Origin of the sequence: Marinicauda pacifica (genome assembly GCF_004793635.1) — a bacterium.
Taxonomy (GTDB): domain Bacteria; phylum Pseudomonadota; class Alphaproteobacteria; order Caulobacterales; family Maricaulaceae; genus Marinicauda; species Marinicauda pacifica.
The window spans coordinates 111,439-167,087 of sequence record NZ_SRXV01000001.1 but is presented as its reverse complement, the minus strand read 5'-3'; the positions used below and the strand labels follow the sequence as shown (position 1 = coordinate 167,087).

Here is a 55,649-nt window from a genome sequence, read left to right as displayed (position 1 = left end):
ACGGCCCCGCAGAAGCGGGGCCGTTTTCATGTCCGGGAGAGTCTAGGAGAGTCTGGGACAGTCTGGGCGCCTACGCGCTCTCGAGCATCGCCTCGCCCGGATCGAACAGGGCGCCCGCGCCAAGACGGATCTGCGGCACCAGTCCGGGTGCCGCGCTGAGCACCGTTTCGGCATAGACGCGCGTCAGCGAGATGCGGCTGCGCGCATAGGCCTCATCGCCGTCGCCATGCTTGAGAATGCGCTGCGCGGACAGGGCGCCAAGGCAGAGCAGCCAGCCCCCGACCACGTCTCCGGCGAGTTTCAGATAGGCCGTCGCCCCGGACAGCTTGTCCTCTCCGGCTGCCTTCGACATCCAGTCGGACGCGGCTTCCAGCGCTTCGCAGGCCGGGCCGAGATCCTCGGCAAGCCCATTGAGATCAGGGTTGGACGACGTCGCCAGATCCTCGATGGTCTGGCGGATGTCCTCGATCAGCTCGCGGATGGCCGCCCCGCCGGCCATGGCCAGCTTGCGCCCGACGAGATCCATGGCCTGAATGCCGTTCGTGCCTTCATAGATCGGGGCGATCCGGGCATCGCGATAATGCTGGGCCGCGCCGGTTTCCTCGATGAAGCCCATGCCGCCATGGACCTGGATTCCGAGCGAGGTGACCTCCACGCCCACATCGGTCGCCCAGGCCTTGGCGATGGGGATGAGCAGGTCTTCGCGCCGCTTCGACCAGGCGCGCTCCTCCTCGTCGTCGTGGTGCTCGGCATAGTCGGCCTCGACCGCGGTGTGGAAGCAGATGGCACGGGCCGCCTCGATCTTCGCCTTCATGACCGCGAGGGTGCGGCGCACATCGGGATGATCGATGATGGCGTGGGGCGCTTCACCCTGGGTCATCGGAGCGCGGCCCTGACGGCGGTCCTTCGCGAAGGCCAGCGCCTGCTGGTAGGCGCGTTCGGCAATGCCCACGCCCTGCACACCGACATTCAGGCGAGCCGAGTTCATCATCGTGAACATGCAGGCCATGCCCTTGTTTTCCTCGCCGACGAGCCAGCCGGTGGCGTTGTCGTATTCCATCGTGCAGGTCGGCGAGCCGTGAATGCCCATCTTGTGTTCGAGGCCGATCGCCGTCACGGCGTTGCGCTCGCCGGGATTGCCGCTGTCATCAGGCAGGAATTTCGGTACGAGGAAGAGGGAGATGCCCTTCGTTCCCGCCGGGCTGTCGGGCGTGCGCGCGAGCACCAGATGGACGATATTCTCCGCGCAGTCATGCTCGCCCCAGGTGATGTAGATCTTCTGGCCCGAAATGGCCCAGGAGCCATCCGAATTGGGCTGGGCCTTGGTGCGCAACGCGCCGACATCGCTGCCCGCCTGCGGCTCGGTCAAATTCATCGTCGCAGACCATTCCCCGGTCATGATGCGGGGCAGGTAGAGCTCCTGCTGCTCGGTCGTGCCGTGCGCGATGAGCGCCTCGATGGCGCCAAACGAAAGCATCGGACCGAGACCGAAGGCCATGTTGGAGGCTTGCAGCATCTCCATCAGCGCGCAGCCCATCGCAACCGGCAGACCCATGCCGCCATGGTCGGTGGAGAATTGAAGACCCTGCCAGCCGCCCTCGACGAATTTCTGGTAGGCCTGCGGGAAGCCGTCGGGCGTCGTGACCTTGCCGTCCTTCAGCGTGCAGCCCTGACGGTCGCCCGGCCAGTTGAGCGGCGCGAGCACGTCATTGGCCAGCTTGGCCGCCTCGCCCAGGACCTGAGCGGTCAGATCCCCGGACAGGTCGGGAAAGGCGCCGGTGGCTTTCAGCCCATCCATCGCGGCAATTTCTTCCAGGGCGAAACGGATGTCCTGTACGGGTGCGCGATAGCTCATGACGCGGGTCTCCTCCTGTGTGTTGCGCCGCAAGATAGCGCGTCAGCTCAACTTCGCGAGTCCCCAAACCCGCCCGGCCGCATATTGCCGGCCGCGAAGCTTCGGTTTCGCGGCAATCCGGCATAGGGTCCAGGCTAGGTTACGCTGCGATCGGCGCCGGGAAAGGCAAGCATGGCCCATCTCGCTCAAATCACGGTGCCGGGCTGTGTGCCGGGCTGTCTGGCCCTGGCCCTCACGGCGTGCGTGTCACCGCCGACGACCGACCCGGCCGCGCTGGATGCCGGCAACTGGGCCCTCGATCCGGCCCATGCCCGGGTCAGCTGGCAGGTGCGCCATCTCGGCCTGTCCTGGTACACGGCCCGCTTCGACGCGGCCGACGCCTCGCTGGAGCTGGACCCCGAGCACCCTGAGAACGCGAAACTGACCGCCATCGTGCAGTCCGCCTCGGTGTCGACCGGGGATGCGGCGTTCGACGAGACGCTGCGCTCGAGCGCCTGGCTCGATGCCGAGCGTCACCCGCAGATCGTCTTCCGCTCCACATCGGTCGAGCCGAACTCAGCGACGACAGCACGCGTGCACGGCGAGCTCACCCTGAAAGGGGTGACGCGCGATGCGGTGATGGAAACAGAGTTTTACGGCAGCACGCACAATCCGCTGGAAGGCCGGCAGGTCATTGGATTTTCTGGTGAAATCAGCGCCGAGTTCGAAGATTTCGGCGTCGGCGCATTTCCAGCGACCAATTTCATCGGCCAGACCGTTATAGTAGAGATCGAAGCAGAATTCCTCGAAGCTCAGGAGTGAGTCACATGCCTGCACCGACCGAGCCGACCGCCTCAGGACATTCTCGTTATGGCGTTGTGTCCATTGCATTTCACTGGACGATCGCTGCCCTTATCATCGGGATCATCTTCTACGGATGGTGGATGGAAGGCGTGCGCGACGCGGCCTTTGCCGGAGAGGCCGAATTCTCCACCGTGTCCAGCGTCTATAACTGGCACAAGACGATCGGGCTGACGATCCTGGTGCTTTCACTGGGGCGTCTGGCCTGGCGCCTGAAGCATCCCGTGCCGCCGCTGCCCGCCCACATGAGCACGCTGGAACGCGGACTGGCGCGATTCACCCACATCGCCTTCTACGTGATCATGATCGGGGTGCCGCTGGCCGGCTATGTCACCGCCTCGGCGTTCGGCGACGCGTTCCCGATCAAGCTGTTCGATGCGCTCACCCTGCCCAAGCTGCCCGTGCCGCAAACGGAGGGCTTCCAGGAGACCGCCGGCAGTCTGCACGGCGCCTCGGCCTGGGTGATCTTCGGTGTGCTCGCCCTACATGTTGCCGGCGCGCTCAAGCACCATATCCTGGATCGCGACGGCGTTCTGACCCGCATGATCCCGGGTCTCAACGTGCCCAAGCAAGACGGTCCGCGATAAGGCGCGGGTGTCCGTCTCCTCCCCTGCTCCTGCCCTTTAAAAGAGGTCTTGTAATGAAATACGTGCTGCTGACCGCACTCGCCGGCGGACTGATCGCCGCGCCTGCGCTCGCCCAGGACTGGGTGCTGGACCGCGAGGCGAGCTCGGTCGAGTTCGAGGCGCGCAATTCCGGCGCCGCGCTGACCGGACAGTTCGAGGCGTTCGAAGCCGATATCACGCTCGATCCTGAAGACCTGCCGGGTGCCCGCATCGACGCGCGCGTCAGCACGCCCTCGCTCGACGGGATCAGCGACAGCTCGATCCGCAGCGCGCTACGAGGCAGCGGCGGGTTGGGCGTGGGGGCGCACCCCGATGCGCGCTTCGTGTCGGACGAGATCGTGGCGACCGAAACCGGGTACGAGGCCCGCGGCACGCTGACGCTCAAGGGTCAGTCTCACGACGCGAGCCTGCCCTTCACGCTGGACATCGCCGATGGCCGGGCCGTCGCGGACGGCGAGCTGGAAATCGAGCGCACCCGTTACGATGTCGGATCGAGCTGGGACACCGTGGCCGACTCCGTCATCGTACGGCTGCACATCGAGGCGGATGCGGCTGACTAGGCCCGCTTGCCGGGCAAGGTCACGGCTCCTAGGACATTGGCCATGAGCTCCGCCCCGATCCTGCCCGCCGGCGATGCCGCCAGCCTCGACCGGGCCGCCGAACGCCTGCGCGCGGGCGGTCTCGTCGCCGTGCCGACCGAAACCGTTTACGGGCTGGCTGCAGACGCGACCGACAGCCGGGCCGTGGCGCGCATCTACGAGGCCAAGGGCCGGCCGCGCTTCAATCCTCTCATCGCCCATGTCGACAGCCTGGAGCGGGCGGAAAGCCTGGTCCACCTGAGCGCCAGCGCGCGCGCGCTGGCCGCGGCGTTCTGGCCCGGACCGCTGACGCTGGTCGCGCCGCTGCGCGAAGGGGCAGAGATCAGCGACCTGGTCACGGCGGGCCTGACGACGCTGGCGGTGCGCTGGCCCGCCTCGCCGGCCATGACCGGGCTGATCGCGCGAACCGGCCGGCCGCTGGCCGCGCCGAGCGCCAACCCCTCCGGCAGCGTCAGTCCGACGACGGCCGAGCATGTCGCCGACGGTCTGGGAGACCGCATCGATCTGATTCTGGATGGCGGCCCCTGCCGTGTGGGACTGGAAAGCACGATCCTGGCGGTGGACGAGACCGGGGCGCTCCTGTTGCGGCCCGGCGGTCTGGCACGGAGCGAGATCGAGGCGGTCCTGGGCCATGCTCTGGACGACGGCGATGTGGATACCGATGCGCCCACCGCGCCGGGCCAATTGTCCAGCCATTACGCGCCGCAGGCCTCGATCCGGCTGGAGGCCGCCGCGCCCGAACCCGGCGAGGCCTATCTCGCCTTCGGCCCGACAAGCACGGACTGGAGCGGACCGGTCTTCAATCTTTCCCCGGCCGGTGACCTCGTCGAGGCGGCGGCCAATCTGTTTTCGGGATTGAGACTACTCGACCGGAAGGCGGACCGCATCGCGGTCGCGCCCATCCCCCGCGAAGGACTTGGCGAGGCGATCAATGACCGGCTGAAGCGCGCGTCGGCTCCGCGGTAATAGTAATATTACAATTTCATCCTATCTTTGTACTTCCGGTCAGGTCATTTGAGAGATGAAATATGAAAAACGGCCTTTATATTGCGCGCTTTAGTACGCCGATGGACGATGGCGCAGGCGTCATCGTCATCCATGACGGCGAAGTCCGCGGCGGTGATAGCGGAATGTATTACTTCGGCACCGTGACGCATACGGACGACAAGCTTCAGGTCAAAATGCGGGTGCGCCGCCATTATGAGGCCGCCATTTCGGTCGTGGGCGATTTCGAGCAATTCGAACTGACCCTGACCGGCAAGCCGAAGGGCGAGACCTTCGTGTTCGAGGGCCGCGCCGATCGTGTTCCCTCCATGCGCTTCACCGCAACGCTCGTCCCCGCTGCCATCTAGGCACAGACGCGCGCAATACCCCCTGCAAACCGATCCACTTCGGGTTAGAACGAGCGTCATGACCCAGATGCTCGATACGCTTCAACCGCTGTGCAGCCGGCTCGATCCGAAATCGGTGTCTTTCGATGCCGGCGAGATCGCCCCTCACATCCAGGACTGGCGCGCGCAATATCGCGGCAGCAGTCCGGTCCTGTTCAAGCCGTCCACGCTGGACGAAGTGCGCGAGATCGTCCGCTTCTGCAATACGCACGCGATCGCCATCCTGCCCCAGAGCGGCAATACCGGACTGGTCGGCGGATCGACGCCGCAGGGCGAAGTCCTGCTTTCGCTCAAGCGCATGAACCAGGTCCGCGATGTCGACCCGGACAACGATTCGCTGACGGTCGAGGCTGGCTGCATCCTGGAGAGCGTCCAGGAGAGGGCGCGCGAGGCCGGACGGCTCTTCCCGCTGAGCCTGGGCGCGCAGGGCTCGGCCATGATTGGCGGCCTGATCTCCACTAATGCCGGCGGCGTCCATGTCCTGCGTTACGGCATGATGCGCGATCTCGTCCTGGGTCTGGAAGCGGTGCTGCCCGACGGACGCGTCATCAGCGATCTTTCCGGCCTGCGCAAGAACAATACCGGCTACGACCTGAAACAGCTTTTCATCGGCGCGGAAGGCACGCTGGGTGTCATCACCGCCGCGACCCTGAAGCTCTTCCCCCGCCCGGTCTCCACCGCCGTGGCCATCGCCGCGGTGCACAGCCCGCGCGATGCGGTCAGCTTGCTGTCGCTGATGAAGTCGGCCACCGGAGGCAGCGTGGCCGCCTTCGAGCTGATGTCGGAGCGCGCCCTGAGCTTCGCGATCGAGCACGTGCCCGGGCTGCGCCAGCCGGTCGAGACGCCCTCCCCCTGGTATGTGCTGATCGAGATCACCTCCGGCGAGGCAGAGCGCGCACCGGTCCTGATGGAATCCGCGCTGGAAACCGCCTTCGAGCGGGAGCTGGTTCAGGATGCCGCAATCTCCCAGTCGCAAGCGCAGGCGGAGAGCTTCTGGCTGCTGCGCGAATCCATCCCCGAGGGCGAGAAGGCTCACGGCAAGGCGGCCAAGCACGATGTCTCGGTGCCGGTCAGCCGCATGCCGGATTTCATGGAGGAGGCGACACAGAAGGCCGAAGCCCTGATCGACGGCGCGATGATCGTGGCGTTCGGCCATGTCGGAGACGGCAATGTCCACTTCAACCTGGCCCGCAAGGCGCCGGGGGCGGAGGCCGATTTCCTTACCGCCGCCAAGCCGGCCTCTGCCCTGATCTACGACCTGGTCGACAAGTATGGCGGCTCGATCTCGGCCGAGCACGGTATCGGCGTGCTGAAACAGGACGAACTGGCGGCCCGCAAACCGGTGCAGGTTTCGGTCATGCGCCAGATCAAGGCAGCCCTGGATCCGCACTCCATCATGAACCCGCGCATCCTTCTCGGCCCGGAGCGTGGCAGCTAAAGCTGCGCCAAGCCTTGGAAGCGGGCGCGAGCGAACGTATCTGAAGGCGAAACCCGTTCCCGTGTAAGTGACGCCTGGAGTCCGCCCTCATGCTCATCCTTCTTTCGCCGGCCAAGCAGCTGAACTTCGAAGAGCGCGGGCATGCCCCGACGGCGACCCGGCCCGCACTGATGGATCGCACGCGCGAACTGGCCAAGGTGACGGCCAGGCTGTCGGCCAGCGATCTCAAATCTCTGATGGGGTTGTCCGACGATCTTGCAGAGCTGAACCGCGAGCGCTTCAAGGCCTTCGACCCGGATAATGAGGACGGGCGGCCGGCCGCCATGGCGTTCAACGGCGACGTCTATCGCGGCCTTGAAGCCGCCAGCCTCTCAGCGGAAGACCTGCAATGGGCCCAGCAGCATCTTCGCATCCTGTCCGGCCTGTATGGCGCGTTGCGCCCGCTCGACACGATGCAGCCCTACCGCCTGGAGATGGGCACACGGCTGAAAACGAAAAAGGGCGCCAATCTCTACGATTTCTGGGGTGACGACATTCGCGACGCGCTTCAGTCGCAGCTCGACGAGCAGGACGACAAGCTGGTCGTGAACCTCGCGTCGAACGAATATGCCAAGGCGGCGCGCCTCGACACGCTGGATGCGCGTGTCATCAATGTCGACTTCAAGGAAGAGAAAGACGGCCAGCTGCGCATGCTGATGGTCTACGCCAAGAAGGCCCGGGGCATGATGGCGCGCTGGATCATCGAGAACCGGATCACCAGCGCCGATGCGCTCAGCGCCTTCGACAGCGAGGGCTATCGCTTCGATGCAGAGGGCTCGACGCCGGATACCTTGCTGTTCACCCGGCCCCAACCTGAAAAGAAGCGCTAGGCCCGAGCCGCGCCTGAGCCTTCCGGTGCCTGGCCCGCACGCGCGGGCTTGACGCACGCGCACTTCCAGCCTCTTTTGCGGCGCAATAGGAAATTCAACGCTTGTGGAGTTCTTGCCGATGAGCGCGCTGAAGCTCGATCTGTCCGGCCAGGTGGCCGTCGTGACCGGCTCGACCTCCGGCATCGGCCAGGCCCTGGCCGAGGGCCTGGCCGGATGCGGCGCGCACATCGTGCTGAACGGGCTGGGCGACCGGGACGAGATCGAGGCCTTGCGCGCCGGTCTCGAACGCGATCATGGCGTCACCGCGCTGTACCACGATGCCGACATGCTGGTACCCGACGAAATCGAGGATCTGATCGCCTCCACGGTCAAACGCTTCGGCCGGCTCGACATCCTCATCAACAATGCCGGCGTCCAGCACGTCGCCAGGGTCGAGGAGATGCCGGCCGGCAAGTGGGACCAGATCATCGCGATCAACCTCACTTCGGCCTTTCACACCATCCGTCATGCCGTGCCGGTCATGAGAGAGGCCGGGCGCGGGCGGATCGTGAATATCGCGTCTGCACACGGCCATGCGGCGTCGCCGTTCAAATCAGCCTATGTCGCCGCCAAGCACGGGCTGATCGGACTGACCAAGACGGTCGCGCTGGAAGTCGCCGAAGCGAACATCACCGTGAACGCGATCTCCCCGGGATATGTGAAGACCCGGCTGGTGGAGAACCAGATCGAGGATACCGCCAAGGCGCGTGGCATAAGCCGCGAAGAGGTGGTGCGCGATGTGATGCTGCACGCCCAGCCGACGAAGAAATTCGTGACCGAGGACGAATTGCTCGGCGCGCTGCTCTACCTGGTGTCCGATCAGGGCGCCTCGACCCATGGGTCCGCCATCCTGGTCGAAGGCGGCTGGATGGCGCAGTAGAGTGCCCGCGGATAGGATCGGCGCCTGTCCCTCGCACCTCTCCCTCGCACGGAGCCGCTGCCCATGCTGGAAAAACGCTCCGTCACGCTGTCCGGTCACGCGACATCGCTTGCGCTCGAGCCGGAATTCTGGGCTGTGCTGGACAAGGCCGCCGAGGCGGACCGGCGCTCGCTGGCCAGCCTGATCCGGCGTATCGACGAACAGCGCGCCCGGCTCGATCCGGCCCCGCCTTTGTCCAGCGCCTGCCGGGTGTGGGCACTCAAACGCGTGAGCGATGAGGCGAAAACCCGGTAAAGCCTTGACCCCTCTTGGCCTCTGTCGTTCATGAGAGCCATGAGCGAAGCGAACGAAACACAGCCCAAGGAAGTCAGCGGCGAAATCGCGATGACGCCCCTGCGGCGCGTGCGGCGCTTCGTGGTCAACAGCTTTACCGACGGGCGAACGCCCGCGCTCTGGCTTCTCGGCGTGCTGGTGGGCATCGTGGCGGGATATGGCGCAATCGCGTTGCGCCTCGCCATTGACGGGATCCGCTGGCTTTCCCTGCGTGAGGCCGGGGCCCAGGCGGCGATCGCGGCCGATTCGCTCTCTCCTCTGCAATTCATCATGGTGCCGCTGGCCGGGGGCTGCATCGTGGGATTGCTGCTCTATGCCGGCGAGCGGCTGAAATGGCTGACCGAGACGCGCGCACTGGGCATTGCGGATGTCATCGAGGCGCGCGCCGTGCGCAACGGGCGGGTCGAGGCTGCGCCCGGCCTGCTGAGCTCGCTCATCGCGGTAACCTCGCTCGGCACCGGTGTGTCGGCAGGGCGAGAGGGGCCGGCCGTCCATCTCGGCGCAACGCTGGCCGCGCTGATCGCCCGGCCGCTCGGTCTTCCGGCGCGCGCGGCGCGCATCATGCTGGGTTGCGGCGCAGCGGCAGCCGTGGCGGCGAGCTTCAACGCGCCGGTTGCCGGAGCGCTGTTCGCCTTCGAGGTGATTCTCGGCCATTACGCGCTACGCTCCATCGCCCCGATCGCGGCGGCAAGCGTGACCGGCGCGGTGGTGGCGCGGATTCATTTCGGGGCCACCCCGGCCTTTGCCATCCCGCCCATCGAACCGGCCTCCATCGCCGACATGGCCGCGATCGTGCCGCTCGGCTTTCTCGCGGCCGGCGTCGCCATTCCCTTTGTCATCGGCACGATCCGCGGGACGCGCCTGGTCACCGAACAGGCCCGGAAGCTGCACTGGCCGCTCTGGGCCCTGCCCCCGCTCGGCGGATTGATGGTCGGCGTGATCGGGGCGTTTGCGCCCGAAGTGCTCGGCGTCGGCTATGAAGCCACGGCGGTTGCGCTGGCGGGAGGATACGGGATCGGCCTGCTGGCCGGGCTGATCTGCCTGAAGATCGTCGCGACGATCATCACCCTGTCCTTCCGTTTCGGCGGCGGGGTGTTCTCGCCGTCACTCTATCTGGGCGCCATGCTGGGAGCGGGATACGGGGCGCTGGTGGTCAACGTGCTGGGCGAGGAAGGTGCGGGCATCGCCTTCTTCGCGGTGGTCGGCATGGGCGCGGTCTCCGGCGCGGTGCTCGGTGCGCCGCTGTCCACCACGCTGATCGTGTTCGAACTGACCGCCAGCTACGAAGCCTCCATCGCCCTGCTGGTCGCGGTGTCGCTGGCCACCGTCCTGACCACAACGGCGACCAAGGGCAGCATCTTTCACAAGCAGGTCGAGCGGCACGGCTACGACCTGACCAAGGGCAATGCGCGTGTCATCCTGCAGACCATACGGGCGCGCGACATCATGACCCCGGTCGATAATTCCGAGGTCACGGGCGAGCTGGAAGAGCCCCATGTCTACGAGGACGACTATCTCGGCCGCGTCATGGGTTTCTTCTCCGCCGAGAAGCTGGACGGCGCGCCGGTCCGCCTGCGCTCGGGCGATCAGCCCATCGTGGGCTATATCGCCAAGGCCGATGCGCATGCCGCCTATGCCAGGGCGCTGCAGACCGCGCACGAGGAAGAGCATCGTTGACGCGTTGCGCAACACGCAATAAATTAGTCCCATGATCCAGAGCTGGGCGTGCAAGGCGACGAAACTCTTTTTCGAAACCGGGCGCGTTCCAAAGGGCACCGGCTGGTCGGATGTGGCGCCAGTGGCCGCACGCAAGCTGCTTGCGCTGTACGCGGCGAGGTCTCTCGGGGATTTGCGCTCCCCGCCCGGCAACAGGCTGGAAGCGCTCAAAGGCGATCGCGCCGGTCAGCATTCTGTGCGCATCAACAATCAATGGCGCGTTTGCTTTGTATGGACTGACCAGGGTGCCCACGGCGTCGAGATCACCGATTATCACTAAGCGCGACAGGAGAAGACCATGACCCATATTCCCGCGACTGACGGCATGATCGGCCTGCTCGTTCACCCCGGTGAATATCTGAAGGAAGAATATCTGCGACCGCTCGGCCTTAAAAATCGCCACGTGGCGGATGCGCTCAAGATCAGCGCATCCAACCTCTCACGCTTCCTGGCAGGCAAGCAGGCCGTGTCCATCGAGCTGGCCGTGCGGCTGGGCAAGGCGTTCGGAACGAGCGCCCAATTCTGGCTGAACCTGCAGCAAGCCTACGATATTGCGAGCCTGCGCCAGAGCCGCTGGGCGGAGATCGAGGCGGAGGTCGACAGCGTGACGAGCTAGCCAAGGCGGCTTGCTCAATCACACTCCCGCCCCTGCCCAAGCCGGGACGATGTGCTAGTTTCGTTCCCTGTCCGAATCGAGCAAGCGAGGCGCGTTTCCGCCCATGTCCCTGTCCATTTCAGAACAGGCCCGGCCGACGCCGCCGGGCGGACGCCCGCGCTATCTGGAGGGGCTGAACCCCGAACAGCGTGAAGCGGTCGAGGCCGTGGACGGCCCTGTGCTGGTGCTGGCCGGCGCAGGCACGGGCAAGACGCGGGTGCTGACCACGCGCCTGGCCCATATTCTGGCAACGGGACGGGCCCGCCCGTTCGAGCTGCTGGCGGTGACCTTCACCAACAAGGCGGCGCGCGAGATGAAGAGCCGCGTCGGCCAGCTGATCGGCGAGGCGGTCGAGGGCGTGCCCTGGCTGGGCACCTTCCACTCGGTCGCCGCCCAGATCCTGCGCCGCCATGCCGAGCTGGTCGATCTCAAATCGAGCTTCACAATCCTGGACACCGACGACCAGCTGCGTCTCATCAAGCAGATCCTGGCCGCGGAAGGCATTGACGAGAAACGCTGGACGCCGCGCCATTTCGGCTCGCTTCTCGATGGCTGGAAGAATAAGGGCCTCACCCCCGCGCGCATTCCCGAAGAGGATCGCTGGGCGTTCGCCGACGGCAAGGCGCGCGATCTCTATGAGCTCTACCAGGAGCGGCTGCGCGTCCTGAATGCGTGCGATTTCGGGGATTTGCTGCTGCACAACCTGACGATCTTCCAGAACAACCGCGACGTGCTGGCCGACTATCACCGCCGCTTCAAATACCTTCTGGTGGACGAGTATCAGGACACCAACGTCGCCCAGTATCTCTGGCTGCGCCTTCTCGCCCAGGGGTCGAAAAATATCTGCTGCGTCGGCGATGACGACCAGTCCATCTATGGCTGGCGCGGCGCGGAGGTCGACAACATCCTGCGCTTCGAGAACGATTTTCCCGGCGCCAAGGTCGTGCGCCTGGAGCGCAATTACCGCTCGACAGAACATATCCTGGGCGCAGCCTCGGGGCTGATCACCGCCAACAAGTCCCGCCTCGGCAAGACGCTGTGGACCGAAGATACCGGCGGCGAGAAGGTCCAGGTGCGCGGCCTGTGGGACGGGGAGGCCGAAGCGCGCTTCGTCGCCGACGAGATCGAATCCCATGTGCGCGGCGGCGGATCCTATGCCGACATCGCGATCCTGGTCCGGGCCGCTTGGCAGATGCGCGCGTTCGAAGACCGCTTCATCATGCTGGGCCTGCCCTACAAGGTGATTGGCGGGCCGCGCTTCTTCGAGCGTGCCGAGGTGCGCGACGCCCATGCCTATCTGCGCCTGATCCGCAGCCCGGAGGACGATCTGGCGTTCGAGCGAATCGTGAACACGCCCAAGCGTGGTATTGGCGATACCAGCGTGCAGAAGCTGGCTCAGGCGGCGCGTTCGGCGCGCGTATCGATGAGCGAGGCGGCGCGGCTCATGGTCCAGACCGACGAGATTCGCGGCAAGGCGCGCACCGGGCTGCAGCACTTCCTGCGCGACCTGGATCGCTGGCGCGAGCGCGCCGAGGATATGCGCCATGACGAGCTGGCTGAGATCGTGCTCGACGAGAGCGGCTATACGGCGATGTGGCGCGAGGACAAGAGCCCGCAGGCGGCGGGGCGCCTCGATAACCTGAAAGAACTCGTTCGTGCCATGGGCGAGTACGACACGCTGGAAGCCTATCTCGAACACGTTGCCCTGGTGTCCGATCTCGACCGGGCCGAGGATGGCGAGGAAGCCAGCCTGATGACGCTGCATGCGGCCAAGGGGCTTGAATTTCCTTTGGTTTTCCTGCCGGGCTGGGAAGAGACCGTGTTTCCTTCCCAACGCTCGCTGGATGAAGGCGGGACGGCGAGCCTCGAGGAGGAACGCCGGCTGGCCTATGTCGGTATCACCCGGGCCCGCGAGCGCGCGATCATCAGCTTTACCGCGAACCGGATGATCTTCGGGCGCTGGCAGTCGGTGATCCCGTCGCGCTTCATAGACGAGATGCCGGCCGATCATGTCGAGGCCAAGAGCGAGACCGGCTATTACGATGCGGGGCCGGGCTTCGAGGGTGTCTCCGAACCGGCCGATGCCTTCCGCTCCACCTATGAGAGCCCGGGCTGGAAGCGTTACCAGGCGGCGCAAGCGGCTGGAAAGAGACGCGATCCCGGCGTCATCGAAGGCCAGGCCCAGCTGATCGAGAGCGGCGGGATGAACGGTCCCGGCGGCAAGTACCGCCCCGGCGACCGGGTCTTTCACCAGAAATTCGGCTACGGCACCGTCAAGCAATGCGACGGCGCAAAGCTGACTGTCGCCTTCGACAAGGCGGGGACGAAGAAGGTCGTGGAGAGCTTCGTCGGCGACGCGCCCTAGCCGGTATAAGGGCCATCAGGGCGAGCGAAGCAGAGACGCACACGAAAAAGCCCCGGCTCGGTTCGAGCCGGGGCTTTTTGCCTAGAGCCTTGAAACAAGGCTATCTCTTGATCTCGTCAATGCCGGTGACGACCTTGTCGCACAGGCCGTATTCGATCGCTTCCTTGGCCGAGAGCCAGAAGTCGCGATCGGTGTCCTTGGCGATGCGTTCGAGCGGCTGGCCGGTCGCGTCGGCGAAGATCTGGTTCAGACGCTGGCGCATGTGCTGCATCTCGCGAACCTGAATCTCGATGTCGCTGGCCATGCCGCCGGCCCCGCCGGAGGGTTGGTGCAGCAGGAAGCGCGTATTGGGCAGGGCGTACCGGTCGCCCTTGTCGGCGCCGACATAGATCAGCGCGCCCGCGCTCGCGACCCAGCCCGAACCGAGCACGATCACGCGCGGTTTGATGAATTTCATCATGTCGTGAATCATGTCGCCGGACTCGACGTGGCCGCCCGGGCTGGAGATGACGAGCAGGATGGGCTCGTCGCCCTTGCCGGCCATGGCCAGAAGCTGGGCGGACACCGAGCGGGCCGTCTTGTCGTCGATCGAACCGGTGATGAGGATGGTGCGGCTCTCGAACAGGGCCTTGCCGATGAAATCGGGCGCCGTCTTCGCGGCGTCGGCGTTTTCCTGGTCCTCATCGTCGTCATTGCGGATCATGCGGGGATCGTAAGCGTACGCCATCGGGACGAAATCCTGTGATCGTGAAACGGGCGACCGGCCCGGCGCAGGACGCACCGGGCCGCCCGCCGCTGGGAAAGCTTGGCTAAAGGGTAGGATGGCCCGCCCGCATGAACAAGCGGTGAGCGGGCCTGAACTGCATCGCCGCCTGACCTGGGCCGCGCCGGCCCGCCCTCGACGATCGCCGGCTAGCCCTTTGGGCGGGGCTGCGGGACCGGGCGCGGCGCGGGTTCACCACGGCCGGGGGAGTCCAGCGGACGCTGGGCCATAGCGGTCGCGGCCATGCGCGCGAGCTGCACGAATTCCCCGCGCAGGCCGAACGGATCGGGACCGCGTGCGGCATTGGCCATGTCGGCCACGGCGTCGAAGGTGAAATCGCCCATGTAGGGATCGCCGCGCAGGAGCTGGGCGTAGGCGGCGGCGGCCACGCCGAAGCGCACTTCCGGGTCGGCCCCGGCCAGGGACGCGGCGACCGCGTCCGGACCCACGGGCTGCTCGATCAGGCGGCTTTCATCCTCGCCGGGCTGCTTGTAGCGAATGCGCACGAAGGCGTATTCGCCGCTTGCCGACGCGTAATCGGCGGCCGGCGAATAGCGCAGCGGATCGACCTGGAGTGCGGGACTATCCGGGGGAGTAATTTCGTAAATTGCGGTGACAGAGTGGCCCGAGCCGATTTCGCCCGCATCGACGGCGTCATTGTTGAAATCTGCCTGCTGTAGCAGGCGAGTCTCGTATCCGATGAGGCGATACTCGGCGATCCGGGCCGGGTTGAACTCGACCTGTATCTTCACATCATTCCCAATCGGAAAAAGGTTACCTGACAGGTCATCCACCATTAAACGCCTGACCTCGGCCGCGCTATCGACATAGCCTGCGATTCCGTTGCCCGCCTGGGCGATGGCCTGCATCATCTGATCGTTGTAATTGCCCTGACCGAAACCCATCACCGAGAGATAGATCCCGCTGTCGCGTTTCCGGGCGACGAAATCTTCCAGACGCTCGTCGCTGGTGACGCCGACATTGAAGTCGCCATCGGTCAGCAGCATCACCCGGTTGACCGCCTCGGCGTCGAAATTGCGTTCGGCGAGCGCGTAGGCCTGACGCAGCCCCTCCCCGCCCGCGGTCGACCCGCCGGCAGAGAGCCGGGCCAGCGCGGCCTCGATGCGTTCGCGGTCCGAGACCGGGGTGGGTTCGAGCACGGTTCCCGCCGCTCCGGCATAGACGACGATGCCGATCGTGTCGTCGGGATCGAGCTGGCCGAGCAGGGTGCGCAGCCCCTGAATGGCGAGCGGAAGCTTGTCGGGCGCATTCATCGAGCCGGAGACGTCGATCAGGAAGACCAGGTTGGCGCGCGGGCGCTCCGCCTCGATCACGTCATAGCCCTGGATCGCGATGTGGAGCAGCTGCGTGTCCTCATTCCAGGGGGTTGGCAGCACGCTGGTGTGAACCGCGAAGGGCGCGGAGGCGTCTTCGGGCAGCGCGTAGGCATAGTCGAAATAATTGATGATCTCTTCGGGCCGGACGGCGTCGCGCGGCGGCAGGACGCCGCCATCGAGATAGCGCCGGACGACGGCGTAGGAGGCTGTGTCCACGTCGATGGAGAAGGTGGAGACCGGCGTGTCGGCAGTCACCACGACCGGATTGGGGTCGACGTCCTCATAGCGCTCGCGGTCCTGCGGGGCGGGCGGGATCCAGGCCACCGCGGACTCGGCGCCGGACAGGCGCACCTGCGCCATCATGTCGGCGCGCATCACCGGCGGCGGCGGAGCGGAAGGCGGGGGTGGCGGTGGAGGCGGTGGAGGCGGCGGGGTGAGGCTGGATGTTCGCGTTTCCTGGGCGCCGTCACAGGCGGCCAGAAGCCAGAGCGCGCCCAGCGAGGCGGCGCCCATCAGGGCAAGTTTCAATGTCTGTGAAGCCATGGCGTGTCCCCTCCAAAAAGACCGTGCCGATCGTCCCGCGCAGGACCGATCGTCAGGAGGGGGTGAGGCCATAGCAAGCCTGAATTGTGGCCATCAGGAGGTTTCGAACGCCTGGAATTGCGATTTCAGCGTGTCCAGAACGTCCTTGTCGGTCGAGCGCGCGATCAGGACGATGCCGCGCCGCAGCCCCTTCTCCCCCTCGTCCTCGAACCAGGGATAGGAGCCGATGGAGACGTCTTCATAGCGCTCCTGCAACTCGCCGAGCTCGGCGGCGATATCGCCTTCGCGCACGTTTTCCAGCCGCACCGAAACAGAATAGGTCACCGCGCCGCCCTCGATACGCGGCGCGACGTCTTCCAGCATGCCGCGCACGATCTTGGGCACGCCGGCCATGACGAAGACATTGGCGATCTGGAAGCCGGGCGCGCCGGTGACGGGGTTTTCGATCAGGCTGGCCCCGTGCGGGATGCGGGCCATGCGCAGGCGCGCCTCGGTGATCTCGGTCCCCGTCTTTTCATACCAGCGCTCCAGGATGGCCCTGGCGTCGTCGCGCACGCCGATCTCGCAGCCGAACGCCTCGGCAATCGCATCCGCGGTGATGTCATCATGGGTCGGGCCGATGCCGCCGGTCGTGAAGACATAGTCGCAACGTTCGCGCAGCGTGTTGACCGCCTCCCCGATGGCCGCCGTCACGTCGGCCACGATGCGCACCTCGCGGACCGACACGCCCAGCGGGGTCAGAAACTGCGCGATCTGCTGGACGTTGATGTCCTGCGTCCGCCCGGACAGGATTTCATCGCCGATCACGACAATGCCTGCGCTGACCCGTCTTTGTCCCATCGACCGCTCCTGCTATGGCTGGGGCCAGATATGCACTGCTCCCCTCTCAAAGGCAAAGCGGCCTGGAGATGTCCCGATGACAATTGCCCCCGATGACGCAGGCTGGGACCTGCCCTCTCCCTTCGTGCACACGCTGACCGTCCAGGAGAGCGATATCGACGATTTCGGCCATGCCAATAATGCCGCCTATCTGCGCTGGGCCGACGAGACGGCGTGGGCGCACTGGGAGGCGGACGGATACACCCGCGCCGACTGCCACGAAGCCGACCGGGGCATGGCGATCTTGCGCACAGAGGCCGACTATCTCGGCCATGGCCGGGCGGGCGAAGAGATTGCCTGCGCAGTCTGGATCGTGCGCTCTGACGGGCGATTGCGGGCCGAACGCTGGTATCAGTTCCGCCGGGTCAGCACTGGCGAGACGATGTTTCGCGCGCGAACCAAGCTGGTCTGCTTCCAGCTTTCCACCGGCAAGCCGGCCCGCATGGACGCCGCCTTCGCCGATCATTATGCGCGTCCGGCCCCGGAGCTCGCCGCCGCGGCCGAGGCGTTCGCGGCGGTGCGGTGATGCCTTCAAAGACGGGTGATCGACGTCTCAACTGCATGTAGCAAGCGCGCCAACAAGCGGGGCGCGCCATGATTAGGACTCAACACCCCGCTCCTGGGGTGCGAATGTCGCAAAATGATTCGAGATTCGATGAAGCGGGCGTGGCAAGACACCAAAGCCTTACTAGGCGGGTGGCCCGCCTTCATTTCTATCATTGTCGCCCCGTCTATTGGGTTTGGTGTACACTTCTGGCGAGACGGGGCTGAGGCCATATCGTCAGAGGCATATATCTGGGCATTATATGGCCTTTTACCGCTTGGAATCCTTTTAGTTTCGATCTTTTCTTGGAACTTGGCAGCGGCGCCCTATCGCATTGAGCGGGATCGGCGTGTTCGTGCGGAAGCAGCTCTACCTAGAGATTTTAAGAAAGATGCAACGTTCCGCCATCGCAAAAGATACACTCTTCGACAGGTCGCGGTATTGATGGCGGAGGATGAGCGCACAGAGAAGATCATACTCCACGACCTCAAACAAAATATTCAGAATGCAGACCTCAAGCCATCATTCAGAAATCTTAACGAGCAATTCCAGATTCGGATGATCCGATCTGCGGCATTTAGCGACGATGCAGACGATATACCTGACACGCTAGAGATCGAGCGTGAGGAGCTCCAACGGTTCCTGCCTAAGGCCGGATATAATCTGCCCCCATGGCTTCAAGACTCGCCGGAACGGATTCCGCAGTAGAATCTTCTCCAACCCTTTTTTTTACCGGGGCCGCTCCCCCGCCCGCCCTACCCCGACTGGACGCCAGCGTTGTCGCGGCACGGCCCCTGCCTATACTCGCGCGCGATTTTGGAAAACCGGGGCGGGGAGGCCCTGACATCGATGCGACCCATGCTGACCGCAGCCGCCATGATGGCGGCCCTGACTGCCCTGACCGCCTGCCAGACCCAGAGCGCCGCACCCGACAGCGCGAGCGCGCAGCCGGCCGGCCCGGACATCTCGGCCGATGCCATCGAGGCCCATATCCGGTTTCTGGCCAGCGACCTTCTGGAAGGGCGCGAGGCGGGTACGCGCGGCTATGACATTGCGGCGGCCTATATCGTGAGCGAGTACCGGCGCCTGGGCCTCGAGCCCGGCGGGAGCGACGGCTATTACGATCCGGTGCCGCTGCAGACCATGACCGTGGTCGCCGATGCGGCCCGGATGCGGATCGGCGACGAGGCGCTGGACTACGGCCAGACTTTCCTGGTCGGTCCCCATGCCGAACATGACACCAGCGAGATCGAAGCCGAGGCCGTGTTCGTGGGCTATGGCCTGGACATGCCCGAGCTGGGCCTTGCCGACTATGAGGGCCTGGATGTCGAGGGCAAGATCGTGGTGACGCTGGCCGGTGCACCGGACAACGTGCCGAGCGACGTGGCCGCCCATCTGAACTCCACCATCACGCGCACCTCGACCGCCGCCGCCCATGGCGCAGCCGGCCTGATTTATATCGCGCCCGAAGGCCTGACCCGGTGGGATTTCGACCGGCTGATCCCGCGTGCGAGCCGGCCGAGCACCAGCACGGCGGCGGCAACCGCCACCGATCTGGACGTGACCGCGACCATCGGCGATGCCGGGGCGCAGATCCTGTTCGACGGAACCGAGCACAATTTCGAGGCGCTGAAGGAAGCCGCCCTGGCCGGCGAGGACCTGCCGCGCTTCGCGCTGGGCAAGAGCGTTTACCTGGCCCAGGCGACGCAGCGCGAGATCATCGAGAGCGGCAATGTGATCGGCATCCTGCCGGGCTCGGACCCGGAGCTGGCCGGCGAGGTGGTGGTGGTCACCGCGCACCTCGATCATATCGGCATCTGCCAGCCGCTTTCGGACGAGGACCGTATCTGCAATGGCGCGCTGGACAATGCGTCGGGCACCTCGATCATGCTGGAAACCGCGCGTGCGATGAGCGAGGCCGGAGCCCCGCGGCGCACGGTCGCCTTCGTCGCGCTGACGGCCGAGGAGAAGGGCCTTCTGGGCGCCGCCCATCTGGCGGCCAACCCGACGCCGGCGCTTGAGGAGATGGTCGCCAACGTCAATCTTGACATGCCGGTGATCCGCTATGTCTTCGACGACCTCATCGCATTCGGGGCCGAGCATTCGAGCCTCGGGCCCATCGCCGAAGCCGCCGCGCTGCGCGCCGATGCCTATCTGACGCCGGACCCGATGCCGGAACAGGCGCTGTTCACGCGTTCCGACCATTATCATTTCGTGCGCCACGGCGTGCCGTCGCTCTTCCTGATGACCGGCTTCTCCTCCCCGGACGAGGCCGATGACGAGGGCCAGGGCTTCCTGCAGTTCCTCGGCGGCGACTATCACGGTCCCGGCGACGAGGCCGATGCCGGCGTGCTCTTCGACCAGGGCGCGAAATTTGCCCGCATCAATTACGAGATCATCAGCTCGATCGCCAATGCGGACGCACGCCCGGCCTGGAATGCGGACAGCCCGTTTAATCCTGATTAGGGGCAGATCACGCGAACCCAATTACGGCCCGGGCGTTTCATTGACGCCCGGGCCGGTTTATATGAAGGCCAATGCCGATGGAGAATGAGAGTTGAGCGACGCAGATCTCGAACTTGAGGGTGCCACCCGAGACGGGCGGATCAAGCGCCACGGGCCGGAAGGCTTCGAGGGAATGCGCAAGGCCGGTCATGTGGCGGCCAGTGCGCTCGACGAGCTGGTCGGCTTCGTCCAGCCGGGCATCACGACCCAGCAGATCGACGACAAGGTCCGCAATTTCTTCCTCGCCCACGACGCGGTGCCCGCGACGCTGTTCTATCGTGGCTATACCAAGTCGTCCTGCACCTCGCTCAACCACGTGGTCTGCCACGGCATTCCCAACGACAAGCCGCTGCGCGACGGCGATATCGTCAATATCGACGTGACCTGCATCGTGGACGGGTGGCACGGCGATACCAGCCGGATGTTCACGGTCGGCGAGGTGCGCCGCAAGGCCGAGCGCCTGGTCGAGGTGACGTATGAAGCGATGATGCGCGGCATCGCCGAGGTCAAGCCGGGCAATACGTTCGGCGATATCGGCGCGGCCATCCAGGACTATGCCGAAGCCCAGCGCACCTCGGTGGTACGCGATTTCTGCGGCCACGGCATCGGGCGCCTGTTTCACGACGCGCCCAACGTGCTCCATTTCGGCGAACGCGGAACGGCCGAAGTGCTGGAGCCGGGCATGTTCTTCACGATCGAACCCATGCTCAATGACGGCAAGCCGACGGTGAAGGTCCTGTCAGACGGCTGGACGGCGGTGACGCGCGACAAGTCGCTGTCGGCCCAGTTCGAGCATTCGGTGGGCGTGACCGAGGACGGGGTGGAAATCTTCACCAAATCGCCCAAAGGCTATGACTGCCCGCCCTGGTAGGCGCGCAACTTTCTCGCAAGACGCGATTTTGCCCGGTGATTTCAGCTGACACGTGCGCGGCGCTGCGCCTAGTGTAGGCGCTGTGATGGCCGATGCAGTCAAACCCCATTTCCACGGGCACCGGGACCGGTTGCGCGCGCGCTTTGCCGAGGTCGGAGGGGCCGCGCTGGCCGATTACGAGCTGCTGGAGCTTTTCCTGTTCCGCTCCATCCCGCGCCGGGACGTCAAGCCGGTGGCCAAGGCGCTGATCGGGCGGTTCGGTGATCTGGGGCGGGTCTGCGCGGCAGACATGGCGCAGCTGGAAGCCATCGAGGGCATATCGCAGAAGATCGCGCTCGATCTCAAACTGCTGCATGCGGCCGCGGTGCGCATCTCGCGCGAGCAGGTCACCGGGCGCCCGGTCATCTCCTCCTGGTCGGCGCTGGTCGACTATTGCCGCACGGCCCTCCAGCACGCGACGACCGAGGAGTTCCGGGTGCTGTTCCTGGACAAGAAGAACCGCCTGATTGCCGACGAGTTTCAGGCGCGCGGCACGGTCGATCATGCCCCGGTCTATCCGCGCGAAGTGGTCAAGCAGGCGCTGGCGCTGGACTGCTCGGCGCTCATACTGGTGCACAACCATCCCAGCGGCGATCCGACGCCCTCCAGCGCGGATATCGAGATGACCAAGCGGCTGAAAGAGGCCGCGCGGCCGTTCGACATCGTCATTCACGACCATCTGGTGATCGGGCGGGACCGGACGGCGAGCTTCAAGGCGATGGGCCTGCTCTAGGCCGCCTGCTCTAGGACGCCGGCTCGATGGGCTCCCACAACTCGACCTTGATGCCGTTGGGATCCATGACCCAGGCGAAGCGGCCGTAATCATAGTCCTGCCGATCGCCCTCCAGCGGCACGCCGGCCGCCTGGACAAGTTCAAGCACGCCGTCGAGATCGTCGACCATGAGGTTGATCATGAAAGCGGCGCCGGAGGGCTGGAAATAGTCGGTTTCCGTCTTGAAGGGCGCAAATATGGTGCGCGCCGACTGAGTTCGGCCCTGCGCGCTATTCGCATGGAGGAAATCGGCTCCGCCATACTCATTCACGCTCACGCCGAGCACGTTGCGGTACCAGTCCATGGTGGCCTCCGGATCGGCCACCTTGAAAAAAACTCCGCCCAGCCCGATGACTTGTGCCATGTGCATCCCCTGCCCGGTCCAACCGGGCAAGACTAGACTGTCGACCGATCAATTACACGGAGAATTCGTCCATGCCCTCGCCCGCTCATTTCTTCACCCATCTCGAATGCGCGATGACGGGAGAGCGTGTGGAGAAGGACCGGGCGCACAATCTGTCGCCCGAAGGCTGGCCCCTGCTGGCGCGCTACGACCTGGAGGCGATGAAGGACCGGGCCGACCGCGACGAGATTGCGGCGCGCACGCGCGCGGGCGAGCCCGGCTTCTGGCGCTGGCGCGAGCTGCTGCCGGTCGCACGCGACGAGGATGTGGTCAGCTTGGGCGAGGTGGATACGCCGCTGGTCGACTGCCCGCAGAGCGCGGCGGCGATCGGCCTGTCCGGTCCGCTTCTGGTCAAGGATGAGGGCCGGCTTCCCACCGGCAGTTTCAAGGCGCGGGGGCTGGCGCTGGCCGTGGCGATGGCGAAAAGCTTCGGCCTGACGCGCCTGGCCATGCCGACCAACGGCAATGCGGGCGCGGCCCTGTCGGCCTACGGATCGCGGGCGGGGATGGAGACCTATTCCTTCTGCCCGTCCGATACGCCGGAGGTGAATGTGCGCGAGATCGCAGCGCAGGGCGGCCGGGTCTTCCGCGTCAACGGGCTGATCCATGAGTGCGGGGCGCTGGTGGCGCAGCTGGATAAAGAGGCGGGCTGGTTCAATGTCTCGACCCTGAAGGAGCCCTACCGGATCGAGGGCAAGAAGACGATGGGCATCGAACTCGCCTTCCAGCTCGGATGGACGCTGCCGGACGCGATCTTCTACCCCACCGGAGGCGGCACCGGTCTGATCGGCATGTGGAAGGCGTTCGACGAGATGGAAAAGCTCGGCTGGATCGGCAGCGAGCGGCCAAAAATGTTCGCCGTGCAGGCCGAAGGCTGCGCGCCCATCGTGAGGGCCTACGAGGCGGGAGAGCGTCACGCCCCGGCCTGGGAGAATGCCACAACGGTTGCGACCGGCATCCGCGTACCCAAGGCGATCGGCGATTTTCTCATTCTCGATGCCGTGCGCGAATCCGGCGGGGCGGCGATCGCGGTCAGCGATGAGCAGATCGAGGACGCGCGCACGCTGTGCGGGGAGAAGGACGGCCTGCTCCTGTGCCCGGAAGGCGCAGCCACGCTTGCTGCAGCGCAGCAGGCGCGGGCGGACGGGCGGCTCGAACGCGATGCGCGCGTGGTGCTTTTCAACTGCGGCACGGGGCTGAAATATCCCCTCCCCGACCGGTCGCAATCTGTCGATCGACACCAAAAAATCGATATATTTTCAATTCTTACGCGTTAACTTCTCATCCCTACGACGCTGGAATCCAGAGACGAATACGCCCAGCCTGACAAGGCTGGGAACACGAATCGGTCCGGGAGTGCGGTGAATGGCGGAGACGACGGACGCGAGCCCATCCCCCGTGCGTGCCGGCACGTCCTGGTATGTCCTGACGGTTTTGATGCTGGTCTATGCGGTCAATTTCATGGACCGCCAGCTCTTTGCCGTGCTGCAGGAGCGAATTCGCGACGATATCGGCTTGCAGGACTGGCAGCTCGGCCTGCTGGGCGGGACCATGTTCGCGCTGTTCTACGCCATTCTGGGCGTGCCCATCGCCTGGTTCGCCGACCGGACGCACCGCATCAGGCTGATCGCGATGGCCGCGACCTTGTGGAGCGGCTTTACCGCGCTGACGGGGATGGCGCAGGGCTTCGTGCACCTCGCCGCCGCGCGGATCGGGGTGGCAGTGGGCGAAGCCGGCGGCGTGGCGCCCTCCTATTCGGTCCTGTCGGACTTCTTTGCCGAACACCGGCGCGGCTTTGCCATCGGCGTGTTCAGCGTCGGCGCCCCGCTGGGGCTGACCGCTGGCACACTGCTCGGCGCCATGCTGGCCGATGCGCTCTCCTGGCGGGCGGCATTCTACATTCTGGCCCTGCCCGGCATCGTGCTGGCGGTCCTGATGGTGCTGACCATCCGCGAACCGGCACGCGGGCAGATGGATAGCGCAGCGCCGGCGCAACAAAAGGTGACGCCGGACGCGCCCCTCGCCTCGCGTTCGGGCACGCTGGCCGCCTTTGCCCACATGGTGCAGACCCCGGCCCTGTTCATGTTCGCCGCAGCCGCCGCCTCGACCTCGTTTGCCGGCTACGCGCTCTATCAGTGGGTGCCCAGCTTCCTGCAGCGCTCGCAAGGCATGTCGCTGGATGCGGTCGGGATGTATCTCTCCCCGGTCTTCCTGTTCGGCATGGCGGGGGCGGTCGCGGGCGGATGGCTGGCCGACCGGTTCGCGCCAAAGGTGCGCGGCGCCTACGGGCTGGTGCCGGGCATCGCACAGCTCATCGCAACGCCGCTCTTCATCATCGCGCTTCTGGCCGGCAGCGGCATGGCGACGATCCTGCTCCTGATCGTGCCCACCTTGCTCAGCTATGTCTGGCTCGGCCCGACGTTGGCCGCGGCACAGAATCTGTCCCACCCCGGCATCCGCGCCTCGGTCGCGGCGATCATCGCGCTGATCAACAACCTGCTCGGTTTCGGGCTTGGCCCGCTGGCGATCGGCAGCCTGTCGAGCGCGCTGACTCCGATGCTGGGCGCGGGCGAGGCGCTGCGCGTGTCGCTGCTGGCCGGGATCAGCCTCTACCTGGTCGGGGCGCTCTGCTTCCTGGCCGCGGCGCATCTGGAGCGGCGGCGCACGGCTTGACGCGACCGGGACAATCGGGCGTTCTCGCTGTGACACGGCCCTTTCCAGCTTGAAGGCTCAACAGATGCGCGCTGCGCGATTTTCCGTTTCCTCCCTGGCGCTTTGCGGCGCGATGATGCTCGGCGCCTGCGGGCAGGAGCGTGAGCCTGAAGCCAGCGAACCTGCGTCCGCCAGCCTGAGCGAGGTGCGGTCCGGAACGCTGGGTGCCTACCGGACGCTGGCCGAGGCGGGCGATCTGGTCTTTGTTTCGGCAGTCACCGCCCCGGCCGACGAGACCGGACGCATTCCCGGCGATGTGGAAAGCCAGACCGGGGCTGCGCTGACCGTGCTGGACGAGGTGTTGCGCGACCGGGGTCTGAGCTATGAGACCCTCGTTTTCACCCGTGTGATGATCGTGGCCGAGACCGGCGAGATCGACAGCGCGGGCTTTACCAGGGCCTGGCAGCGCGCTTTCGGCACGCGCCTTCGCCCCCATGCCCCGGCGCGCAGCGTCGTGGGAATTGCCGCCCTGCCCCAGCCGGGCGCGCGTGTCGCCATCGAGGCGGTCGCGCACGTCCCCGGCCAGCCCCGTGAAGAGACCGAGTAAGACATGATCCCCCGCTATACCCGCCCGGAAATGGAAGCGATCTGGAGCCCGGAAAACAAATACCGGATCTGGTTCCTGATCGAAGCGCACGCGACCGACAAGCTGGCCGAGCTGGGCGTCGTGCCGCAATCGGCAGCCGAAGCGGTGTGGACGGCCAAGGATGTCGAATTCGACATTGCGCGCATCGACGAAATCGAGCGCGAGGTCAAACACGACGTCATCGCCTTCCTGACCCATCTGGGCGAGCATGTGGGCGAGCAGGCCCGCTTCGTGCACCAGGGCCTGACGAGTTCGGACGTGCTGGACACCTGCCTGGCGGTGCAGATGCGCGATGCCGCCGACCTGCTGCTGGCCGGCCTCGACCGGCTGCTGGCCGCGCTGGCGACACGGGCGAAGGAGCACAAGAACACGGTCTGCATCGGGCGCAGCCACGGCATCCACGCGGAGCCGACCACGTTCGGTATCAAGCTGGCGCGCTTCTATGCCGAGTTTGACCGGGCCCGCACCCGCCTCATCGCCGCGCGCGAGGAAATCGCGACCTGCGCCATCTCCGGCGCGGTCGGCACGTTCGCCAATATCGATCCGCGCGTGGAAGAGCATGTCGCCGAGCAGCTCGGCCTGACGCCCGAGCCGGTCTCCAGCCAGGTCATCCCGCGCGACCGGCACGCGAACTACTTCGCCGTGCTTGGCCTGGTGGCGAGCTCGATCGAGAATCTGGCGGTGGAAATCCGTCACCTCCAGCGCAGCGAAGTGCGCGAGGCCGAAGAATTCTTCTCCAAGGGGCAGAAAGGCTCCTCGGCCATGCCGCACAAGCGCAACCCGATCCTGACCGAGAACCTGACCGGCCTGGCGCGCCTCGTGCGCTCGGCGGTGATGCCGGCCATGGAGAATGTCGCGCTGTGGCACGAGCGCGATATTTCCCACTCTTCGGTCGAGCGCGGGATAGGGCCGGACGCCACCGTCCATCTCGATTTCGCCCTGCATCGCGCGGCGGGCGTGATCGAGAAGCTGGTCGTGCGCGAGGAAGCCATGAAGGCCAATCTGGATGCGCAGGGCGGGCTTCACAATTCGCAGCGCGTGCTGCTGGCCCTGACCCAGAAGGGGGTCAGCCGCGAAGACTCCTACCGCCTGGTCCAGCGCAATGCGCTGGCGACGTGGGACGAAGGCGGGCATCTGCGCGACCGGCTGAAGGCCGATGGCGAGGTCATGGACCGGCTTTCGGACCGCGAGATCGACGCGCTGTTCGACGAGAGCTTCCACGCCAAGCATGTCGACACCATCTTCGCGCGGGTGTTCGGGGCGAGCTAAGCCTCGCCTTGCATCGCGATGATGGCCGCGCTCTAATTCGCAACGAGACCGTGCGAAGGGAGACAGCGTGGCCGTCCTGTCGATGATTGCAGCGGGGATTGCAGCAGGGATTGCAGCGGGAGCGGCCATGAGCGTGGCCGGCCCCACGCCTGGGGTGGCCTCGCAGGATCGAAGCTATGATCTGCACCAGGCCGTTGCCGGTCATTACTCGATCACGGTCGACCTGGGCGAACCGGTCCGGTTTCGCGGCTATCTCGAACCGGTCGACCGCGTTCCCTTCATTTTCGATACCGCAACCACGCACACCGCCGTCGCCGAACCGGTGGCCGCCCAGCTCGGCTATCAGCGCGACGCATCGCGCTATCGGCGTGCCGATTCGATGACCGGCGCGTTCGACACCGAATACTTCACGCTGTCCGGGTTCGATTTCGGCGCCGGATCCCGCGCCGTCAACGCGATCGTCCTGTTCGACGATCAGACGCGTGCCTTCCATGCCGCCGGCCTGATGGGGGCGGACGCGATTGGCGCGGGCGGCTACAGCCTCGACCTTCCAGCCGCACAGCTTCGCCTGACCGAGGGGGGTCCGCTTCGCGGCGACCTGCGCCTCTCCCCCGAACGGCTGATGCTGGGCGAAGCGCGTGTGGGCGGGGTGTCCACCCCGATCAAGATCATGATCGATACCGGCGCGACGGCGTCGCTGGGCAACATGGCGCTCGCCCGCGCAGCACGCGGCGGCCGCTCGGCACAGACGACACAGGTGGAAGGGGTCAGTTCCAGCGAAACCGTGGTGAGCTATGAGCGCAAGCTTGTGGCCGGGCTTGAGGTGGGCGATTTGTGCATGGGCTGGTTCTATGTCTCGGTCGCCGACGTTCACGCCTTCGACGTGCGTGGCTGGGCGGACGAACCGGCCCTCATCATCGGGCTGGATGTGCTGCGCCATGCGCGCATCGATGTGGATCGCGAAACCGGCCTGGTCGATATCTCAGGGCTCACCGATCATGAGTGCGAGAGGTAGGCGGGGAGCGCTTTCCAGGTCCCGGGTCTGCGCTGCGCTTCGCCCGGGATTTCAGCGTGTGATACGGTGGGCCTTCGTCCCGTCGCGGCCTTCACACAGGAGACGCAGATGCAGCTTTCCCTTCGGCGTGCGTTCGCGGTGATGGCGCTGTGGCTGTGCGCGTCCGCGGCAAGCCTCGCCCAAAGCCCGCAGGAGCCGCGGCTGGTGGCCGCGACCTTCCGGTCGGACTGGTGCGGGCCCTGCCGGGTTCTCGAACCGCGCCTGGACCGGATCAGCGCGGACTACCGGGACGCGCCCATCGAGTTCGTGACCTTCGATTTCACGCTGGGCCGGCGGCTGGGTGTCGAGGATCTCGCCCGGGAGGAAGGACTGACGCGTCTTCTCGATGAAGAAAGGGGCGCCACGGGCTTCCTGCTGCTGGTCGACCGCGAGACCGGCGACCGGCTGGCGCGCATCACCATGCATTACAGCGATGCGGACATACGCGGCGCGTTCGAGCATGCGCTGGCGGTGGTCGAACGCCGGGAGTCCTTCGGGCTCTGACCGGGGAACCTTCGCGCCACCCCTCCGTTCAAAGAGCAGAGGAGGCGACATGTTCGAGGCCATCTTCCAGACCGGGCCAGCGGAGTCCTACCCCGTCGCGGCGTTTCGCCTGTTTCTGGCGGCGATTGCCGGCGCGTTTATCGGGCTGGAGCGCGAAGACCCCGAACGTAATGCCGGGCTGCGCACCAACATGCTGGTCAGCCTGGCCGCCTGCCTGTTCACCCTGACTGCGCTGGGCATGACTGTCATGATTACCGGCGAGCAGGATGGGTCACGCCCTGACCCGATCCGAGTGATCGAGGCTGTCACCTCCGGTGTCGCCTTCATCGCGGCCGGGTCGATCATCCGCTCCGGCGCCGATGTGCGGGGGGTGACGACCGCCGCCGCGCTCTGGCTCGCCGGCGCCATCGGTGTGTCGATCGGCGTCGGGCATATTCTGCTGCCAGGGACTGCCATCGTCATCGCGCTGCTTGTCCTCGTCGGTCTGCGCAGGCTGGAACACTCCGTCTTCGAAACAAAAGAGGATAAAGGCCCCAAGTCGCTTGACGATAAAGACGACGAGGACGCGAACTAGGACCGCGTCTGCAGACAAATCGGAACGCGACTCCTCCAAAGGCTCTTGATTCAGCAAAGCTGACGCAAGGACGCCTCAAACGTCATGACTTACCAAAGCACTGCGCGCGCCTTTCTTCTTTCGAGCGCTGCCATTCTAGCCATCTCAACCCCCTCGCCCGCCCAGACGCCGATGAGCCGGGTCGATCCCGAGGTGCAGGGCGAGACCACCGGGCCGGACGGCGCCATCGCGCAATCGAGCGTGGCCGGAGCCATTCAGGAAGCGATGGTGGACGATACGCTGCGGGCCATGATCGGTCCGGACGCCGAAGGCCTGATGACCGCGGCGGAAAAAGCCTATGCGATCCGGGTCTTCGACTCGATCTGGGACAGAGGGGGTGTGCGCGATCTTGTGCGTGCGCTGGAAGAGGCGCCGCAGTCGGGAGTCTATATCGCTCCTGGCCTGCTGGAGCGTGTGCGCGATATCGGCGCCCTCGACAGGCTGAGCGACACCGAACGCGCCCGGGCCGACCTGACACTGACAGCCGCGTTCCTTCTTTACGCCGATGCGCGGGTCAACGGCGTCACCGACCCCGGCGACATCGCCGATGCGCCCGTCATCGAGGATACCGCGTCCGAGAACCTCTCGCTCTGGCTGGCCGAGGCGGGCGAAGGCCTGTTCGACTATAGCGAGCTGGACCCCGACCATGACGAATTCTCCAGCCTGCGCGAGCTGCGCGGACATTATCGCGCGCGCGCCGAGACCGACAGCTGGGAGGCTATCGACGCCCCCGGCGAGCTGATCGAGGTCGGCGATGAGGATGCGATCGTGGAGGACTTGCGAACGCGTCTGGCCGCCGAGGATTACGACGTGCCAGACGCGCCGGTGCGCGAGGTCGAGACACAATCCGGGGCTACACGGGAGGAAGCGCATACCGCGCTGTTCACCGAAGAGCTGTCCGAGGTTCTCAAAGCCTTCCAGCGCGACCGGGGGCTCAAGGTTGACGGGATTGTCGGCCCGAGCACGCTGGCCGAACTCAACGCGACACCCGGCGATCTCGTCGATCGCATCGACGCCAATCTGGAACGATGGCGCTGGGCGCCCGAACGCTTCGCGCCGACGCATGTGCGCGTGAACATCCCCGCCTACAAGGCGCGCGCCTATGAGGATGGGGAGGTGGCCGTCGAGATGAAGGCAATCGTGGGCCGCAGCAGCCGGCAGACGCCGATGCTGACCGATTCGCTCGAATACCTGGTGGCCAACCCGCGCTGGTACGTGCCGGAGAGCATTCTGGAACGCGACAAGCTGGACGATATTCGCGGGAGCGGAGACTACATCGAGAGCCACGATTATTTCGTGCTCGACCGCGATACCGGCGAGCGCGCCGACCCGGACACGGTCTCGTGGGATACGCAGGACGTCGCAGAGGAATACCGGCTGGTCCAGGAACCCGGCGAAGAGAACGCGCTGGGCGAGCTGAAATTCATGTTCCCCAACAACCAGGCCATCTATCTGCACGGGACGCCGGCCCAGCACCTGTTCGACGATGCGCACCGCAGCTTCAGCTCCGGGTGTATCCGCCTGGCCGAGCCGCTGCGCATGAGTGACTGGCTGGCCAGTCAGGACGAGCGGCTGGACGCGCAGAACGTTCGCGACGTCGTCGCCGGACAGGAGCTTGAGCGGCTCGAACTGGAGAACCCGGTTCCGATCCACACCGTGTATTTCACCGCCACCGTCGACGAGACCGGCGATGCCCGCTTCCATCCCGACATCTATGGCTGGGACGCGGCGACGCTGCAGGCCATGCGGGACAACCCGGTCTCCTTTGCCGACCAGACCGGCCAGACCCCGATCACCGATTCCACCCAGGAAGCCCGCATCGACGGGCGCAATGACGAGGTGCCCACCGATGCGTAAGCGTCTTTGCCTCAGCACGGCAGCGTTCGCGCTGTTCGCCTCGACGGCATGCGCCGACGAGGTGAGCTCGCAAAGCGATCCGCAAACGCAGCTGCCCCGGACGCAAGCCCGGACCGAAGCCCCATCTGGCGTGCAGGAGAGCCCGGCGTCCTCGCCCGGCCAGTCAGAAGAAAGCGCGCCGGCCGGCGGTGAAAGGCTGGACGAGGTTCTGACCGAGCTTGCCAACCGGCCCGACCGGACGCCGCCCAAGGACACTTGGCTGAACGTCGCGGTGAACGGCGACGAGGCGCCCTACCCGCTCTGGCATGAAACCCTCATGCCTGGCGAGACTCTAAGCCTGGAGGCAGAAGGCGAGTTTGCCATCGGCGTCGACAGCGAACGAGCCACGGGCCTGGCCAGCAGCCATAGCTGGACCGCGCCGGACGAGCCGGGCATTCACCGGCTGGTGGCCTTCAACCCGGATGGAGAGTTACAGCGCCTGACCGTCTTCGTCCTGAGCGAGATGGACGATCGGGGCTCCAATACCGTGATGGAAGGCTACCGGATCGGCGAGTATCCCGAAGATACGCCCGAGGGCCTGATCCGCCTGACGCAGGGCGACATGGATGTCCCGGTCTCGCCCAACTTCACCATCGGCCAGTTCATCTGCAAGCAGCAGCCGGCCCACTGGCCGAAATTCCTGATGGTGACCGAGCCGATGCTGACACGGATCGAAGCCCTCATCCGGGAGCTGAACGCGGCAGACCGCACCGATGCCGAGAGCTTCTTCGTGATGAGCGGGTACCGCACGCCCTTCTACAACACGGCGATCGGCTCCGCGTCGCGGTCGCGTCACATGTATGGGGATGCGGCCGATGTCTTCGTCGATACCGATCCGCAGAATAATGTGATGGACGATATCGACGGCGATAACCGGGTCACCCGGGCGGACGCGGAATTCCTGTACGATTTCGCCAGCGAGCTGTTCACCAAGAGCGACGAGCTGCCCGCAGGCGGGATCGGGGCCTATGGCGCCAATGCCGCACACGGTCCGTTCGTGCATGTCGATGGCCGGGGCAGCGTAGCCCGCTGGGGCCGCCGCGGCAGCTAGCGCCTCTCTCCAAGCGCCAACCCGCCAAGTCTTCGCTGACCGCGCGTCAGCTGTCGATCAGGCGGGCGCGCAGCCTTGGGTCGGGTATGGCGCACAGATCGTTGCGCCCGAACCAGGCGTAGCGATTGCGCGCGACCACGCGATAGGCCCATTCGCGCGGGCCCCGCGGCAGCCACGACCCGACATGGGCCAGCGCCCGCCAGGGAAGGGACAGGCGCTTTCCGACCGCGATGATTGCGTCGCTGGAGGTCAACGCCTCGCCCTCGACCAGCGCAAGCCAGGACCAGGGGTCTTCCGGGTCGAGCCGGAAATGTTTCAGCAAGGCCCGGCCTGTGGGCGACTGGACGGTGGCGATCCGGCACACATCGTCGCGGTCGCTGCGCGCAATGGTCCGCGCGCCCAGCGAGCACAACGCGCAATTTCCGTCCATCACGAGCACGATCTTGCCGTCCGGCAAGGCGGGAAGGGCAGACATGTCCGCGCCGGCCTCTTCGATGCGGCCGAGCCGGGCCATCAGCCCTCGCTGCGGACCTGTTCGCGCGCCTCGGCCATCAACTCGTCCATCGTGCGGCGCAGCTGGTGGTCGGACTGGTCCACATTCTTCGCATCGAAATCGGCGCGCACCTTGCGGAACACGTCCTCGTCGCCGGGCTCCTCGAAGTCGACCTTGACCAATTCCTTCTTGTAGGCGTCGATCTCGTCGGCGGAGAGGCCCATCAGCTCGCCGGCCCATGCCGCGAGCAGGCGGTTGCGGCGCACCTGTGCCTTGAATTCGAGGTCCTGGTCGTGAACGTACTTGTTTTCGAATGCCTTCTCGCGGTCGTTGAAGTTCGGCATGTCAATTCCTCTCATCAAAGGCGGGCTTTCCTTGTTGGAAGTATCGTGCGGCGGCGCGATAATCAATCTGTCACGGTAGGCTGGACGGCATGGACGCTCTGTTGCAGCAGGCCGGCTTTGCCATTATGGTCACGCCCGAATTGGCGGCCCGTTTTCGCGGGCCGCCTCTTCTCATTTTTGAAAGAGCGCAAGGCCCGCCCTCGACCAAGTCATTCGCACCGGACGGGCCCGGCGCCATGTACCGGAGTGCGAACGCCTCATGTCCCGCGGCAAGAAACTCTACGAAGGCAAAGCGAAGATTCTCTATGAAGGGCCCGAACCGGGCACGCTGGTCGCCCATTTCAAGGATGACGCGACCGCCTTCAACAACAAGAAGCGCGCAACGCTGGAGGGCAAGGGCGTCCTGAACAACCGGATCTCCGAGTTCATCATGACGCAGCTGAACAGCATCGGGGTGCCGACTCACTTCATCCGCCGCCTGAATATGCGCGAACAGCTGGTACGCGAAGTCGAGATCGTGCCGCTCGAAGTCGTCGTGCGCAATGTCGCGGCCGGTTCGATCGCCAAGCGCCTCGGGCTGGAAGAAGGCGAGGCACTGCCGCGCTCCATCGTCGAATTCTATTACAAGAACGATGCGCTCGAAGATCCGATGGTCAGCGAGGAACACATCACCGCGTTCAACTGGGCCACGACCCAGGACATTGACGACATGCTCGCCATGTCGCTGCGCGTGAACGATTTCATGTCCGGCCTGTTTGCCGGTGCCGGCATCCGTCTGGTCGACTTCAAGCTGGAATACGGCCGGGTCTACGACCAGAACGACATGCCGCGCCTCATCCTGGCGGACGAGATCAGCCCCGATTCCTGCCGGCTGTGGGACATCGAGACCAATGAGAAGATGGACAAGGACCGCTTCCGCCGCGATCTGGGCAACGTCACCGAGGCCTATGCCGAAGTGGCGCGCCGGCTCGGCATCATGAAGGAAAACGGCCCGTCCGAAGCCAACGAGGCGAAGTGATGAAAGCGCGCATCCACATCTATCTCAAACCCGGCGTCCTGGACCCGCAGGGCTCGGCCGTGGCCCACTCGCTCAACCATCTCGGGTTCGAGGAAGTCAGCGCCGCCCGCCAGGGCAAGCTGATCGAGCTCGACCTTGAAACCGCCGACGCCGAAGAAGCCGAAGCGCGCGTCAAGGAGATGTGCGACAAGCTGCTCGCCAACCCGGTGATCGAAAATTACGACATCGAATTGAGCGCCTGAGCCGGAAGGCCGCCAGCGACAATTGTATCGGGACGGCATTCATGGCAATATTTGCCACTCTTTGATCAAGGAGTGGCTGTCATGCCGACCATGAATGTCTCCCTTCCCGAAGGCCTGAAAGCCGTTGTCGACGAAGCGGTCGGCTCGGGCCGCTATGCCAGCGCCAGCGATTACGTGCGCGATCTCATCCGCAAGGACGAGGAAATCAAGCAGAAGCGCGCGGAATTCATTCGCCTGATACGCGAAGGCGAAGAGAGTGGTATAAGCGAGCAATCGGTCGAGGAGATCTTCGCCGAGGCGCGCGCGGAGGCCATTGAACGTGGTTATAAAGATTGAGGTTAGCCAAAGAGGCCAACACGACCTTCGCCAAATCTATTTCCAGGGCGCCGAAGACCACGGGATCGACCAGGCCGACCGCTACCGCGATCAAATGCTGGAGATTTTCCGCCTCATAGCCGAGTTTCCCTTCGCGGGTGTCCCGGTCGATGACATGTCCGGTGAAACGCGAAGCTACCTCTTTAAATCGCACCGGATCGTGTACCGAATTCGACCGGGGAAGCTTCCTCTGATCCTCCGCGTCCTGCACGCTCGCCAGCTGCCGCCGGACGCCCTGTAATTCTCCGCGATCTCTCCCGCCACACGCTCTCGCCAAGCGGTGCGAGCCCTGCTAAACGCTGCCCCCATGAAAACAGCCGTCATCGTCTTTCCTGGATCCAATTGCGACCGCGACGCCGCGGACGCGCTGGAACGCGTCACCGGTACACCGGCCGAAATGGTCTGGCATGAAGACACGACCCTGCCGGACGGGCTCGACCTCGTCATGGTGCCGGGCGGATTTTCCTACGGTGACTATCTGCGCTCCGGCGCGATCGCCGCGCGCTCGCCCATCATGCGCGACGTAGTCAAGAAGGCCGGCGACGGCACGCCGGTCCTGGGCGTCTGCAACGGCTTCCAGATCCTGATCGAGACCGGGCTGCTGCCCGGTGCGCTGATGCGCAATGCCGGGCTTCGCTTCGTATGCGAAAGAACACCACTTTCGGTCGAAACGACGAACTCCATGTTCACGCGCGCCTACACCGATCAGCATGAAGTGCTGTTCCCGGTCGCGCACCACGACGGCAATTACTTCGCGGACGAAGAAACGCTTGCGCGCCTTGAAGGCGATGGCCGCGTGGCCTTCCGCTACCTGGCCAATCCGAACGGCTCCATCCACGATATTGCGGGCATCACCAATGAGGCCGGCAATGTGCTGGGCATGATGCCCCACCCCGAACGCGCCGTGGACGAGACCCATGGGGGCACGCACGGGCGCGGCGTCTTCGAAAGCCTGCTGGGAGGCCAGAAATGACCGAGACCCATTACGCCCCAGGCATTGATGAGGATGTCGCCCTCGACCACGTCACGGCCGAGGAGTACGACATCATCCTGTCCGAGCTGGGCCGGGCTCCGAACCTGGTCGAGCTGGGTATTTTCTCGGTGATGTGGTCGGAGCACTGCTCCTACAAGTCCTCGCGCCTGCACCTGGCCAAGTTTCCGACCTCGGGCGAGCGCGTGGTCTACGGCCCGGGCGAGAATGCCGGCGTGGTCGATATCGGCGACAACCAGGTGGCCGTCTTCAAGATGGAGAGCCACAACCACCCCAGCTTCATCGAACCCTATCAGGGTTCGGCGACCGGCGTGGGCGGCATCCTGCGCGACGTGTTCACGATGGGCGCCCGCCCGGTGGCGCTGATGAACGCGCTGCGCTTCGGCGATCCTTCGCATCCGAAGACTCGCCAGCTCGTCTCCGGCGTGGCCGCCGGCATTGGCGGCTACGGCAACTGCGTCGGGGTGCCGACGGTGGGCGGCGAGACCAATTTCGACAAGGGCTATAACGGCAACATCCTGGTCAATGCGATGGCAGTCGGCCTGGCCGACCGCGACAAGATCTTTACCGCTGCCGCACGCGAAGTGGGCTATCCGGTACTCTATGTCGGCGCCAAGACAGGCCGGGACGGCATTCACGGCGCGACCATGGCGTCGGCCGAGTTCGGCGAGGGCTCGGAAGAAAAGCGTCCGACCGTGCAGGTAGGCGACCCCTTCACCGAGAAGAAGCTGATCGAAGCCTGCCTGGAGCTGATGAGCGAAGATGCGATCAGCTCGATCCAGGATATGGGCGCGGCCGGCCTGACCTCCTCCTCGGTGGAGATGGCAAGCTCGGGCGGCGTGGGCATCGAGCTCGACCTCGATCACGTCCCCCAGCGCGAAACCGCGATGACGGCTTACGAGATGATGCTGTCGGAATCCCAGGAACGCATGCTGATGATCATCAAGCCCGGCCGCGAACATGTGGCCGAGCGGGTCTTCAAGAAGTGGGATCTCGATGTCGCGACCATCGGCAAGACGACCGATACCGGGCGGCTGGTGCTCAGGCACAAGGGCGAGACGGTCTGCGACCTGCCCCTCGATCCGATCGGGGAAAAGGCGCCCAAATACGACCGCCCTCACTTCCCGGCCGAGGCCCGCGCCAGCATCGATGCGTCCCGGCTCAAAGCGCCGGCCGATCTCGGGCAGACGCTGAAATCGCTGATCGGCTCGCCCGACATGGCGTCCAAGAAGTGGATCTGGAGCCAGTACGACCGGCACGTCATGGCCGATACGGTCACCAGTTCCGAAGACCCGGCCGACGCGGCCATCGTGCGCGTGCACGGCTCGAACAAGGCGCTGGCCATCACCACCGACTGCACACCGCGTTATTGCGCGGCCGACCCGTTCGAGGGCGGCAAGCAGGCCGTCGCCGAAGCCTGGCGCAACCTGACGGCGGTCGGCGCAGACCCGATCGCGATTACCGACTGCCTGAATTTCGGCAATCCCGAACGCCCTGAAATCATGGGCCAGTTCGTGGGCTGCGTGGAAGGCATGGCGGCGGCGTGCGGCGCCCTCTCCTTCCCGGTCGTGTCCGGCAATGTGTCGCTCTACAACGAGACCGACGGCAAGGCCATTCCGCCGACCCCGGCGGTCGGCGCAGTCGGGCTCATTCCCGATGTGAGCGTACGTGCCGGATTTGGCGGCATGAAAGAGGGCCAGGTCCTGCTCTGCGTCGGCGAGACGCAGGGCCAGCTCGGGGCCTCGCTCTACCTGCGCCACATCGAGGGCGACGATGACGGCGCACCGCCGGGCGTCGATCTCGAGGTGGAGAAGCGCAATGGCGATTTCGTCCGCGGCCAGATCCGGTCGGGCCGCGCGCGCATTGTCCACGACATCTCCGATGGCGGACTGGCCTGTGCCGCCGCCGAAATGGCGATCGCGTCGGGCGTTGGTGTGAAGCTGGCCCATGAAGGCCAGGTGGAGCTGTTCGCCTGGGCATTCGGTGAAGACCAGGCGCGCTATCTGATTGCCGCTGACGGCGCAGACGCCGAGGCGATCCTCAAAGCGGCCAAGAGTGCGGACATTCCCGCGATGGCGGTCGGCCTGGTCGGCGGCGACCAGCTGACGCTGAACGCTCAGCACGCAGTGTCGCTGTCCGAGCTGAAGCGGGCGCATGAAGACTGGATGCCGGCTCTGATGGCCAATGCCCAGGACGAGCGCGCGGCCTGAGCCGCGCGGGCCAGGCTAGAACAGGGCGAGCGTTCCGCCGCCGCCGCCACCGGCATTCATGCGCTCGAGCCCGGCGGAGTAGTTGGCGATCTGGGCCTGGAGATAGGCCGGCACCGTACCGCCGCGATTGCCCGCCTTGGGACCGGCCATCAGGTCTTTCAGCGCCGGATCCATCGTCAGCTCGCGATAGGCGCGCTGGACCTTGGCCAGCGCCGCCGTCAGGGCGTCGTTGGCGACGGTGGCGGCATCATTGTTGTCGATGCTCAACGCATTGGGCAGTTCCAGCGCGAAGACCTTGGGCGCGTCCGAGGTGGTATCCTCATCCTTGTCCAGAGCGCTTTTCTTGCCCTCCACGACGCCGAGGGGCAGGCCCAGCCCGCTGAGTGCATCGGCGCCCTTTTCCCCGGCGAAGAACTCCACCGCAACGCCCACATTGGGCTGCACGCGCAGGATGTCGCCGGCACTCGAGCGGCGCACGTCGGCCCGCCCGTCCAGAAGCATCACCGAATTCAGCTTGAAGGTCAGCGAACGCATCGTCTCGTTCGCCTCGATGGTGATCTTCTTCTTCCGGCCGCCATCGACCGAAACGAAAAAGCTGTCGCCGGCACGCACCGCGGACCGGTCGGTCACCAGCCGGCTGTCGGAGTATTTAAGCTCCCCGGACGGCAGGCCCATGCGTGACAAGGCGTTGTCGCCCTGAGGATCGACGACGATGCCGGCGCCCTCGCTCAACCCGCCGCGGCCGGAGACCTGATGGACCCAGTCGAGCGCGCCGGTGGCGGCATCCAGCCCGGCGGCGAACGTGTTGCGATCGCCGCTCTGGGTGGCGCCGGGAAGGGCATCGGATGTCTTGCCGGTCAGGTATATCTTGCCATTTGCAGCTGCGACGCCGGAGGCCGAGTTATCGCCGGCTGCGCCGAGGAAGGTGGTGTAGTCCACGCTGGCTGCCGGGCCGTCACTGATCCTGACGAGAACCGCGTCTCGCCCGCCCTGATTGGCCGAGACGACATTGCCGGGATTGAAGCCGGAACCCGCAGCGCCGGACAGGTAGATCGCGCCGTCCGCATCGACGGCCAGACCGCCGATCCGGCCGCTGTCCATATCGCCCAGATCGAGTGTCCAGACAGGCGCGCCGGTACCGTCGTCGCCGGCGGCATATTTGGTCAGGACCGCGCGGCCCTCTTCCTGCGTGGCGACGATCAGGCCGCCATCGGAGGCCATGGCCGTAGCGCGCACTTCCTGGGTCCCCGCGCCGCCGCCAACGCCGCGCGTGTAAAGCGTATTACCGTTCTCATCGAGGGCGCGAAGATAGCCGTCCGTCCCGCCCGTGCTCGCGACACCGCCAAAGGCAGCATCGGTGCGCCCGCCGACATAGACCGTCCCGTCCGCCCCGAGCGTGACGCTGCGCGCCTCGTCGTCCTCGCGTCCGCCGAAGCGGCGCGCCCATTGCTCGACGCCCTCGGCCGAATACTTGACGACCAAGGAGTCCTTGCCGCCCACCCGATTGGTGCCGCTGAGCTCCCCGCTCACCGAGCCGGCCACGATGACATTGCCCGAGGAATCCACCGCAACGGCCGAACCGCCGGCGCTGTCGGCAGCGCCCAGAACGCGCGACCAGAGCTTCTTCCCAGTGGAATCATAGCGCATCAGGACCAGATCCTGCTCGCCCTTCAGCGCCTGGCCGTCCACGGCATGACTTGTATGGCCCACAACATAGATGCCGCCATCCTCGCTCCGCGCCGTTGCGGAAACGACCAGCGGGTTGGATGTGGTACTGGTGGTGGTTTCCCCGTCATCGTCGGTCGTTTCGGTCACGGTCGCATCGGATTCGATGCGCCGGATGAAGGCCTGATCGCCGCCGCCGGCCAGATTGACCAGCTTGGTCAGCTGGCCGCCCGCAGTCTCGCCGGTGCCCGACAAGCCCGCAACGTAGACGGCCGGAGTGCCGGTAGAGGGCGTGAAACTTACCTTCTCGGTGAGGATACCCTTGATCGTGAAGCCGAAATTATTGCCCTCGATCACGCCGATATCGTTCTTCTCGCCGATCTTGGTCCGCTCAAAGCGCGTCAGCACCCCTTCGGCTTCGAGCTTGGTATTGATGTGCGCGGCGACGTTGTCGAGACTGCGCGCCGTGCCGCCCATGTCGGCAAGATCGATGTTGATGACGGTGTCGACGCCGTTTTTGCGCACGGTGATGTCGAAGGCCATCGCGCCGGTGAAGGCGTCGACTTCGGCGTCGAACGCCCCCGAATGCAGGATGCCGGTCTTGTAGCTGGATTCCCCGCGCGAAATCGCGAGCGTGCTTTCGGCCTTGGACAATTGTTCGCCCTTGACCACCGAAACGCCGGTCAGGTCAGTGTCCTCGAAGAAGCCGGACAGCTGCTCCATGCCCTCCTGGAAGCGCCGGTTCCAGAAGCTGCGCTCCGCGTCTGTCGTAGTCTTGTCGAGCGCGGCCGAGGACAGGGACTGAAGGCGGCGCAGACCCTGATGCATCGCGAACAGCGTCTTCTCGTCCTCACCCGTTTCCATATCGGCGAACTCGCCGAATTTGGGATCGAAGAAATTACCATCGGCCAGAACCGAGCGGCGCAGCGATTCCAGCGCCGTGACGCCACCGGTGGGGTCCCAGGGAGGGATGATTTCGTTGGAGCGGGCATTTGCCCCTTGCGGCGTGCCGGTGCTGGCGCCGGACGGCTGCGGATTCGAGCCGGCGAGGCGCATGGAGGCCTGCGCGCTGTAGTAGGATGTCAGCAGTCCGACCGACAGAACCATGGTCTGCCTTACGCTCCTGTGATGACGCACACACTGCGCCACCCGCCAGTCTCCACCGGCGAAGCTAAGAAATCGTTAGGAAATGGGACTAGCGCCCGGCCTCACGCGGCCAGGGAGAGCGAGACCGGGTCGGTTTCGATATCGGCGCGGTCGCCAGCGCCCAGGCGCATCTCGTCGACGCAGGCTGAATTGATCTCCACCAGGTCGGGTCGGCGCAGGCAGAGCGCGGCGATCTCGGCCGCGCTGGCACGCGCCGCATCGGCACCCAGCGCGGCAAAGACTGCGCGCAGGAAGACCAGATCCTCTTCGCGCTCGAGCACCCAGCGCAAGCGTTCCAGCCCGCCGCCGGGACCGGTGAGCGAGGCGCGCACGAGGCGGGAATCAGCGCGCAGGGCCTGACTGACCGACTGGCGCGCCTCCACGGTCGCGCTGGCCGCTTCGACTTCGAACAGGCATCTGGAGGAAAACACCTCGCACTCCAGCCCGTGGGGGAAGCGCGGCGGCATGGCATTGGTTGCGTAGTCGGCGCGGCTGTCGCGATGGAGAGCGAGGGTTTGCGCGATCAGGCCGGGATCGGCGAAGGCCGCGCTGGCAGGAACATGAACCAGGGTGGTGGCGCCAGCCATCTCGGCGGCCTCGGCATAGAGACCGAGCGGGTCCGTGCCCGGTCCGCGCACAACCATGTAGCCGTGGTCGCCGGCCTCTTCCTCGACCGGATCGTGCGCGCTGTCGCCGGGGATGGCGCATACCACCAGGTCGACGCCCGGCGTGGCGCGGCACCGGTCCAGGCACCGGATCAGGGCGGTCTGCTGTCCAAGGGTCTGGAGAATCGCGCCGGGAAGGCGCGTGGCATCGAGCCGGGCCTGAACAATCACGGCGGTGGTGGTCATCGCGGGCAATCTCCCGTGCCGGCAATCCTAGCGTGATCCTGCGCCGTGACGCCTAACGTCACGTTAACCGGCGCGCGCAAAGGGTTAACGCGAGGTCCGGTCAGACAAGGAAAATGACCATGAGCCAGAACGCCGCCAAGTCTTCGCCGCCGAAGGGCGAAGCCGAACTGCCGCATTTCGTCCGACGCGACTTTCGAACGCCGCGCTTCGATCTGAACGGAAAGACCATCCTGATCACCGGGGGGACGGGCAGCTTTGGCCGGCGCTTCGTGGAAACCGTGATCAAGGAGTTCAAGCCGAAGAAGCTCATCATCTTCTCGCGCGACGAGCTCAAGCAGTACGAGATGGCGCAGACCTACTCGCCGCAGGAACACGCTTTCCTGCGCTACTTCATCGGGGATGTGCGCGACGAGGCGCGCCTGGAAATGGCCATGCGCAATGTCGACGTCGTGATCCATGCCGCCGCGCTCAAGCACGTGCCGATCGCCGAATACAATCCGTTCGAATGCATCAAGACCAACGTGATGGGCGCCCAGAATGTGGTTTCCGCCGCGATCAAGCGCGGGGTCAAGCATGTCTGCGCCCTGTCCACCGACAAGGCCGCCAGCCCCATCAACCTGTACGGCGCGTCGAAACTGGCGTCCGACAAGATCTTCACCGCCGCGCAGGCCATGGGCGGCGGTGACGGTCCGACCTTTTCGGTCGTGCGCTATGGCAATGTGGTGGGATCGCGCGGATCGGTGGTCCCGTTCTTCCAGCAGCTTGTCAAGAACGGCACCGACCATCTGCCGATCACCGACGAGCGCATGACGCGCTTCTGGATCACGCTGAACCAGGGCGTGAATTTCGTCATGTCCTCCCTCGCCATGGCCAAGGGCGGGGAGATTTTCGTGCCGAAAATCCCCTCCATGCGCACGACCGATCTGGCGCATACGATCGCGCCGGACCTGCCCCACAGGTTGGTCGGCATCCGGCCGGGCGAAAAACTTCACGAAGTCATGATCGGCTCCGACGATGCGCGCACCTCGGTCGAGCTCGACGACCGCTACGTGATACTTCCCTCGTACGATCAAAAGGTTATCGGCCTCTGGCATGCCGATGGCGGCAAGCCTTTGCCCGACGGGTTCGCCTACAGCTCGGACAGCAATCCCGAGCGGCTCGACGCGCGCGCGCTGCAAGGGCTTCTCCAGGAAACCGTCTCGGGCTAAACGTCCCTTTATGGGACAGGCAAGACTGCTCTTTTGCAGCCCGAGACGGGCGAAGACGACATTGGATTCCGGATTTGCACAGATTGCCGAAGGCCTGTGCAATGACGGTCGCAGAGATCACCTGCCCGGTTCGCTCGAGCTGCTGATCGACCACGGCGACACCGCGCGCGACGAGTCTGCGTGCGACGCGTTGCGCCGGCACGCCACCCGGGTACGCCAAGCGGCAGGCGAGCGCGCGCGCCAGCGTGGAAGAATCCAGATCGCGGTCACACCGGCCATTGCCGGAACGCCGGAAATCTACGAGTCCGTGCAGCAATCGGCCCGGTCGCTCGATGATCAGCTCGATCTGCACACTTATTTCGACTGTACCGGCCTTTTCGAAACCGTCGCCGGAAACGACCTGTTGATCACGACCGGCGGTCTGAGCTGCCTGACGGCGGCTGCCGCCGGCCTGGCCCAGATCATCATCCCGCGCAACGCCCGGGAAGACCGCCTGGCCAGCGAACTCGACCGGGCCGGCGCCGCTATGAAGCTGCATTCCGGCGACGAGATCGCGATCGCACTGGAGCGCGCGCTGAGCGATCTCGTCGCTGTGCCGGCCATGCTGCGCCTCATGCACGAGACGGCGCTGGACCTGTGCGAGGTGGTCGACTGCGAGACCATCGTGGCCGCGACCCTGGCCTTTTATGCAGGCTCGGAGCAGGCGGCCGAGCCGGCGCCCCACAAACGCATCGGCTAGGGTCAAGTGACTGACAAGGCAACGCGTTTAGCTCGACCCCGTCCCGCGACCAACCCTCCGGTTGTGTTTTCGTCGCGCGGCGGGCCGAATCGCGTCAACCTTCATTAACGGCGCATTAGCGCAAATCAGGTCCCACTGGTCTCCACGCAGGAGGTGGCCAATGACCGAGACCCGAATTCGACTGCTCGACACGACCCTGTCCGGCGCCAGCGCCGCAATCGGGTATGGGTTCAACGCCAATTATACCTACGCCATGACCCAGGCGATGGAAGACGCAGGCGTGGACGCCATCGAGGTCGGTCACGGCCTGGGGCTGGGCGCCGAACGTCAGGGACGCGCCCCGGCCTGCGAAAGCGATTACCGTCATATGCAGGCGGCCCGGATGGCCGCGCGCAAGGCCCGGATCGGGGTCAGCGCCCGGACCGGAACCGCGCTGGAGGCCGACATCGAAACGGCTCAGCGCGCCGGAATGGACTTCGTGCGGGTCGGGGTGGACGCCGCCCTTGTCGACTCCGCCCGCGGCCTGGTCGATCACGCCGTCGCGACCGGGCTGGAAACTCAGCTCATCCTCTTCAACGTCTACTCGCTGCCTGTGGCCGAGCTGCGCAACTTTGCCGGCACACTGGGCGCGTGGGGCCTGTCGACTGTGGTCATCAGCGATTGCGCGGGCGGAATGGTCCCGGCCCAGGTGCGCAATTATGTGCGCGCCCTGACCGACAAGACCGATCTGAGCGTCGGCTTTGCCGGACGCGACAACATGCAGCTCGCCGCCGGCAATGCATTCGCCGCGATCGAGGCGGGAGCGCGCCAGGTGGAAGGCGCCCTCAAAGGCATGGGCACCGGCGCCGGCACCATCCAGCTTGAGTCCTTCGCCGGCGCGTTGCGCAAGGCCGGTCTGTCTGTTCAGGCCGACCCGCTTGAGCTCGACGGCGTCGCCAACAAATTCATCACCAAGGCCGAGTTCGCCCGGGGCCGCGGTCACGACGAACTGATCCAGGCCCTGTCGCTCCTGCCGGAGTCCAGTGCGATCGAGGTCGAGGGCGTGGCCGGCGAATACGGGCTGGAGCCCGCCGCGCTCGCGATTCAAGCGGGACGCATCGGCGGTGGCCTGCCGATGGACCGCAACGCCCTGCGCGCCGTGGCCCAGATCGCCATCTGGGCCCGCGAGGACGGGGTGAGCGAACGCGATGACAGCGCGGTGATCTAGAGGATCTGGCCGCAGCGCCGCATGCGCCTAACCCGGCATTAACCGTCCCGGCTGAAGGCTGGCGTACGCTTTGACAAGGACGAACCCCCATGCACGATCCCGTCGACACCTGGGCTGGCGATTTCGGCGACGCCTATACCGAACGCTGCAGCGCGGAGGAGAGTCGTATCCGCAAGCGGACCCGGATGTGGGCGAGATGGCTGGACAGCTTCGGTTCTCGCGAGCCGCGCTCCATCCTGGAAGTGGGCTGCAATCTCGGCCTCAACCAGCGCGCGTTGCAGCAACTGACCGATGCCGAACTCTTCGCCGTCGAGCCCAATGACAGCGCACGCCAGACCGTGCTGTCCGACGGCGTCATGGACGAAGCCCATATCCGCGCCGGACGCGGCGAAGACCTGCCCTTCGACACCGCCTCGATGGAGCTGGTCTTTACCAATGGGGTGCTGATCCACGTTCACCCCGACAATCTGGGCCAGGTGGCCGACGAGATGTACCGCGTCTCCTCGCGCTACATCCTCGTGTCCGAGTATTTCAACGCGGAGCCGGTGGAGCTGGAGTATCGCGGCCTGAGCGGACATTTGTGGAAGCGCGACTTCGCCGGATTCTTCCTGGATCGCTTCTCCGATCTCGAAGTGGTCACCGACGGCTTCCTGTGGAAGCGCACGATCGGGATCGACAATGCCACCTGGGCCTTGATGGAAAAGCGCGCCTAGAGCACCAGTCCTAGAGCACCAGTCCTAGAGGCCCAGCACCGCCTTCAAGGCGGTCACGACCCGCTCCGGATCTCCATCATCCATCGCCGGGTAGAGCGGCAGCGACAGGGTGCGCGCATAGTAGCGATCAGCGCCTTCGAAGCGTTGCTCGCCATAGAGCGCCTTGTAATAGGGCTGGTCAGAGACCGGGATATAGTGGACCTGCGTGCCCACGCCCTGTTGCGACAGGGCCCGCATCAATTCGGTGCGTGTCACGTCCAGCGCCTCGAAATCGATCCGCACATTGTAGAGATGCCGGCAGGCGTCGATGCCGGGGCGCCCGGCAGGCGGCTGGACATGGGGCGAAAGCGGGGTGAGCAGCGCGTCATACCGGGACGACAGGTCCCGGCGGCGCTGCGCGAAGCGGGAAAGTTTCGTCAGCTGCGAACGGCCGAGCGCAGCGTTGATATCGGGCATGCGATAATTCCAGCCGAGGGCCTGCATCTCGTACCACCACGGCTCCTGCGCGCCCGCCGCGCGCTCGAGCCGGGCTCCATCGCGCACCATTCCGTGGGAACGCGTCAGCCTCATGCGCTCAGCCAGCGCGGCGTCCCTCGTCGTCACCATCCCGCCTTCCCCGCACGCCAGCGTCTTGACCGGATGGAAGGAAAACGTAGCCGCATCGCTGTTCGGGCAGGCGCCGGCGGGCTGGCCGGCTTCATCGAGACTGGCCAACGCGTGACAGCTGTCTTCCACGATGGCCAGACCGAGCGGACGCGCGAGGCCGGCAATGTCCTCCATGGCGCACATCACGCCGCCCAGATGCACCGGAGCGACGAGGCGCACACGGTCTTGCGCGCGCGCCAACGCCTCGCGCAACGTGTCCGGCGTCATCAGCCCGGTCTCGGGATCGACATCGCAGAAGACGACATCCGCGCCGCAGAAACGGGCCGCGTTCGCGGTTGCCAGGAAGGTCACCGCCGGCACGATGACCGCGTCGCCCGGTCTCAGGCCCAGCCCATCATAGGCCATGTGAAGCGCAGCCGTGGCGCTGTTGCAGGCGACGCCATTGGGGGACGCGACCGTCTGGGCGAACTCGGCTTCGAACGCGCTTATTTCCGGCCCCGTCGTCAGATAGTCAGACTGCAGCGCGCGCGTGACGGCGTCGATATCGTCCTGGTCGATCGATTGGCGCCCATAAGGCAAATACCCGTCGCTCATTCAATGCGCTCCTGCGCCACGAGGTCCAGACAGCAAACCGCCCGGCACATGATGATGTACCGGGCGGCCGGATGTCACGGTAAAGAGGTCGCGACCGCCTATCGTCCGAAGAGCGAGAGGATGATCTGCGGCTCGGAGTTCGCGATCGAGAGGGCCTGTACGCCCAGCTGCTGCTGGACCTGGAGCGCCTGCAGCCTGGCGCTTTCCCGGGCAAGGTCCGCGTCGACCAGATTGCCCACCCCCTCGTTCAGACTGTCGACCAGCTTGCCCACGAAGGTGCGGTGAGACTCGATCTTCTTCATGTCCGAGCCAAGATTGGCGAGCGCCTGGTTGACGTTGTCCAGACTGGCCTGGATCCCGGAAACGACGTTGGACGCCATCGTCACCGTGCCAAGGCTGGAGTTGCTCGTCAGCGTGATGACTGCGCCGGAGATGGACATGTCCTGCGTGCCCAGCGTAACCGTCCGTGTGGCATCGGCATCGGCGAGGAAGGCGATCCCGCCCGTGACCGAACCGTCCAGAATGTTGGCGCCATCAAACTCGGCGTTTGCGAGAACCGACTGGATCTGTTCGAGCAAGGCCTTGTAATCGCTGTCATAAGCCTGACGCGAGAAGGTGTCGATGGACGGGTCCATGGCCGCTGTGGCTTTCTCGCGCATCTGGATCAGCAGATCGGAGATCGCCTCGCCTGCCGCCAGAGCGACATCGCCGATCGAGACCGCGCGGTCGAGCGAGGTCTGGACCGAGCCGAGGGCCCCGACGTCCGACCGCATGCCCTGGGCGACCGCGTACACGGCCGAGTTGTCCTTCGCACCCGACACTTTCAGGCCGGTGTTAATCCGCTGCTGAACATCCTGCATGTTCGTGTTGGTCTTGTTCAGATTCTGCAGGGCGATCATCGCGGATGTGTTGGTGTGGACGCTCAGCGCCATTGGACTTCTCCCGTTTCACCGTCATGCCGCTTCTGGCGGCTGTCTTACGGTTAACAGCAATGACCGGGCCAGTTTTTGGCCAGATCTGTTTTGAGAGAAGATTCAAAGAGGTAGGCTGAAACGCATGTGTCCGGCCCCGCCTCTGGCGCAGCCGGTATGGTAAGATTTTCCACCTGACCGGTCAGATCTTGCCGGGCTGTCAGGCCTGTTCGTCGATCAGTCCGGCCTGGCCGTCGCGCAGGAAGGCGACAAGATCGAGATAGCTGTCAGGCGGCCATTTGCGGATGGTTTCGCCCGTCTGCTCGTTGATGATGCGGTAGATGAAGTGGCCGGATTCCTCGTGCCGGTCGATGCTGAGCCGATTGCTCTCCAGCGCCGAGACCGAGGCACGAAGCTTTTCGATCGCTGCGACCTGATCGTGCAGGTCCTCGCCGGTGAACGGGCCGGTATCCGCATCTGCGGACGGCTCGACCTTCGATTGCCCTTGTGGATTCTGGCGTGCCGGTTGTTGCGGTCCCGGTTCCTGAACGCCGAGCTCCAACCGGGACGACGCGAAGGCGCGTCCTGTCGTGAGCGGTTCCATGGGTCTGTTCCAATCCTTTACTCAATGCGCTCGCGCGCGATTCATCTCCGATGGCTGCTGGCTGGATCTGGTGAAGAAAGAGAGGGGGCGGCGGCGGAACCCCACGTTACACCGCCGCCCGCTCAGCTTCGATTACCGGAAGTAACCGAGGATCGTGCTCGGCGCGGAGTTCGCGATCGACAGCGCCTGGACACCCAGCTGCTGTTTCACCTGCAGCGACTGCAGACGTGCGGACTCTTTGGCCAGATCCGCGTCAACCAGGTTGCCGATGCCCTGCTCCAGGGTATCAGACAGCTTGCTGACGAAGGTCTTGTGGATCTCGAGAGACTTCGACCCGGTACCCAGACGCGCCAGCGACGCATTCAGGTTGTCCAGTGAGGTCGCGATCGTGGAGGCAGCGGTGGACGCTTCGGCGGCAGTGCCAAACGACGCGGTCGCGGCCAGGGTCACGATCGACCCGCCGAGGCTGAGGTTTTCGTCGTCGACATCGACCGTATTGCTGCCGTCTGCATTGGCGAGCGCGCTGATGCCGGCGGTCTTCGAGCCGTCAATCAGGTTGGCGCCATTGAATTCGGCGTTTTCAACAATCGTGCCGATCTGGTCGCGCAGGGCCGTGAAGTCTTCGTTCAGGGCCGAACGTGCCGCCGTGTCGAGCGACGTGTCAGCCGCCGCGAGGGCCTTCTGCTTCATCTCGACCAGAATGTCGGAGATGGCTTCGCCACCGGCCAGCGCCACGTCGACGGTGGAGACCGCCAGATCGATGGACTGGGTCACGGCCTTGTAGCCGCCGACGTCTGCACGCATCGACTGGGCGATGGCGTAGATGCCGCCATTGTCCTTGGCCGACGAAATCGCCAGGCCGGTGTTGATGCGCTGCTGAACCTGCTGAAGATCGGAGTTTGTCTTGTTCAGGTTCTGGAGGGCGATCATCGCCCCCGGGTTCGTATTGATAGTCGCCATTTCTTGGCTCCCGTTCGTTTTCTACGTGGAAGACGCGCGTTTTGCGCGCCGTTATCCGGCGGCCCGGACGCCTACTGCGCCGGAACCACCGAATTCAGGATCGATTACCGGAAGTAACCGAGGATCGAGCTCGGCGCGGAGTTCGCGATCGACAGCGCCTGGACACCCAGCTGCTGTTTCACCTGCAGCGACTGCAGACGTGCGGACTCTTTGGCCAGATCCGCGTCAACCAGGTTGCCGATGCCCTGCTCCAGGGTGTCAGACAGCTTGCCGACGAAGGTCTTGTGGATTTCGAGGGATTTCGAGCCGGTGCCCAGACGCGCCAGAGACGCATTCAGGTTGTCCAGCGACGTACCGATCGCCGTGGCCGCGGCCGAAGCGTTGGTCACGGTATTGATCTGCGTGCCGCCCGAAATGGTCAGCGTGGTCCCGGTCAGGCTGAGGTCTTCGGCACCGATGGTGATGGTGTTCGAACCGTCGGCGTTGGCCAGGGCGCTGATGTCGGTGGCGCCGTTGGAGATCAGGTTCTTGCCGTTGAACTCGGCGTTTTCAACAATCGTGCCGATCTGATCGCGCAGGGCCTTGAAGTCTTCGTTCAGGGCCGTCCGCGATGCGGTGTCGAGCGAGGAGTCAGCCGCAGCAAGGGCCTTTTCCTTCATTTCGACCATGATGTCGGAGATTGCTTCACCCGCCGCGAGCGCGACATCGACCGTGGACGTGGCAAGGTCGAGGGATTGGCTGACGGCCTTGTAGCCGCCGACGTCTGCACGCATTGACTGGGCGATGGCGTAGATGCCGCCATTGTCCTTGGCCGACGAAATCGCCAGGCCGGTGTTGATGCGCTGCTGAACCTGCTGAAGATCGGAGTTTGTCTTGTTCAGGTTCTGGAGGGCGATCATCGCCCCCGGATTCGTATTGATAGTCGCCATTTCTTGGCTCCCGTTCGTTTTCTACGTTGAAGACGCACTTTTTGCGCGCCGGGTCTTCTGACCTGGAGTCGAAGGCAGCAAGTGCGGGGCCAGTTTTCACCGATCGCGCACAAAAGCCGGTATTTGCGTGGCCATGTTGGGGAGTCGGACGCTGAGGCGGGCGCTACCGAAGCGCCCCAGTCGGCAAAAATTGCCCGGTTTCAGCGTCAGAAGTCGGCAGTTTTTGCCGGAGTGACATTTTTTGCCTAGCGGGAAGTCTTCCCCGTGGGCTCGGAAATTGATTTGGTAAACAAGACATTAACCGCAAGCGAGTCAAAAAAATGCCGGGACCGCGTGGTGGCAACGGTCCCGGCCTTGTTGTCGTCCTACTGGAAGAAGGACAGCACCGATTGCGGTGCGGAATTCGCAATTCCCAGCGCCTGGATGCCCAGCTGTTGCTTCACCTGAAGCGACTGCAGGCGGGCGCTTTCCTTCGCGAGATCCGCATCCACGAGGTTACCGATCCCTGTTTCCAGAGCGTCAGACAGTTTCGTGACAAACGAGTCGTGGATCTCGAGCGCTTTGGACTTCGTGCCCAGACGCGCGAGCGCGTTGTTCACATTGTCCAGGCTCGTCCCGATCGCGCTGGCCGCCGCCGCAGCGGTGGTCGCGGTCGAGAAAGACGAGGTCGAAGTGATCGTCACGATCGTACCGGACAGGGACAGGTTTTCCGTCCCGACCGTGATCGAGTTCGATCCGTCGGCATTGGCCAGCGCGATAAACCCATCGGTTTGCGAGCCGTCAATGAGATTGACGCCATTGAACTCCGCGTTCGACACGATCGTACCGATCTGGTCGCGCAGCGCCTTGTAGTCTTCGTTCAGCGCCGAGCGGCTGGCAGTATCGAGCGATGCGTCTCCCGCGGCCAAGGCCTTCTCCTTCATCTCGATCAGAAGATCGGAAATGGCCTCACCGGCTGCCAGGGCAACATCGGTGGTGGCCATGCCACGATCCAGTGACTGCTGAACAGCCGAATACCCCGACACTTCCGAGCGCATGCGTTGGGCAATGGCAAAGATGCCGCCATTATCCTTGGCGCCGGCCACTTTCATGCCGGTGTTGATACGGGTCTGCACTTCCTGCAGCTCCGAATTCGTCTTGTTCAGGTTCTGCAGGGCAACCATGGCGCCTGCGTTCGTGTTCACGGAATTTGAGATGCTCATTGTGGGGTTCCTCCGTTCTGGAAGCTTGAACGGCCGTTTTAGCCGGCGGACATTTTGTCCTGCCCCTGCTGCGCAAACGCCGTGCCGTTTGCGGCACCCCCGAGCGTACGATTCACTATTTTGTTTCAATGGATTGGCAAAGGCGCCGCGGCGGCGTTAACCAGAGCGGCGATTATGGCCGGGCGATTTCTGCCGATCGGCAAATAGGAAACGGCCACCGGAGCTCTCCGGTGGCCGTCTGGCAGTTTCGTTCGGATCGACGCGTTTCAGACCGCTTCGGCGTTCGCCACGGCCGGTGCCAGGCCCTGCATGATCATGCGGTTGATCTCGATCAGAGTGTCGAAATTGCTGTCGCCGCGCATGACAGCACTGGTCTCTTTCGAGACGAAAATACCCAGAGAAATGATGGCGGCGCGCAGGCTCTCGGGCAGTTTGTTGCCCTCGCTGCCACAGTCGGCAGCCAGGCCCGACCACATGCGGCGGTTCCAGTCGAGCGCATCGGCGCGCTGCTTGAATTCCAGAGGCCCGGCTTCGCTGGCCGCAATGAGTGCCCGCGTCACCTGGCCGAAGAGCCGGTACTCGGTTTCACGCGGGTTTTCGGCCCGCGCAGAGGCGGTCTGGTAAGCGCGATAGGACATGTCGGGCTAGCCCTTGCTGCTCGATGAGGCGAGCCCCATGCGCTCGGCCTCGTAGGCAATCAGTTTGCGACAGCGCAGAAGCGCCTTGTAGTATTCGGCACTCATCACATCCCGGCTGATGGAGACGCATTCCGACAGGATATCCGGGTTGGAGATCGCCCCCATGAACTCGGTCATGCGGCGCACGAATTCGTCGTAGACGTCGTTTTCTGCCCTGGAGGACAGATACATCATCATGACCGGGAAATAGATGCGCTTGGCGGGGCTATCGACTTCATGCTCCTGCATGATGTCCTTCTCGCGAAGGACCGAGGCCTTGTTCTGAAGCACCAGGGTCGCGCGCCTGTCACCGTTCTCCACGACCGCACCGTTAAGCACGAACCGTTCTCCAGGCTTGAGCGAAAGCTTGAGCGGCATGGATACGAAACTCCAGTCACGATCATCAGAGCCGAATAGCTCTTTGGTTTGAAGCTACGGTGAAAGAACACCGTGAATAAAGCGTTTCTGCGCTGCGCCGGGACACAGAAATCCCGCGCCGCGAGTGATTAGCGAAACCTTAATCGAACCAGCGCTTCCTTGCACGCTCATCCGAATACTGGAGTGGGTAGATGAGCCAGCTTCTCGATCTTGATGCCGAACTGGCCGCCGGCACCGAACACGCCAAACGCGAAATTCGCCCGCGCCGGGACAAGCCGGCCGCGGCCGAACTGCAACGCACTCTGAACGATGCCAGGCGGCAAGCCTCCGCGCCGCCGCCCAAGGCGGTGGCCATGCTGCGCCGCGCCTTGAAGATCGTCGAAGACAACCCGGTTTCCGCCGCCAAGGCCGCCCGGCTTTGCCTCGATGCCGTGGAAATGGCGCCAGACAGCGCGATGGCCAACCATGCGCTGGCGCTGTGCCTGGAACGCCTGGGTCGCCTGTCCAAGGCGCTACAATTCTACGAACGCGCCTGGAAGCTCGATCCGACAGATCCCGAGATCTACATGAACCTCTCCACCCTGGCGTGGCAGATGGACATGCTGGACGCGGCCGAGAAATTCCTGCGCATCTACCTGCAAATGGTGCCCAACCATACCGGCGCCACGATCAACCTGGCCGGGGTACTGCGCGACAAGGGCGGGTTCGAGGCCTCGATCGAGCTGCTGCGCGCGGCCATCTACGCCTCGCCGGAAAACTATGAGCTGTGGAACTCGCTGGGCACGACGTTGCTGGAATCGGGCAAGCCGGACGAGGCGCTGACCTTCTATGACGAGTCCCGGCGCCTGAAGCCGGACTATGCGCGCGCGCATCACAACACCGCTTTCGCCTACGAATTGCTGGGACGGCCGGACAAGGCGACCCAACACTTCCGCGAAGCGCTCAAGACGGCCTCCAACCACAAAGACATCATCACGATGACGCACGGCCTGTCGCAATCGCTACTGGCCATGGGTGAACTTGAAGAAGGCTGGGACCTCTACGATTCGCGCCTCGACCCGACCCACAAGAATATGTGCCATGTCCTGGTCGACGCTCCGATGTGGGATGGGCGAGACCTGCAGGCCATTCGCGGCAAGCGGCTGCTCTGGGTCGGCGAGCAGGGCCTGGGCGACGAGATCCTTTTCCTGCAGCTGGCCAAAGACTTGTTGGAGGCGATCGGGCCAGACGGCGAGCTTCGCATCGTGGTCGAGCGCCGCCTGGTGGACATGATCCAGAAGACCCTGCCTGAAGCCAAGGTTGGCTCGCACCGAACGATGGAGCGCGAAGGCAAGCTGTTTCGTGCCGTCGTCGGGTTCGAAGACTTGGCGCCCGCCGATTTCTGGACGCCCTTCATTCAGCCCGCGCGCGCCTTCCGGCACGCGATCGAGGACTTTCCCGAGGAGCCGATCCTCAAACCCGAGGCGAGCGATCTCGCCCACTGGCGCGGCGAACTGGCCAAGACCGGTCCCGGCCTGAAGGTCGGGATTCTGTGGAAGTCATTGAAAATGGACGCCAAGCGGTCGAAGCACTTCTCCGCCTTCGACCAGTGGAAACCGGTGCTGAAGACTCCGGGCGCGGACTTCATCAATCTTCAATACGGCGAAACCGCCACCGACATCGCCTATGCGAAGGAAAAATTCAGCGTCGACATTCATACGCTGGACGGGATCGACCTGAAAAACGACCTCGAGCAGGTCACCGCGCTGGCGGCGTCCTGCGATCTGGTCATCGGGCCGACGAACGCGACGACCAGCCTGGCCGGCGCGGCCGGCGCCCGGGTCTGGTTCGTGCACCCGCACGCCAATGTGTGGACCCATATGGGCTTCGGGCGCTCGCCCTGGTTCGCGAGCTCGCGCTCCTTCTTCGGCAAGGACTACGCGGACTGGGCGGGCATCATGAACACGGTCGCCGAGGCGCTGGACGAGCTGGCCAGAAAAGAGAAAGCCGCCTGAAGGCCTCGGGCCGGCAGCTAGCGCCGGGTCAGGTAAATCTGGAAGCACGCCTCGTTATAGACCGGCGCGGACCCCGCCGGATCCGGCGCCCGGACCAGCGTGCGGCGGCGTTCGAAGACCTGGTCGATATCGAAGGCGGCGAACAGGGTCTCGATTTCGCCCAGCGAATAGAAAACGCGATACCCAAAGACCGGGTCCTGGCCGCCATCGCCCAGCGCGGCATGACCATGATCGGTATTGGCAATCTCGAAGAATGCGCCCGCGCCCGGCTTCATGGCCTCTGCGATTTCATCGACATAGGCCTGACCCAGCGGCTTGGGGACGTGCTGGAGGGCGGCACGCTCGATGACCACGTCGAGACTGGCCGGCGCCAGCGCCAACGTCTCGCCATTGGCAAACAACTCCAGGCCTTCATAGCGGCGCCGGGCCGCGGCAAGGCCGGCTTCGGACACGTCGCTGCCGATCAGGCGCGCATCAGGAAACAGACTGCGGAGAAAGCCGAGATTCTGCGCGTTGCCACAACCGAACTCGTAGACCACGCCGGTCCGGTTTCGCGACAGGGCCTTGATGGCGAACACGACCGCATCGGTATAAGGTGCATGCGTGAACGAGCCGGCATAGTAGCCGTCCCACGTCCTGGCTGCCGCTTCGGTCTCGCTCATGCCTGTCCTCGGCCTCCCGGTCAGTTCACCCAAACTTGAGGGTTGAATCGATAACATACGCCATGCCCCGCCTCACGCCACAGGACATACCGGCAATGACCCAGACCTCTGACATGTTTGACCAGATCCAGGATGTCACCCGTCCGCCGCTGATCATCGCAGAGCTGTCGGCCAATCATTCGGGCGATCTGGGCCGGGCGCTCGAGATCATCGCCGCGTGCGGCGAGGCCGGCGCGGACGCGCTGAAGCTGCAGACCTACACGGCCGACACGATCACGCTGAACCATGACGGGCCGGGCTTCGTGCTGGAAGGCGGGCTGTGGCACGGGCGCAAGCTGCACGACCTGTACGAGGAGGCCCACACGCCCTGGGAGTGGCACGAAGCGCTGTTCGAAGCCGGGCGCAAGGCGGGCATGGCGGTGTTCTCGTCGCCCTTTGATTTCAGCGCCATCGACTTTCTCGAGCAGTTCGATCCGCCGGCCTACAAGATCGCCTCCTTCGAGCTGATCGACCTGCCGCTGATCGCCCATGCAGCAAGGACCGGACGCCCGCTCGTCATGTCGACCGGCATGGCCAGCTGGGACGAGGTAATGGAAGCGGTGCTGACCGCGCGCCAGGCTGGGTGCGACCGGCTGTGCGTCCTGCACTGCACGTCCGGCTACCCGACACCGATCGAGGAGGCCGATTTGCGCACCCTGCCGGACCTCGCCATGCGGCTGGGACTTCCTGTGGGGCTTAGCGATCACACGCCGGGCATTGCCGCGCCGGTGGCCGCCACGGCGCTGGGCGCGCGGGCGATCGAGAAGCACGTCACGATGCGCCGGTCCGATGGCGGGCCGGATGCGGCCTTCTCGCTGGAACCCGACGAGCTGGCGGCGCTGGTACGCGAAACCCGTAACGCCCACGCGGCTTTAGGCCAGGTGCGGACGGGTACGGCCAAGTCAGAGGAAGGCTCCAAGACGGTGCGCCGCTCGCTCTATGTC

The 55,649-nt window shown here is 65.0% G+C and carries 57 protein-coding genes (1 of these 57 running past the window's edge); 39 read left to right on the top strand and 18 right to left on the bottom strand.

Features of this window, described 5'->3' with window-relative positions:
• Window positions 1-70 precede the first annotated feature (70 nt).
• Window positions 71-1,855: an acyl-CoA dehydrogenase gene (locus E5162_RS00870; RefSeq protein ID WP_135943072.1), complete on the bottom strand. Its 1,785-nt coding sequence runs from the start codon at window positions 1,853-1,855 to the stop codon at window positions 71-73.
• Window positions 1,856-2,026: 171 nt separating this feature from the next.
• On the opposite strand from E5162_RS00870, the gene E5162_RS00865 reads away from it, so the two are divergent.
• The 13 genes from E5162_RS00865 to E5162_RS00805 all read left to right on the top strand — a co-directional run bounded on the left by E5162_RS00865 (window position 2,027) and on the right by E5162_RS00805 (window position 13,606).
• Window positions 2,027-2,656 carry a YceI family protein gene (locus E5162_RS00865; protein WP_135943071.1) on the top strand — a complete coding sequence of 210 codons (630 nt, stop codon included), beginning with the start codon at window positions 2,027-2,029 and terminating at the stop codon, window positions 2,654-2,656.
• Between the two features lie 5 nt (window positions 2,657-2,661).
• Window positions 2,662-3,282, top strand: coding sequence for a cytochrome b (locus E5162_RS00860; protein WP_135943070.1), 621 nt, complete (start codon window positions 2,662-2,664; stop codon window positions 3,280-3,282).
• Between the two features lie 53 nt (window positions 3,283-3,335).
• On the top strand, window positions 3,336-3,881 hold the full coding sequence (locus E5162_RS00855) for a YceI family protein (RefSeq protein ID WP_135943069.1): 546 nt from the start codon (window positions 3,336-3,338) through the stop codon (window positions 3,879-3,881).
• Window positions 3,882-3,923: 42 nt separating this feature from the next.
• Window positions 3,924-4,886 (top strand): L-threonylcarbamoyladenylate synthase, encoded by a 963-nt coding sequence (locus E5162_RS00850; RefSeq protein ID WP_135943068.1) that lies wholly within the window; start codon window positions 3,924-3,926, stop codon window positions 4,884-4,886.
• A 62-nt stretch (window positions 4,887-4,948) separates the two neighbouring features.
• Complete coding sequence (locus E5162_RS00845) at window positions 4,949-5,272, top strand: GrlR family regulatory protein (protein ID WP_135943067.1); 324 nt, start codon at window positions 4,949-4,951, stop codon at window positions 5,270-5,272.
• A gap of 58 nt (window positions 5,273-5,330) precedes the next feature.
• Complete coding sequence (locus tag E5162_RS00840) at window positions 5,331-6,749, top strand: FAD-binding oxidoreductase (RefSeq protein WP_206751017.1); 1,419 nt, start codon at window positions 5,331-5,333, stop codon at window positions 6,747-6,749.
• Between the two features lie 89 nt (window positions 6,750-6,838).
• Window positions 6,839-7,618 (top strand): peroxide stress protein YaaA, encoded by a 780-nt coding sequence (gene yaaA / locus E5162_RS00835; protein WP_135943066.1) that lies wholly within the window; start codon window positions 6,839-6,841, stop codon window positions 7,616-7,618.
• Window positions 7,619-7,736: 118 nt separating this feature from the next.
• A complete protein-coding gene (locus tag E5162_RS00830; protein ID WP_135943065.1) occupies window positions 7,737-8,537 on the top strand; it encodes a 3-hydroxybutyrate dehydrogenase in 801 nt (266 codons plus the stop codon).
• A 63-nt stretch (window positions 8,538-8,600) separates the two neighbouring features.
• Complete coding sequence (locus E5162_RS00825) at window positions 8,601-8,831, top strand: ribbon-helix-helix domain-containing protein (RefSeq protein ID WP_135943064.1); 231 nt, start codon at window positions 8,601-8,603, stop codon at window positions 8,829-8,831.
• A 39-nt stretch (window positions 8,832-8,870) separates the two neighbouring features.
• Window positions 8,871-10,547 carry a chloride channel protein gene (locus tag E5162_RS00820; RefSeq protein WP_233342106.1) on the top strand — a complete coding sequence of 559 codons (1,677 nt, stop codon included), beginning with the start codon at window positions 8,871-8,873 and terminating at the stop codon, window positions 10,545-10,547.
• Window positions 10,548-10,578: 31 nt separating this feature from the next.
• Window positions 10,579-10,866 (top strand): type II toxin-antitoxin system RelE/ParE family toxin, encoded by a 288-nt coding sequence (locus tag E5162_RS00815; protein ID WP_135943063.1) that lies wholly within the window; start codon window positions 10,579-10,581, stop codon window positions 10,864-10,866.
• 18 nt (window positions 10,867-10,884) lie between these two features.
• Complete coding sequence (locus E5162_RS00810; RefSeq protein WP_135943062.1) at window positions 10,885-11,202, top strand: HigA family addiction module antitoxin; 318 nt, start codon at window positions 10,885-10,887, stop codon at window positions 11,200-11,202.
• 103 nt (window positions 11,203-11,305) lie between these two features.
• Window positions 11,306-13,606: an ATP-dependent helicase gene (locus E5162_RS00805; RefSeq protein ID WP_135943061.1), complete on the top strand. Its 2,301-nt coding sequence runs from the start codon at window positions 11,306-11,308 to the stop codon at window positions 13,604-13,606.
• A gap of 100 nt (window positions 13,607-13,706) precedes the next feature.
• Here the strand turns inward: E5162_RS00805 and E5162_RS00800 are convergent, their stop codons facing one another.
• The 3 genes from E5162_RS00800 to E5162_RS00790 all read right to left on the bottom strand — a co-directional run bounded on the left by E5162_RS00800 (window position 13,707) and on the right by E5162_RS00790 (window position 17,089).
• Window positions 13,707-14,333, bottom strand: coding sequence for an ATP-dependent Clp protease proteolytic subunit (locus E5162_RS00800; protein WP_135943060.1), 627 nt, complete (start codon window positions 14,331-14,333; stop codon window positions 13,707-13,709).
• A 185-nt stretch (window positions 14,334-14,518) separates the two neighbouring features.
• Window positions 14,519-16,249, bottom strand: a complete 1,731-nt coding sequence (locus tag E5162_RS00795; RefSeq protein WP_135943059.1) for a vWA domain-containing protein — start codon at window positions 16,247-16,249, stop codon at window positions 14,519-14,521.
• Window positions 16,250-16,342: 93 nt separating this feature from the next.
• Window positions 16,343-17,089 (bottom strand): competence/damage-inducible protein A, encoded by a 747-nt coding sequence (locus E5162_RS00790; RefSeq protein WP_135943058.1) that lies wholly within the window; start codon window positions 17,087-17,089, stop codon window positions 16,343-16,345.
• Between the two features lie 76 nt (window positions 17,090-17,165).
• On the opposite strand from E5162_RS00790, the gene E5162_RS00785 reads away from it, so the two are divergent.
• The 5 genes from E5162_RS00785 (at window position 17,166) to radC (ending at window position 21,820) form a co-directional block, all read left to right on the top strand.
• On the top strand, window positions 17,166-17,654 hold the full coding sequence (locus E5162_RS00785; protein ID WP_135943057.1) for an acyl-CoA thioesterase: 489 nt from the start codon (window positions 17,166-17,168) through the stop codon (window positions 17,652-17,654).
• Window positions 17,655-17,783: 129 nt separating this feature from the next.
• Entirely contained in the window at window positions 17,784-18,380 is a 597-nt protein-coding gene (locus E5162_RS00780; protein ID WP_158291149.1) for a hypothetical protein, read from the top strand.
• A gap of 141 nt (window positions 18,381-18,521) precedes the next feature.
• Window positions 18,522-20,138, top strand: coding sequence for a M28 family metallopeptidase (locus tag E5162_RS00775; RefSeq protein ID WP_135943055.1), 1,617 nt, complete (start codon window positions 18,522-18,524; stop codon window positions 20,136-20,138).
• Between the two features lie 91 nt (window positions 20,139-20,229).
• Window positions 20,230-21,048, top strand: coding sequence for a type I methionyl aminopeptidase (map, locus tag E5162_RS00770; RefSeq protein WP_267902625.1), 819 nt, complete (start codon window positions 20,230-20,232; stop codon window positions 21,046-21,048).
• A gap of 85 nt (window positions 21,049-21,133) precedes the next feature.
• Entirely contained in the window at window positions 21,134-21,820 is a 687-nt protein-coding gene (radC, locus tag E5162_RS00765) for a RadC family protein (protein ID WP_135943054.1), read from the top strand.
• A gap of 10 nt (window positions 21,821-21,830) precedes the next feature.
• On the opposite strand, the gene E5162_RS00760 is transcribed toward radC, so the two are convergent.
• Window positions 21,831-22,223 carry a VOC family protein gene (locus E5162_RS00760; protein WP_135943053.1) on the bottom strand — a complete coding sequence of 131 codons (393 nt, stop codon included), beginning with the start codon at window positions 22,221-22,223 and terminating at the stop codon, window positions 21,831-21,833.
• Window positions 22,224-22,294: 71 nt separating this feature from the next.
• On the opposite strand from E5162_RS00760, the gene E5162_RS00755 reads away from it, so the two are divergent.
• From E5162_RS00755 to E5162_RS00715, 9 genes are all read left to right on the top strand, one after another.
• Complete coding sequence (locus E5162_RS00755; protein ID WP_135943052.1) at window positions 22,295-23,539, top strand: threonine synthase; 1,245 nt, start codon at window positions 22,295-22,297, stop codon at window positions 23,537-23,539.
• Window positions 23,540-23,627: 88 nt separating this feature from the next.
• Window positions 23,628-24,935 carry a spinster family MFS transporter gene (locus tag E5162_RS00750; protein WP_135943051.1) on the top strand — a complete coding sequence of 436 codons (1,308 nt, stop codon included), beginning with the start codon at window positions 23,628-23,630 and terminating at the stop codon, window positions 24,933-24,935.
• A 64-nt stretch (window positions 24,936-24,999) separates the two neighbouring features.
• Entirely contained in the window at window positions 25,000-25,521 is a 522-nt protein-coding gene (locus E5162_RS00745) for a RidA family protein (RefSeq protein WP_135943050.1), read from the top strand.
• Between the two features lie 3 nt (window positions 25,522-25,524).
• A complete protein-coding gene (purB, locus tag E5162_RS00740) occupies window positions 25,525-26,829 on the top strand; it encodes an adenylosuccinate lyase (RefSeq protein WP_135943049.1) in 1,305 nt (434 codons plus the stop codon).
• Between the two features lie 67 nt (window positions 26,830-26,896).
• A complete protein-coding gene (locus tag E5162_RS00735) occupies window positions 26,897-27,844 on the top strand; it encodes an aspartyl protease family protein (protein WP_135943048.1) in 948 nt (315 codons plus the stop codon).
• Between the two features lie 108 nt (window positions 27,845-27,952).
• A complete protein-coding gene (locus E5162_RS00730) occupies window positions 27,953-28,387 on the top strand; it encodes a TlpA family protein disulfide reductase (RefSeq protein ID WP_135943047.1) in 435 nt (144 codons plus the stop codon).
• 49 nt (window positions 28,388-28,436) lie between these two features.
• Entirely contained in the window at window positions 28,437-28,961 is a 525-nt protein-coding gene (locus tag E5162_RS00725; RefSeq protein ID WP_135943046.1) for an MgtC/SapB family protein, read from the top strand.
• An 84-nt stretch (window positions 28,962-29,045) separates the two neighbouring features.
• A complete protein-coding gene (locus tag E5162_RS00720) occupies window positions 29,046-30,857 on the top strand; it encodes a L,D-transpeptidase family protein (protein ID WP_135943045.1) in 1,812 nt (603 codons plus the stop codon).
• Complete coding sequence (locus tag E5162_RS00715; protein WP_135943044.1) at window positions 30,850-31,947, top strand: D-Ala-D-Ala carboxypeptidase family metallohydrolase; 1,098 nt, start codon at window positions 30,850-30,852, stop codon at window positions 31,945-31,947. The genes E5162_RS00720 and E5162_RS00715 overlap by 8 nt, the downstream gene beginning before the upstream one ends.
• Window positions 31,948-31,993: 46 nt before the next feature.
• Here the strand turns inward: E5162_RS00715 and E5162_RS00710 are convergent, their stop codons facing one another.
• The gene (locus E5162_RS00710; protein WP_135943043.1) at window positions 31,994-32,461 is read right to left on the bottom strand and encodes a thiol-disulfide oxidoreductase DCC family protein; all 468 of its coding nucleotides are present in this window, start codon (window positions 32,459-32,461) and stop codon (window positions 31,994-31,996) included.
• Complete coding sequence (locus E5162_RS00705; RefSeq protein WP_135944099.1) at window positions 32,461-32,784, bottom strand: DUF1476 domain-containing protein; 324 nt, start codon at window positions 32,782-32,784, stop codon at window positions 32,461-32,463. The genes E5162_RS00710 and E5162_RS00705 overlap by 1 nt, the downstream gene beginning before the upstream one ends.
• A 259-nt stretch (window positions 32,785-33,043) precedes the next feature.
• Here E5162_RS00705 and purC point away from each other — a divergent pair, with 259 nt between their 5' ends.
• The 6 genes from purC to purL all read left to right on the top strand — a co-directional run bounded on the left by purC (window position 33,044) and on the right by purL (window position 37,620).
• Window positions 33,044-33,802: a phosphoribosylaminoimidazolesuccinocarboxamide synthase gene (gene purC, locus E5162_RS00700; RefSeq protein ID WP_135943042.1), complete on the top strand. Its 759-nt coding sequence runs from the start codon at window positions 33,044-33,046 to the stop codon at window positions 33,800-33,802.
• Complete coding sequence (gene purS, locus E5162_RS00695) at window positions 33,802-34,044, top strand: phosphoribosylformylglycinamidine synthase subunit PurS (RefSeq protein WP_135943041.1); 243 nt, start codon at window positions 33,802-33,804, stop codon at window positions 34,042-34,044. The genes purC and purS overlap by 1 nt, the downstream gene beginning before the upstream one ends.
• Before the next feature lie 81 nt (window positions 34,045-34,125).
• Window positions 34,126-34,380, top strand: a complete 255-nt coding sequence (locus E5162_RS00690) for a type II toxin-antitoxin system ParD family antitoxin (protein ID WP_135943040.1) — start codon at window positions 34,126-34,128, stop codon at window positions 34,378-34,380.
• Window positions 34,364-34,660 carry a type II toxin-antitoxin system RelE/ParE family toxin gene (locus tag E5162_RS00685; protein WP_158291148.1) on the top strand — a complete coding sequence of 99 codons (297 nt, stop codon included), beginning with the start codon at window positions 34,364-34,366 and terminating at the stop codon, window positions 34,658-34,660. The genes E5162_RS00690 and E5162_RS00685 overlap by 17 nt, the downstream gene beginning before the upstream one ends.
• Window positions 34,661-34,726: 66 nt before the next feature.
• Window positions 34,727-35,392, top strand: coding sequence for a phosphoribosylformylglycinamidine synthase subunit PurQ (gene purQ, locus E5162_RS00680; RefSeq protein ID WP_135943038.1), 666 nt, complete (start codon window positions 34,727-34,729; stop codon window positions 35,390-35,392).
• Entirely contained in the window at window positions 35,389-37,620 is a 2,232-nt protein-coding gene (gene purL / locus E5162_RS00675) for a phosphoribosylformylglycinamidine synthase subunit PurL (RefSeq protein ID WP_135943037.1), read from the top strand. The genes purQ and purL overlap by 4 nt, the downstream gene beginning before the upstream one ends.
• A gap of 15 nt (window positions 37,621-37,635) precedes the next feature.
• On the opposite strand, the gene E5162_RS00670 is transcribed toward purL, so the two are convergent.
• Window positions 37,636-40,392 (bottom strand): PQQ-binding-like beta-propeller repeat protein, encoded by a 2,757-nt coding sequence (locus tag E5162_RS00670; protein WP_135943036.1) that lies wholly within the window; start codon window positions 40,390-40,392, stop codon window positions 37,636-37,638.
• Between the two features lie 101 nt (window positions 40,393-40,493).
• Window positions 40,494-41,282, bottom strand: a complete 789-nt coding sequence (locus tag E5162_RS00665; RefSeq protein ID WP_135943035.1) for a glycosyltransferase family protein — start codon at window positions 41,280-41,282, stop codon at window positions 40,494-40,496.
• Window positions 41,283-41,401: 119 nt separating this feature from the next.
• Between E5162_RS00665 and pseB the strand changes: the two genes are divergently transcribed.
• The 4 genes from pseB (at window position 41,402) to E5162_RS00645 (ending at window position 45,149) form a co-directional block, all read left to right on the top strand.
• The gene (gene pseB / locus E5162_RS00660; protein WP_135943034.1) at window positions 41,402-42,490 is read left to right on the top strand and encodes a UDP-N-acetylglucosamine 4,6-dehydratase (inverting); all 1,089 of its coding nucleotides are present in this window, start codon (window positions 41,402-41,404) and stop codon (window positions 42,488-42,490) included.
• A 61-nt stretch (window positions 42,491-42,551) separates the two neighbouring features.
• Window positions 42,552-43,229 (top strand): UDP-N-acetylglucosamine--N-acetylmuramyl-(pentapeptide) pyrophosphoryl-undecaprenol N-acetylglucosamine transferase, encoded by a 678-nt coding sequence (locus tag E5162_RS00655; protein ID WP_135943033.1) that lies wholly within the window; start codon window positions 42,552-42,554, stop codon window positions 43,227-43,229.
• A gap of 160 nt (window positions 43,230-43,389) precedes the next feature.
• Window positions 43,390-44,436 carry a beta/alpha barrel domain-containing protein gene (locus tag E5162_RS00650; protein WP_135943032.1) on the top strand — a complete coding sequence of 349 codons (1,047 nt, stop codon included), beginning with the start codon at window positions 43,390-43,392 and terminating at the stop codon, window positions 44,434-44,436.
• An 89-nt stretch (window positions 44,437-44,525) separates the two neighbouring features.
• Window positions 44,526-45,149, top strand: a complete 624-nt coding sequence (locus E5162_RS00645; RefSeq protein WP_135943031.1) for a pseudaminic acid biosynthesis-associated methylase — start codon at window positions 44,526-44,528, stop codon at window positions 45,147-45,149.
• Between the two features lie 24 nt (window positions 45,150-45,173).
• Here the strand turns inward: E5162_RS00645 and pseC are convergent, their stop codons facing one another.
• From pseC to flbT, 8 genes are all read right to left on the bottom strand, one after another.
• The gene (gene pseC, locus E5162_RS00640) at window positions 45,174-46,349 is read right to left on the bottom strand and encodes a UDP-4-amino-4,6-dideoxy-N-acetyl-beta-L-altrosamine transaminase (protein WP_135943030.1); all 1,176 of its coding nucleotides are present in this window, start codon (window positions 46,347-46,349) and stop codon (window positions 45,174-45,176) included.
• Between the two features lie 98 nt (window positions 46,350-46,447).
• Window positions 46,448-47,281 (bottom strand): flagellin, encoded by an 834-nt coding sequence (locus E5162_RS00635; protein ID WP_135943029.1) that lies wholly within the window; start codon window positions 47,279-47,281, stop codon window positions 46,448-46,450.
• Window positions 47,282-47,480: 199 nt separating this feature from the next.
• Window positions 47,481-47,864: a flagellar protein FlaG gene (locus E5162_RS00630; RefSeq protein WP_135943028.1), complete on the bottom strand. Its 384-nt coding sequence runs from the start codon at window positions 47,862-47,864 to the stop codon at window positions 47,481-47,483.
• A gap of 132 nt (window positions 47,865-47,996) precedes the next feature.
• Window positions 47,997-48,824 carry a flagellin gene (locus E5162_RS00625; RefSeq protein WP_135943027.1) on the bottom strand — a complete coding sequence of 276 codons (828 nt, stop codon included), beginning with the start codon at window positions 48,822-48,824 and terminating at the stop codon, window positions 47,997-47,999.
• Between the two features lie 104 nt (window positions 48,825-48,928).
• Window positions 48,929-49,753, bottom strand: coding sequence for a flagellin (locus E5162_RS00620; protein ID WP_135943026.1), 825 nt, complete (start codon window positions 49,751-49,753; stop codon window positions 48,929-48,931).
• 365 nt (window positions 49,754-50,118) lie between these two features.
• A complete protein-coding gene (locus E5162_RS00615; RefSeq protein ID WP_135943025.1) occupies window positions 50,119-50,955 on the bottom strand; it encodes a flagellin in 837 nt (278 codons plus the stop codon).
• 266 nt (window positions 50,956-51,221) lie between these two features.
• Window positions 51,222-51,593 (bottom strand): flagellar biosynthesis regulator FlaF, encoded by a 372-nt coding sequence (gene flaF / locus E5162_RS00610; protein WP_135943024.1) that lies wholly within the window; start codon window positions 51,591-51,593, stop codon window positions 51,222-51,224.
• A gap of 6 nt (window positions 51,594-51,599) precedes the next feature.
• Complete coding sequence (flbT, locus tag E5162_RS00605; protein WP_135943023.1) at window positions 51,600-52,010, bottom strand: flagellar biosynthesis repressor FlbT; 411 nt, start codon at window positions 52,008-52,010, stop codon at window positions 51,600-51,602.
• 191 nt (window positions 52,011-52,201) lie between these two features.
• Between flbT and E5162_RS00600 the strand changes: the two genes are divergently transcribed.
• Window positions 52,202-54,004, top strand: coding sequence for a tetratricopeptide repeat protein (locus E5162_RS00600; protein ID WP_135943022.1), 1,803 nt, complete (start codon window positions 52,202-52,204; stop codon window positions 54,002-54,004).
• Window positions 54,005-54,021: 17 nt separating this feature from the next.
• Here E5162_RS00600 and E5162_RS00595 read toward each other — a convergent pair whose 3' ends face one another.
• Window positions 54,022-54,666, bottom strand: a complete 645-nt coding sequence (locus E5162_RS00595; RefSeq protein ID WP_158291147.1) for a class I SAM-dependent methyltransferase — start codon at window positions 54,664-54,666, stop codon at window positions 54,022-54,024.
• Between the two features lie 95 nt (window positions 54,667-54,761).
• Between E5162_RS00595 and pseI the strand changes: the two genes are divergently transcribed.
• Window positions 54,762-55,649, top strand: partial view of a pseudaminic acid synthase gene (pseI, locus tag E5162_RS00590; protein ID WP_135943020.1) — the 5' portion only. 177 nt of this gene lie beyond the right edge of the window; the window shows 888 of its 1,065 coding nt (coding positions 1-888); its start codon is at window positions 54,762-54,764; its stop codon lies beyond the right edge, outside the window.

Bases quoted from the DNA above. Each gene is read 5' to 3' on its own strand.
- radC (WP_135943054.1), top strand. From the start codon at position 21,134: ATGGCCGATGCAGTCAAACCCCATTTCCACGGGCACCGGGACCGGTTG.
- yaaA (WP_135943066.1), top strand. From the start codon at position 6,839: ATGCTCATCCTTCTTTCGCCGGCCAAGCAGCTGAACTTCGAAGAGCGC.
- E5162_RS00665 (WP_135943035.1), bottom strand. From the start codon at position 41,282: ATGACCACCACCGCCGTGATTGTTCAGGCCCGGCTCGATGCCACGCGC.
- E5162_RS00620 (WP_135943026.1), bottom strand. From the start codon at position 49,753: ATGGCGACTATCAATACGAATCCGGGGGCGATGATCGCCCTCCAGAAC.
- E5162_RS00745 (WP_135943050.1), top strand. From the start codon at position 25,000: ATGCGCGCTGCGCGATTTTCCGTTTCCTCCCTGGCGCTTTGCGGCGCG.
- E5162_RS00710 (WP_135943043.1), bottom strand. From the start codon at position 32,461: ATGGCCCGGCTCGGCCGCATCGAAGAGGCCGGCGCGGACATGTCTGCC.
- E5162_RS00725 (WP_135943046.1), top strand. From the start codon at position 28,437: ATGTTCGAGGCCATCTTCCAGACCGGGCCAGCGGAGTCCTACCCCGTC.
- purQ (WP_135943038.1), top strand. From the start codon at position 34,727: ATGAAAACAGCCGTCATCGTCTTTCCTGGATCCAATTGCGACCGCGAC.
- pseB (WP_135943034.1), top strand. From the start codon at position 41,402: ATGAGCCAGAACGCCGCCAAGTCTTCGCCGCCGAAGGGCGAAGCCGAA.
- E5162_RS00860 (WP_135943070.1), top strand. From the start codon at position 2,662: ATGCCTGCACCGACCGAGCCGACCGCCTCAGGACATTCTCGTTATGGC.
- purC (WP_135943042.1), top strand. From the start codon at position 33,044: ATGTCCCGCGGCAAGAAACTCTACGAAGGCAAAGCGAAGATTCTCTAT.
- E5162_RS00595 (WP_158291147.1), bottom strand. From the start codon at position 54,666: ATGAGCGAGACCGAAGCGGCAGCCAGGACGTGGGACGGCTACTATGCC.
- E5162_RS00645 (WP_135943031.1), top strand. From the start codon at position 44,526: ATGCACGATCCCGTCGACACCTGGGCTGGCGATTTCGGCGACGCCTAT.
- purB (WP_135943049.1), top strand. From the start codon at position 25,525: ATGATCCCCCGCTATACCCGCCCGGAAATGGAAGCGATCTGGAGCCCG.
- E5162_RS00830 (WP_135943065.1), top strand. From the start codon at position 7,737: ATGAGCGCGCTGAAGCTCGATCTGTCCGGCCAGGTGGCCGTCGTGACC.
- E5162_RS00730 (WP_135943047.1), top strand. From the start codon at position 27,953: ATGCAGCTTTCCCTTCGGCGTGCGTTCGCGGTGATGGCGCTGTGGCTG.
- pseC (WP_135943030.1), bottom strand. From the start codon at position 46,349: ATGAGCGACGGGTATTTGCCTTATGGGCGCCAATCGATCGACCAGGAC.
- E5162_RS00720 (WP_135943045.1), top strand. From the start codon at position 29,046: ATGACTTACCAAAGCACTGCGCGCGCCTTTCTTCTTTCGAGCGCTGCC.
- flaF (WP_135943024.1), bottom strand. From the start codon at position 51,593: ATGTCCTATCGCGCTTACCAGACCGCCTCTGCGCGGGCCGAAAACCCG.
- E5162_RS00855 (WP_135943069.1), top strand. From the start codon at position 3,336: ATGAAATACGTGCTGCTGACCGCACTCGCCGGCGGACTGATCGCCGCG.
- E5162_RS00650 (WP_135943032.1), top strand. From the start codon at position 43,390: ATGACCGAGACCCGAATTCGACTGCTCGACACGACCCTGTCCGGCGCC.
- E5162_RS00825 (WP_135943064.1), top strand. From the start codon at position 8,601: ATGCTGGAAAAACGCTCCGTCACGCTGTCCGGTCACGCGACATCGCTT.
- E5162_RS00760 (WP_135943053.1), bottom strand. From the start codon at position 22,223: ATGGCACAAGTCATCGGGCTGGGCGGAGTTTTTTTCAAGGTGGCCGAT.
- purS (WP_135943041.1), top strand. From the start codon at position 33,802: ATGAAAGCGCGCATCCACATCTATCTCAAACCCGGCGTCCTGGACCCG.
- E5162_RS00840 (WP_206751017.1), top strand. From the start codon at position 5,331: ATGACCCAGATGCTCGATACGCTTCAACCGCTGTGCAGCCGGCTCGAT.
- E5162_RS00630 (WP_135943028.1), bottom strand. From the start codon at position 47,864: ATGGAACCGCTCACGACAGGACGCGCCTTCGCGTCGTCCCGGTTGGAG.
- E5162_RS00780 (WP_158291149.1), top strand. From the start codon at position 17,784: ATGAAGCGGGCGTGGCAAGACACCAAAGCCTTACTAGGCGGGTGGCCC.
- E5162_RS00820 (WP_233342106.1), top strand. From the start codon at position 8,871: ATGAGCGAAGCGAACGAAACACAGCCCAAGGAAGTCAGCGGCGAAATC.
- E5162_RS00775 (WP_135943055.1), top strand. From the start codon at position 18,522: ATGCGACCCATGCTGACCGCAGCCGCCATGATGGCGGCCCTGACTGCC.
- E5162_RS00715 (WP_135943044.1), top strand. From the start codon at position 30,850: ATGCGTAAGCGTCTTTGCCTCAGCACGGCAGCGTTCGCGCTGTTCGCC.
- E5162_RS00625 (WP_135943027.1), bottom strand. From the start codon at position 48,824: ATGGCGACTATCAATACGAACCCGGGGGCGATGATCGCCCTCCAGAAC.
- flbT (WP_135943023.1), bottom strand. From the start codon at position 52,010: ATGCCGCTCAAGCTTTCGCTCAAGCCTGGAGAACGGTTCGTGCTTAAC.
- E5162_RS00690 (WP_135943040.1), top strand. From the start codon at position 34,126: ATGCCGACCATGAATGTCTCCCTTCCCGAAGGCCTGAAAGCCGTTGTC.
- E5162_RS00600 (WP_135943022.1), top strand. From the start codon at position 52,202: ATGAGCCAGCTTCTCGATCTTGATGCCGAACTGGCCGCCGGCACCGAA.
- purL (WP_135943037.1), top strand. From the start codon at position 35,389: ATGACCGAGACCCATTACGCCCCAGGCATTGATGAGGATGTCGCCCTC.
- E5162_RS00755 (WP_135943052.1), top strand. From the start codon at position 22,295: ATGCCCTCGCCCGCTCATTTCTTCACCCATCTCGAATGCGCGATGACG.
- E5162_RS00785 (WP_135943057.1), top strand. From the start codon at position 17,166: ATGACAATTGCCCCCGATGACGCAGGCTGGGACCTGCCCTCTCCCTTC.
- E5162_RS00750 (WP_135943051.1), top strand. From the start codon at position 23,628: ATGGCGGAGACGACGGACGCGAGCCCATCCCCCGTGCGTGCCGGCACG.
- E5162_RS00805 (WP_135943061.1), top strand. From the start codon at position 11,306: ATGTCCCTGTCCATTTCAGAACAGGCCCGGCCGACGCCGCCGGGCGGA.
- E5162_RS00795 (WP_135943059.1), bottom strand. From the start codon at position 16,249: ATGGCTTCACAGACATTGAAACTTGCCCTGATGGGCGCCGCCTCGCTG.
- E5162_RS00815 (WP_135943063.1), top strand. From the start codon at position 10,579: ATGATCCAGAGCTGGGCGTGCAAGGCGACGAAACTCTTTTTCGAAACC.
- E5162_RS00810 (WP_135943062.1), top strand. From the start codon at position 10,885: ATGACCCATATTCCCGCGACTGACGGCATGATCGGCCTGCTCGTTCAC.
- E5162_RS00635 (WP_135943029.1), bottom strand. From the start codon at position 47,281: ATGGCGCTGAGCGTCCACACCAACACATCCGCGATGATCGCCCTGCAG.
- E5162_RS00790 (WP_135943058.1), bottom strand. From the start codon at position 17,089: ATGGGACAAAGACGGGTCAGCGCAGGCATTGTCGTGATCGGCGATGAA.
- E5162_RS00845 (WP_135943067.1), top strand. From the start codon at position 4,949: ATGAAAAACGGCCTTTATATTGCGCGCTTTAGTACGCCGATGGACGAT.
- E5162_RS00850 (WP_135943068.1), top strand. From the start codon at position 3,924: ATGAGCTCCGCCCCGATCCTGCCCGCCGGCGATGCCGCCAGCCTCGAC.
- E5162_RS00705 (WP_135944099.1), bottom strand. From the start codon at position 32,784: ATGCCGAACTTCAACGACCGCGAGAAGGCATTCGAAAACAAGTACGTT.
- E5162_RS00870 (WP_135943072.1), bottom strand. From the start codon at position 1,855: ATGAGCTATCGCGCACCCGTACAGGACATCCGTTTCGCCCTGGAAGAA.
- E5162_RS00670 (WP_135943036.1), bottom strand. From the start codon at position 40,392: ATGGTTCTGTCGGTCGGACTGCTGACATCCTACTACAGCGCGCAGGCC.
- E5162_RS00865 (WP_135943071.1), top strand. From the start codon at position 2,027: ATGGCCCATCTCGCTCAAATCACGGTGCCGGGCTGTGTGCCGGGCTGT.
- E5162_RS00800 (WP_135943060.1), bottom strand. From the start codon at position 14,333: ATGGCGTACGCTTACGATCCCCGCATGATCCGCAATGACGACGATGAG.
- E5162_RS00615 (WP_135943025.1), bottom strand. From the start codon at position 50,955: ATGAGCATCTCAAATTCCGTGAACACGAACGCAGGCGCCATGGTTGCC.